The sequence below is a fragment of the Saccharopolyspora sp. NPDC002376 genome (assembly GCF_053593195.1).
On record NZ_JBSFBZ010000045.1, the window covers coordinates 1 to 57,671 of the forward strand.

The window sequence follows — 57,671 nt, forward strand, 5'->3', positions numbered from 1 at the left end:
TTGCACCACAACGACTTCGGCGTGTCATCGTCACCCGCGCCAGCCACAGCAACGACGACTACCCAGAGCCACGGATGCTTACCCGGAAAGGCTCAATGACCATAGTGGAGACCGTCAGAACCGATCGCTGGAATCCGGTGCATGCGATCCGATGCGTTCGCGGGCTGCGAACTTCGTCGCCTCCACGGTGCTGCGCGCCAACGCGATGGCATCGTGCAGGAGCGGGGCGTGGGCGAGGTTGCCGTCCTGTTGCGTGCGCAGCAGTGCAGCCGCGCAGGCGAGGGCGTCGCAGGCAGCGCTGATCTCCGGGATGCGCCACCGGCCGGAGGCGCGGATTTCCAGGACGAGCCGTTCCAAATGATCGATGATCGCTGTGAGATCCGCAGTCGTCTCGTGGACGGTGCTCATCGGAAGTCTTCCTCCGCCTTCCCGGAGACCGGCAGACCGCCGTCGGGACGTCGCGCCTCGACGTCCCGACGGCGGTGTGCGGATGTCATGCCTGTTGGTCGGTCTTCGTGACGAGGTGGTTGCCGAGCACCAGGTAGTCGATCTCCGTGCCCAAAAAGCAGTTCAGCGCGTCGGCCGGGGAGCACACGATCGGCTCGCCCGCCACGTTGAACGAGGTGTTGATCAGGCATGGCACGTCGGTCAACGCGGTGAACCGGCGCAGGAGCGTCGTCAACCGCGGGGTGTCCTCATCGGTGATCGTCTGCACCCGCGAGGTTCCGTCCACGTGGGTCGCACCCGGGATCACGTCGTGGAACTCCGGCCGCACGGGGAACACGAACGTCATGTACGGCGAGCGGGTCTTCTTGCCCATCTCGAAGATCTTCGGCGCGTCGGACTCGAGCACGATCGGCGCGAACGGCCGGAACGGCTCGCGGTGCTTGACCCTGGTGTTGATGACGTCCTTGATGTCCGGGAACTTCGGGTTCGCGAGGATGCTGCGGTGGCCCAGCGCCCGCGGACCGTGCTCGATCCGGCCCTCGTACCAGCCGATAACGACCTTCTCGGTGAGCAGCTTCGCCACCTGGTCGACGACCTCGTCGTCCCCCAACCGGCGCCACTGCACCCGGTCGCCGAACTCCTGCAGTGTCCGCTCGATCGTCGCCTCGTCGTACTCCGGGCCGAGGTACGGGTTGACCGCCGGGGCGGACTTCGCAGTGCCAGCGTTGTCCGGGTGGTTGGACCAGGCGTAGACGGCGGCGCCGATGGTCACCCCGGTGTCGCTCGCGCCGAAACTCACGTCCATGTCGGCGAACCGCGATCCCTCGAGCAATTCGGTGTTGTTGACGCAGTTCAGCGCCACGCCGCCCTCGAACAGCAGGTGGTCCAGATCGGTCTTGGCCTCCAGCGCGCGGAGCTGGTGGCTGGTGACGGTGGTCAGCATCTCCTGCGCCGCCGCGGCGAGGTTGGCCTTGTACTCGAGGGTGTCCAGGAACGGACCGAAGTGCTGCTCGAGCAGCGGATCGAAGCAACGCGGGTTCTCCACGTCGTGCGGCCTGCACAGCGTGTAGCGCCCGTCCTCGTGCAGCTGGACGAAGTGGTCGAGGAACGGGTTCGGCGAGGGCGGCCCGGCGAACCCGGACAGACCCATCACCTTGTACTCGTCGTTGTTGGGCACGAAGCCCAGGTAGCGCGTGATCGAAGCGAACAGGTTCCCCATCGAGTCGTTCGCGCTGATCGTCGACTCGTCGAAGACCCGGATCTGGCCGCTGCGGATCTCACCGATCAGCGACGAGAACAGTTCGGCGCGGCCGTCGCTGATCAGGAACGCCGCGTCCTTCCCACCCGCCAGGTAGTGGCCGGTCATCACGTGGGCCAGGTGGTGCGGCACGAACACGACCTTGTCCGGGTCGGGGGTGAACCCGGTGCGCGCGGCGAAGTCGGCGAGGACCGCATCGCGGCTGAGCGCATCGGTGAACAGCTTGCCGATGCGGCTGATCCGGCCCAGCTTGTCCGCGGGGTCCAGCGGCGCGCCCACGATGTCCAGCAGCAGCCCGTCGAACACCTCGGAGGAGAAGTTCCAGGGCACGGCGATGAGGTCGATGTCGGAGAACTGCACGCCCGCGCGTTCGAGGCACCAGTTCACCGCGTTGATCGCGAAGTCGGAGGTCTTCTTCTCCCGGTTGAGCCGCTCCTCCTCCACTGCGGCGACCAGCTCGCCGTCCACCAGCAGCGAGGCACCCGCGTCGTGGCCGAGCACGTAGTGCTTCTCGGTTCCGACCGCACCAAAGTGCTCGGCGAAGGTTTCCGCGCCGCGGCTGAACCCGTTGCACCCCAAGACAATCATGCCGATTTCCTTCTCTGTTGTGCTGCGTCGGTGCACGTGCGCCGGCGGGAGGGCCGGTCGGGCGGCCACGGTCGGGTCGACTTTCGAAGGCAGAGGAATTCAAATGGCTGCGGAACTCTCCAGCACCTTCACCAGCGTCGGCGTTCGCCGTCAGGCTACTGACGAAAAACAGCCAGGGGCAATATGACCAGCACACCACCACGGATGCATTCTTCATGTCTTCCCGAAAACCCTTCCAGTGCAATCAATCGCGTAGCATGAGCGTGCGCCTCGGAGTAGAACGCACATCGGCACCACACCCATCGCTTCGAACGAGTCCGTAGGAGGGCTGCGATGCCTCTGGACCGCATACTCCGCAACCTGATCAAGTGGCAGCACGCCGACGGCCCTCCCGTTCCGGCCCGCGAGCTGACCATCGAGCGAGCCCGCGAGCTGTACCGGAGGAATGCAATCCGGCCGCGCCAGGAGGACGGCGGCCCGCGCCCGGCCGTCAGCACCGCGGACCGGACGATCGACGGTATCGACGGATCATCTTTCCGGGCCAGGGTTTTCACCCCGGAATCGGACGAGGGTCGGGTGCTCACCTACCTGCACGGCGGCGGGTGGTCGCTGGGTGACATAGACAGCCACGACTGGGTCTGCCGCATCGTGGCGGCGTCGCTGGGCGCAGTGGTGGTCTCGGCCGACTACCGGCGGGCACCGGAGTTCCCGCACCCCGCTCCGCTGCGCGATGCCATTGCCGCAGCCCGCTGGACGGACCGGAACTTCCCGGACCGCGACCACGTGATCGGCGGTGACAGCGCCGGCGCCGGCCTCGCGCTCGGCGTGGTGCTCGATGCGCGCGAGACCGGCGACGTCCAGTTCGCCGCACAACTGCTGGTGTACCCGCCGGTGGATCCAAGCCTGCGGATCGCCGCGTCCTCCGCGCACACGGCGGGATACCTGCTGACCGTGGACGACATGGCCTGGCACTACGAGCAGTACCTCCCCGATCCGCGGCAGCGCACCGACCCCGCTGTCGATCTGCTGAACGCCGACCTCCGAGACCTGCCTCCGGCTGTGCTCGCCACGGCCGAGTTCGACCCGCTCCACGACGAGGCGGCGGAACTGGCCGACAAGCTCCGCGCCAGCGGCGTGCCCGTTCGGCACGTGCCCGGTCCTAGCCTGGTGCACGGCTACTTCCTAATGCAGGACATCGTTCCCGCGGCGGCCTCGCGGGCCCGGGAGGTCCTCCAAGAGCTGGACGCCGTTCTGCGGTCAGCGCGCGAAGCGCGGCCCGCCCCCGTTCGGTGAGTCCCCGGGCTGCTTGGAGTGGCCGCTCCGAGCGGGGACTCTCAGCGCGGTAAGACCTCCGCCGGCTCGGGCCGCAGCGCAGCCACCACTCGCGGCTCGTAGTCGGCGTACACCTCGTTCAACTCGCCGTCCAGGAACAGCCGACGCATCGCAACGCGCTGGATCTTCCCGCTCGTGGTCCGCCGAACCCCACCGCGCCGCAGCAGTCCGATGCCGTCGAGCCGGACACCGAACTCGCGGGCGACCGTCTGCTTGATCTCAGCTGCCAGCTGTTCCAGGCGTTCCCTGGCCGGACGCCCGTTGATCTCGTGCGCGACGACCAGGGCTTCCTCAGCACTGCCGTCGGCAAGCGGCATGGTGAAAGCAGCACCGGCGCTGCCGAGTTCGCCGTGCTGTGCCCGCAGTTCCCGCTCGATGTCCTGCGGGTACAGGTGGCGGCCGTGCACGGTCAGCACCTCCGCGAGCCGCCCGGTCACGTACAGCTCACCGTCGTGCAGCGCGCCGAGGTCACCCGTGCGCAGGTACCGGCCGGGGGCGAAGGCGCGTTCGGTCGCTGCGTCGTCGCCCCAGTAGCCCTTGGTGATGCTGGGCCCGCGTAGCCAGATCTCGCCGACGGCACCGGGATCCAACGCCTCCCCGGTCTGCGGGTCAGCGATCAGCACGTCGAAATCGCGCGGCGTCCCGCAGCTCACCAGATCAGCGCCCTTCTCCGCCAGCACGAACCGGTGCTGCTCCAGCAGATCGGCGTCCACTTCGGTCACCACGACCTTCCGGTACCCCTCCGCAGAGACGAAGACCGTTGCCTCGGCCATGCCGTAGCAGGGGCACAGCGCGTCGCCCCGCAGCCCCGCGGCGGCGAACCGATTCGCGAACCCGTCCAACGTCGCGACGTCGATCGGCTCCGAACCGTTGGCGGCGAACCGCCACCGGGACAGGTCCACACCGGCCAGTTGTTCATCGGTGATCCGGGCGCAGCACAACTCGTAGGCGAAGCTCGGGGCCGCCGACCAGGTGATGTCGTACGCGTCGATCAACCGGAGCCAGTGGTCCGGCCGCTTCAGGAACGCGCTGGGCCGCATCAGCACGCAGCTCGTACCGCACAGCAGCGCGGGCACCAGCTGACCGAGCAGCCCCATGTCGTGGAAGAGCGGGATCCAGCCGCCCAGAACGGTTTCCGCGGTCAGCCCGAACGCGCGGCGCTGACCATCCACATTGTGCAGCAGATTGCCGTGGCTGAGCATCACGCCTTTGGGCTCACCCGTGGAACCTGAGGTGTACTGGAGCATCGCGAGCGTCTCGTGGTCCAAGTCCGCTGGCTCCCACTCGCCCGCGCCAGCCAGTTCACCGCTGTCCGTCGCGAGTAGAGCCGTGCCGCTCAACCCTTCAGCCTCGGCCCATTCCGTGACGGCGGGCAGGTTTTCGGTGTCGGTCAGGATCGCGGACACCGCTGCGTCCTTGGCGATGCCACGCACCCGCAACCGGTCCTGGCGGTACCGGCCCGGCAACGGCGCGGGTACCGCGGCCATTCCGGCGTAGAGGCAACCGACGAAGGCAGCGGCGAAATCGAGTCCGGTCGGGTACAGCAGGAGCACGCGGTCACCGGCTGCGCAGCGGGTCCGCAGCCAGGCCGCTACCCTCCTGGCTTCGGCGTCGAGTCGGGCGTAGGTCCACCTGGCGGCGCCATCGGTCCGCTCCACATCGGTCACGAAGGTCAGCGCGGTGCGTTCCGGTGTCGAGCGGGCGTGTTCGCGAATCACCGCGGCAGCGCTGGCAGCGTGCGACAGATCGACCATGGCCCTGGTTTCCCCTCCCCTGTCGCGCGCACGGCTCGACAACCCCACAAAACGGCTGATGGGCGCTTCAGGAATCATTCCGGTACGGCACGAGAAAGCGCCGCGAGACTCGAATTGAGGCTAGCACAGCCACGGTTCACCACCTAGTTCCCGACCAGCAGGGGTGAAAATCGCGCATTCGAGTATTAAGAATTCATTCGCGCGCAACCAAATTCTTTCGCGGGCCATTGCAACACTGGGGCCCGGATGGTACTTCTTGATCCCCACCGATCGTACAACACGAAGTTGACGGACGATGCTCGCGAAATTAACATGACGAAACACCGAGAACAGGACCGCGCCGGACGACGTCGATCGGAAATCCGCGTCGCAACTCCCCCTGACACGGCACGGCCCCGTTCAGCGGCGTTCGAACCAGATCGAATTCACCGACCACCCCATTCGAAAAGATCATTCATCCCAGACACCCGCCGAGCGCTCCGCCAATCGGCCGGGTGGATCCCCACGGCTACCGCACGGCCGGCAACACCGACCGCGCTGTTCATATCCAGTGCGAATCGCGGGCGATGCGCAGCGCGTCTATCCGGTTGCGCGCCCCCAGCTTGGCCACCACGGACGAGAGGTAATTGCGCACGGTCCCCTCCGACAGGTGCAACCGCTCCGCGATCTCGACCACCGTGTCACCTCGGGAAACGTGCTCCAGCACGGAGGACTCCCGCAGGGTCAGCGGGCAGCCCCCATTACCCAGCGCGGCGACAGTTAGCTCCGCGTCGAAGACCCGTTCTCCCTGGTACACCCGGTGGATGGCGCCGAAGAACTGCTGCGGAGGCACGCTCCGCTGCACCATTCCGCCGACCCCGCCAGCGAAGGCCCGGCGGACCACCGAGCGGGCGAACGCGGTGGAGAGCAGCATGCTCCGGCATTCCGGAAGGCTCGCCACCTTCTCGGCAATTGCGATCGCGTCGTTGTCCCCGCTGTCGAAGCTGATTATCACCACGTCTGGCCTACATAACTCGGCTAACTCTAATGCATCGAGTTTGCTGTCGACCGAGCCGACAACTCGAAACTCGTCGTTGCGCTCGAGCAGCGCGGTAAGCGCGAAACGGGACAGGTCCAAATCGTCGCACACCAATACATCGATATCCACGATATCCCTCCAATTAGCCCCCGTTCGGACATTCGGACCGCAAAGTATCATACGTGTACGAAAACTTGAAGTTCCGCCGCCGGGGACGCACCCCGTTACACATGGGAGACGAGCCGTTCCGCAGCCGAACGGAGTCTTGTCGACATACCTAACGGTCATTACGACGTGTCGGCCACGGGCAGCTATATCACCATCAATCCGGCACGCGCGCGTTCCGGTCGGGAATGCCGTTTTCCCATAATTTTCACAGGGCTCCAGTGGTGCGAATGCCGTACTGGAGTCGGCGAACGGACGCAACGAGGCGGATCCGGCGAACGCAGGACTGGCGAGCGACAACCGCGATTCCGCGCGCCGATCAGGTCAGCGATCGACCGCGAATGCAACGGGAGGAGTTGTCCGCACATCCCGCGGACGACAGCTCGATCCAGCGATCCCCGTGCCCCAGCGTCCGCGCCACGTGGAGCAGGATCGACCACGAATTCCACCTTCCCCCAAGGAAGTAGGACGCAGCTGCACCCGGGACGACGACGTCGCGATGCGGCTGCCGACGATTCGATTCCCAATCCCACCCACAAGATCAAGATGATACAGACCATCGATCATCGCCCGCAACACCTCGCCACACTGGGAGCACTCAGGGTCGCCTTCATTCCACAGGGCAACTCGAGAACGGATCTTCCGCGCAAATCCGGCGTGGCCATATACGACTTCTCGACCGGAGGTCAACAGTGCACGGCTCGACGCGCGCATCCCGCACCGCGGACCCACACAAGCCGTGACGAGGAAGTTTCCCCATCAGTCCGGAAAACCGATTCGGCAGTGCCCCGAGGCGGCCGACCATTGACAACAGCGGCCGCGCCCATCAAGATCCCGGATCATATCTGATTTCGTAGCTGATGTTGGGAGCTTCCGTTGGCTCGCGATGCCGAGACCACCGCCGTCGGACACCTGCCGGGCTCGGTCATCGCGGCGGTTTTCAAGGGCAGCGACCGGGGCTAGCGCAGGACACAGCAAAGGAGCTGTCATGCCCGAACAGGACCTCTCCCAGGAGAGAACCCGGCGAGAACATCGCCGAGTCGCACTGGGCACCCTGGTCGGCACCACCATCGAGTGGTACGACTTCTTCATCTACGCCAACGCCGCCGCCTTGGTGCTGACTCCCCTGTTCTTCGAGCCGTTCGTCGTCTCGTACGGAGAGCTGGCCGGGCGGCTGATGGCGTTCGCCACCGTGGGCGTGAGTTTCATCTTCCGCCCGCTCGGCGCGATGGTCGCGGGACACTTCGGCGACAAGCTCGGCCGAAAAGCCATGCTGGTCCTGACGCTCATGCTGATGGGCGTGTCCACGACCCTGATCGGCCTGGTGCCCAGCTACGCGTCGATCGGGATCTGGGCGCCGATCCTGCTCATCGCGCTGCGCGTCCTGCAAGGGTTCTCCGCGGGCGGCGAGTGGGGCGGGGCCGCGCTCATGGCCGTCGAGCACGCCCCGGCGCACCGACGTGGGCGGTTCGGTGGATTCCCGCAGATCGGGGTCCCGGTCGGCATGCTGATCGCCACCGCCGTGCTCAGCATCGTCACCGCGACGACGACCGAGCAGCAATTCCTCGACTGGGGCTGGCGGGTTCCGTTCCTGCTGTCCGTCGTGCTCATCGGGGTGGGCACGGTGATCCGGCTGGGCGTCGCCGAGTCGCCGGTGTTCACCGAAGCCGACGGTGAGCAGCCGCGCGTCCGGCTGCCGCTCGTGCAGATGTTCCGCTTCAACGGGCGGCAAGTGCTCCAGGGCACCCTCACGTTCGCCGCGAACAACGCGGCCGGCTACATGGTGACCGGCGGCTACGTGCTCTCCTACACCACGACGGTGCTGGGGATGGACCGCGCCACGATTCTCAACCTGGTCACCCTCACCAGCGCGGCTTGGGTCGTCACCACCATGTCGGCGGCGATGTTGTCGGACCGGATCGGGCGCACCGCGGTGTACAAGATCGGTTTCGCCACCCTGCTCGTCTGGGTCTTCCCCATGTTCTGGTTGATCGACACCGAGAACGTGCTGCTGATCGCACTGGCGATGCTGGTCTTCAGCATCGGCATCGGCTTCACCTACGGACCGCAGGCGGCCATGCTGGCCGAGATGTTCCCCGCCCAGGTCCGCTACTCCGGCGCCGGGCTGTCCTACGCCTTCGGCGCGGTCCTCGGCGGCGCCTTCGCCCCGATGATCGCGACGTGGCTCCAAGCCGCGTTCGGCAGCACCATGGCCGTGTCGGGCTACCTGTTCGCGCTCACGGCGATCGGACTGGCCGCGACGTTCACCATCAAGGACCGCACCGGCAAGCCCCTCGGCCCGGAAGCGCTCGACATCCCGGGAGCACGCGAACTCGCCGCGGCGACCCACCGGTAACCGCTCGCTGCGGGGGCGGTCCGGGACAGCCGGGCCACCCCCGCCGTATACGATCGCGGGTGTCGCCACCCGAGGACGGAACGAGGGAGATGCCGAGTACAGCCGGTGCGCAGCAGCAGGCGCTGTCGAAGTCGGAGAAGGTCTACCGGGAACTCCACACCCGCATCCTGTCGGGACGCTTTGCCAGCGGATATCGGCTGGTCCTCGATCAGATCGCCCGCGAGTTCGGCACGAGTCCAGTCCCGGTGCGCGAGGCAGTGCGGCGGCTCGAGGCCGAAGGCCTGGTGACGTTCACCCGCAATGTGGGGGCGCAGGTCGCCGGCATCAACACCTCCGACTACGCGAACGCCATGCAAACGCTGGCCTACCTCGAAAGCGCGGCCACCAGTCTCGCGGCTCCGCACGTGACGCCGAAACAGCTGGAGGACGCGGCGTCCTTCAACGCGGAGATGCGGGAGATGCGCGAGGGAACCCTGGACCCGGTGCGGTTCACCGAGCTCAACCACCGCTTCCACTGGGTGCTGTGCGAGAGCTGCCCGAACCAGCACCTGCTCGACCTGGTGCACCGGGAGTGGCAGCGGATGTCGGGCATCCGGCGCTCCAGCTTCACCTTCGTCCCGAGCCGGACGCTGTCCTCTGTGGACGAGCACGACCGGATCATCGCGCTCATCCGGGCAGGCGCCTCGCAGCAGGAGATCGAGCGCGTCTCCCGCGACCACAAGCTCCGCACGATGACCGAGTACTTGACGTCCTCCCGGCCGTAAACGGCCGGGATTCCTCCTGAACCTTGCGGTTCTCCGGTGGGTTCCTGGTTCATCGAGACGTGCTCCCCACTAGGTGGGGAGACTGACGGTCTCTCCGCAGGCGTTTAGACTCTCCGCCCGTCCGGCGGCGAGGATGTTCTTGGCAGCGTTCAGGTCGCGGTCGTGGGTTGCTCCGCACGCGCATGTCCACGACCGGACCGACAGCGGTTTCGGCCCGTCGACAGCACCGCACGCCGAGCAAACCTGGCTCGACGGGTAGAAGCAGTCTATCTTGTGGAACGTCCGCCCGTACCGAGTGGCCTTGTCTTCGAGCATGCGCAGGAACAAACCCCACCCGGCATCGTGCACGGACTTCGCCAACGTGGTTCGCGCCAACCCGACCACACACAGGTCCTCGACGAACACCGCTTGGTTATCGCGGATGATCGCCGTGGAGTGCTTGTGCGCCCAGTCGGTTCGGGCGTCCCGGACTTTGGCGTGCGCCTTGGCGACCCGAATTCGAGCCTTGGCGCGGTTGTTGCTACCCTTCGCTTTCCGGCTCAGGGCTTGCTGCGCTTTGCGGAGCTTGCGTTCCGCGCGGCGCAGAAACTTCGGAGAAGCAATCGTTGTACCGTCGGAGAAGACAGCGAACGTCGACAACCCCAGATCGATGCCTACCTCGGTGTCCGAAAATGGGAGCGGTTCGTTCTGGGCGTCGACCACGAACGACGCGAAGTAACGTCCGGCGTCCTTGATCAGCGTGACCGACGACGGCGCGGCAGGAAGATCCCGCGACCACGTGACGCGAAGGTCTCCGATCTTCGCCGCGTACAAGCGGCCGTTCGGCTTGATACTGAACCCATTGCGGGTAAGCCGGATCGCCTGCCGGTTGTCCTTGCGGGACCGGAACCTAGGACGCCCGACCTTGCGTCCCCGACGTGCGCCGGACATCGAATCGAACCAATTGCGGTACGCCGCGCGCGCGTCCTGACACGCCTGCACCAGGGCGACCGACGCGACCTCGGACAACCATGCGCGTTCTGGTATGCGCTTGGCCTGGGTGACAACCCGGCGCTGCACCTCGGCATCGCTGACTTTCTCCCCGGCATCGAACGCGTCCTGCCGGGTGCGGAGTGCGTCGTTGTACACCACACGCGCACACCCGAACGCCCTGGCCAGCGCGATCCGCTGACCAGGCGTCGGGTAGACGCGGAAGTTGTACCGAAGCTGCACGACCACACCCTATGGTCGACCACCGACAAAACTGATGTGCCAACCCGGCCCTGAAGGACCGGGCTTGCACGCTACGTTTCCTGGTCACCACCCGCCCGGAGTCCGCCTCATCCTGACTTCACGTGCTCCGGATCAGCGGAGCCTCACGCCCCCGGAACGTTCGCCGTACCGGGGCGTACTCACGGCCACCTGCTCGAACAGGCACGCCAGATCCCTTTTCGCGACGGAAATCAAAGTCGACCGAGGTGTCGTAGGCACGACCCCGGATCTGCCGCCGCCATGACGCCGGTCCAACCGCAACCACCGACATGAGAGTGCACCTACTGACGATCTTGCTGGCCGCCCTTCGTTTCCTGAACGTTCAGCCAGTTGTCCTCGTTCCCGTTTGTTCCCACGCCTAGGTTTCTTAGCGTTTCTTAAGGAAGGGAACCATGGACACACCCTCCGCAGTGCGGGCTCGTGGGATCACCAAGTGTTTCGGCGATGTCGTTGCCCTCGACGGCATCGACCTGGATGTGGCACAGGGGCAGATCCACGGGTTAGTCGGGCCGAACGGCGCCGGCAAGACCACATTGCTGGGCCTGCTGCTGGGCCTGGCCGTCGCCGACAGCGGCACTCTCGAAATCCTCGGCACGCCAGTCGGAAGGGCGCTCGCCGCTCCCAACGCGGTCGCTGGTTTCGTCGACGGTCCCGGGCTCTACCCCTCGCTGACCGCGAAGCAGAACCTCGCCGCGCTGGCCGCACTTCGGGGCGGTGATGCGAAGACGAAGGGAATCGACGAGGTGCTCGGCGAGGTCGGGCTCACCGATGTCGCCGACGACCGCGTCCGGGGCTTCTCCCTCGGCATGCGTCAGCGCCTCGGACTCGCCGCGGCCCTGCTCACCAAGCCCCGCCTGCTGGTGCTCGACGAGCCGTCCAACGGCCTCGACCCGTCCGGCAAAAAGCACGTGCACCGCGTCATTACCCGGCTCGTCGCCGACGGAACCTCCGTCGTGCTCTCCAGCCACCGGATGGACGATCTCGAAGCACTGTGTTCCGAGGTCACCATCCTCGCCGCCGGGCGGGTCGTGTTCTCCGGGCCGCTGAGCAAGCTCGCCGCCGAGAACCAGGAACTCGACTACCGGATCCGCACCTCCGACCCCGAGGCCGCCCGCCGGCTGGCCGCCGATGCCGCAGGGATCCGCGTCGTCGACGGGCAGGACAGCGAGGTGCTCGTGGTGAGCGCGCAAGTGTCCGCCCTTGACGAACTGGTGGCGCGGCTCGTTCAGGCCGGCGTCGCGGTGCGCGAGCTTGCGCCCGTGGTGTCGCCGCTGGAAGCCGCATTCCTCGCACTGACCGAGCAGCAGGAGTCCAGCCGATGACCACGACCGTCACCGATGCCCCCGCTCCCGCTCTCGCCGCCCGTCCGGTCTCGACGGCGCGCGCTTACCGCTTCGAGCTGGTCAAGCTGCTTTCGCAGTGGCGGGTGCGCCTTCTGATCCTTGCCTGCTGGATCGCGCCCGCGCTGTTCATCATCGCGGTGAACCAGCAGACCACGCTACCCGTCGACACCCTCTTCGGCCGCTGGATGAACACCACCGGGTGGGCCGGATCGCTGGTGCTGCTAGGTTTTTCGGGCCTGTACGCGCTTCCGCTGCTGGCCTCGCTGGTCGCCGGTGACGTGTTCGCCTCCGAAGACCGGCTCGGCACCTGGCGCCACCTGCTGGTGGCGGTCCGATCGCCGCGGCGGATCTTCGCCGCGAAGGCACTGGCCAGCCTCACAGTCCTGCTGGTTCTGGTGGCAGGCCTGACCGTTTCCAGCGTCGTTGGTGGGATCGTGGCGGTCGGCAACCGGGAACTGATCGGGCTCGATGGGCACCTGCTCGCGCCGGGCGACGCCGCCGGGAAGGTACTGCTCGCCTGGGCCTGCGTACTCGCGCCGACCCTCGCCCTCGCGGCGATCGGGCTGCTCGGGTCCGTCGCATTAGGACGGTCGCCGATGGGGCTGCTGATGCCCGTCGTCGTCGCCTTCGTCATGCAATTCGTGCAGCTGATGCCGGTGCCCGTCGCGGTGCGCCTCGCGCTGCCCACCTACGCCTTCATCTCCTGGAACGGTCTGTTCACCTCGCCCATGCAGTTGGGGTCGCTGATGATCGGTATCGTGGTCAGCCTGGTGTGGGCCGTGGCCGCGACCGCTCTGGCCTACGTGCTGTTTCTGCGGCGGGACTTCACCGACCTCACCTACGACGGCGCCGGGCGGCGCGCGATCACGCTGGGGCTGCTGCCGCTGGTCGGGGTTTTCGCCGTGACCGTCGCGGTCGTGATCCCGGTGACCGGTGCTACCGGTTCCGGGATCGATCAGGACAAGGTGCAGCGCTCGGTGGCCACCGCCTTCTCCCACCTCTACAGGCTGCAAACCGAGCAGCTCAACCGGCCCGATGTCACCGAGGAACAGCTGGCGGCCACGGCGGCGTGCAACAAGGGCGGCGGCCAGATCGCCCCCGAAGGACCGGGCAACGACTGGCGTTGCGTCGTCTCCTGGCATCTCCCCGGCGTCGAGGCCACTGGGTCGGCCATCTACCAGCTCGACGTCACCACAGACGGGCGGTTCGTCGCCGACGGCGATGGACCGAAGGAAGTGAACGGCTACTTCCTGGTGCACACCCCCGCAGGGGACGCACCGAACCCACTCTGGCAGTTCGACGGCAACATCGAACTGCTGCCCACCATCCCGAAGGGATAACTCAACAAATGCAGGTAACGCGTCATCGTCGGCGCTCCGAGAATGCCGGTTTCCGGCTTCTCTGGCGACGAGGTGGCCGTCCGATACGCCTGGCCACCGCAGGCGTATCGGCGGTAGCTCTCGCTGTCACCGGCACCGGTATCGGATTGGCACAGACTGAATTGTTCGGGACCGACCAGGTGGGCCAGACCACCGACAACGGCCTGGTCATCTCCTCCGACCAGTACCTCGCCCCCTACGGCGACCGTATGGTCATCAACAACGGCAAGATCATGTCCTCCGCGATCAGCCCCGACGGCACGCACATGGCGGCGTCGATCACCGACGGCGGAATGGCGCTGTCCATCGTGGACCTGAAGAGCTACAAGGTTCAGCAGCTCATCGGTAACAACGCCGGTGCGAACCTGCGTATCCCGGGTAACGACATCGGGCAGGAAGGCCCGACGTACTCACCCGACGGCAAGTCGCTGTGGCTGGGCCAGGCCGACGGGTACCGCAAGTTCACCGTGAACGCCGACGGAACGCTGGCGAACCCGACGTTCGTGCCCATCCCCCGGGTCGACGGCAAGCGCGCACTGGTGGCCGAGGCGGTGTTCTCGGCCGACGGCTCGACGGTGTTCTCGGCGGTCAACGGCCAGAACCGCGTCGTGGCGATCGACGTCGCGACCGGTGCCATCACGCAGAGCTGGAACGTGGGCAACGCCCCGCGTGACATGCTCCTCGTCGGCGGCAAGCTGTACGTCAGCAACGAGGGCGGCCGTCCGGCCCAGCCGGGCGAGACGACGATGAACTCCTACGGCACCCAGGTGCCGGCCAACGGGGACACCGGCGCCTCCACCACCGGTACCCTGAGCGTCATCGACGTCGTCCACCCGGCCGCCACGCCGGGCAGCATCGACGTGGGTCTGCACCCGACCGCGCTGTACGCGAAGAACGGCGCGCTGTTCGTCACCAACACGGCATCGGACACCGTGTCGGTCATCGACATGGCCAGCGACAAGGTGATCCAGACCATCGCGACGCAGCCGTGGCCGGAGGCCTCGGTGGGTTACGAGCCGACCGCGGTGACCCTGACCAACGATGGTCACCTCCTGGTGACGCTGGGCCGCGCTAACGCGATCGCGGTGTACAAGTACGCCAACCCGGTGGAGCCGGTCAGCTACGTGGGTCTGCTGCCGACGGACTACTTCCCGTCGGAGATCGCCCAGGTCGGCAACGACATCGTCGTGACGAACACCCGTGGTATCGACGCCCGCCGCTCGACAACCAACCAGCACCACACACACGACACCACCTCGAGCCTGATGCACTTCACGCTGCCCAGCGATGACGTGATCAAGAGCGAAACCGGCAAGGTGTTCACCCAGAACGGCTGGCGCGGCAACTCGCTGGCCAAGGCGGACAACACCGGCAACGTGCCGCCGGTCCCGGTTCCGGTCAAGCTCGGTGACCCCTCGACGATCAAGTACGTGTACTGGGTCGTCAAGGAGAACCGCACCTACGACCAGATGTTCGGGGACATGCCGCAGGGCAACGGTGACCCGTCCCTGGCCTCCTACGGTGAGAAGGTCACGCCGAACAACCACGCACTGGCCCGCCAGTTCGGTCTGTACGACAACATCTACGACACCGGCACCAACTCCGCCGAGGGGCACAGCTGGGTGACGCAGGCGGACAGCCCGGAGTACACCGAGTCGACCGCGGGTGAGTACATCCGTAGCTACGACACGGAGGACGACGTGCTGGGGCACCAGCGGTCCGGCTTCATCTGGACCGGTGCCAAGGCCGCCGGCAAGACCGTCAAGAACTACGGCGAGTTCCAGAACTTCGAGCAGAAGCCGCCGGGCGCGACCTGGCAGAAGTACTGGTGCGACGGGAAGAACATGGCTGCGACCGGGCAGCCCAGCGCCTACCCGATCAAGGTCGGTTCGGCGATCCCGTCGCTGAACGAGGTGTCCGTGCCGGGCTTCCCGAAATACGACCTGAATGTTCCGGACGTCTACAAGTACGAGGTCTGGAAGCAGGACTTCGAGAAGAACGGTCCTGCCAACCTCAACATGATGTGGCTGTCCAACGACCACACCGGTGGCCCGGCCAGCGCCCCGGCTCAGGTCGCGGACAACGACCTCGCGCTCGGCAAGCTCGTGGACACGATCTCGCACAGCAAGTACTGGCCCGAGACCGCCATCTTCGTGGTCGAGGACGACTCGCAGGCCGCTGCCGACCACGTCGACGGCCACCGCGCGCCGGTCCAGATCATCAGCCCGTGGGCCAACCACGGCGTGGTGGACAGCCACTACGGCAGCCAGATCACCATGCTCCGCACCGTGGAGCAGATCCTCGGCATCCAGCCGATGAACCAGAAGGACACCGCGGCGTCGCCGATGCGTCAGGCGTTCACCCCGCACGCCGACTTCACGCCGTACAACGCGGTGCCCAACCAGGTGCCGCTGACCGACGGTCTGAAGACGATGCCCGAGTGTGGCGCGGACGTCCCGGCCCAGCCGGCTCTGACGACCACTGCGGTGCCCGCGGACAAGCAGCAACTCGCGGCGCAGTGGGCCGACTGGAAGGCCCAGCAGCACGCGAACGGGACGGCCGACAAGGTCGACGCGTTCAACCCCGCGCAGCTGAACCACCTCGGCTGGTACGAGGCGACCGGCTGGGAGAAGCCGTTCCCGGGTGAGGACAAGTTCTACGCTCCGGCCGACGTGCCGGGTGCGGCGATTCCGTCCCGGGACTCCGACGGCTGACGCAGGTCGATCCAGTTACCAGGTCCCCTGCCCGGCTTCCAGCCGGGCAGGGAGCCGATCTGTGGCCCGAATTCAGTACTACCGAGGGAGACTGTCTTGACAGCACCGATGTCCCGCCGCGACGTCCTCCGTGCTGGCGCCGCGGGCGTGTTCAGCATCGTGGTCGCCGGCAGTGTGGAGGCGATCGCCGCGCCCGCCGCTTCGGCGATGACCCGACGGGTCGCTGGCTACGGCCCCCTGGTCCCGGACCCAGCCGGCATTCTGTCGCTGCCAGAAGGATTCTCGTACAAGATCGTGGCCGAGAGCGGCGTCACCAAGCTGGAGTCCGGTGAGCCGACCCCGTCCGACCCCGACGGTACCGCCGTTTTCGAGGGTGATGGGCAGCTGGTGCTCATCAACAACCATGAGGTCGGTGGCAGCGAGCCGTACCGGGTGCCCACCGTGGACGGCCTGACCTTCGACCCGGGCGCAGGAGGCGGCACCACCAACATCGTCGTGGACAACGAGGGCAACCGGGTCAACGAGTACGTCAGTCTGGCCGGCACCCACAACAACTGCGCCGGTGGCCGCACGCCGTGGGACACCTGGATCACCTGCGAGGAGACCGAGCAGCGCGCCGGCGGCGCCTTCCTGCACGATCACGGCTGGTGCTTCGAGGTCGACGCCTTCGACCGCGACGCCAACCTGAACCCGGTGCCGCTGAAGTTCCTCGGCCGTTTCTCGCACGAGGCGATCAGCCTCGACCCGGCCGACAACCGCATCTACCTCACCGAGGACGCCGGCAGCCCGAACGGCCTCTACTACCGGTGGACCCCGCCGACCGGTTTCACCGGCGGCAAGGGTGCTCTGCGCAAGCTGGCGCTCTCCGAGGGCGGCGACACCGCTGGCACCCTGGAAGCGATGGTCTGTTACGCGGGCGCCAAGCGGATCATCGACCTGTCGGAGGCCACCGGGACCGGTACCCGCTACGACGTGAAGTGGGTCGAGGTCCCGGACCGGCTCGCCACAGCGGCCTCGATCCGCAAGCAGTTCGGCGCGGGTGAGGTCACCTCCAGCCGCAAGCTCGAGGGCGCCTACTACGGCGACGGCGGCCACTACTTCGTCGCCAGCTTCGCCCGGGCGACCGACGGCAGCGTCAACGAGCACGACGGCCAGGTGTGGTTCTACGACCCGGCCACCGAAACCGTCACCTTGAAGACCATCTTCAAGGTGAACCCGAACCCCGACGAGGACACCAACTTCGACGGCCCCGACAACATCGTCGTCGACCCGAACGGTGGCCTGATCCTCGCCGAGGACGGCGAGGGCATCCAGCACCTCGTCGGTATCACCAAGCAGGGCGACAGCTACCCGATGGCGCGCAACGAGGTGAGCGTCGACAAGGAGTTCACTGGCCCGACCTTCACCGAGGACGGCCGCCTGCTGTTCGCCAACATCCAGTCGCCGGGCCACGTCTTCGCGATCACCGGCCCGTTCCACGCCCCGGGCACCCCGTCGAACGCGGGCGGCCCCCGCGCCTGACGGCTCCACTGCGACACCGCGCCGTGAACCTCGGGCACGGCGCGGTGTTTGCCCACGCATCGCGGTCATCCGCGGTTCACTCCCCCGCCCCGAGGAGGAAACCCGCGCCCCTCAAGATCGCTGTGAACAGGGTGCAGCAGGCGTACGGCGTCCGACCCGCGCTCAGCGCCGCGGCGCGTTCCCGAAGCCCGAGTCGCGCGCGAAGTCGAGCAGCGCCCGGCCCCGATCGGTCAGCCGAACGGTCTCCGGCCAGACCGCCTTCACCCGGATCGGCGGCACTGCCGGCCGGATCTCCTTGACCACCACGGGTAATCCCTCGTAGGACTGGCCGACCACGGGCCGCTGGATCAGGATCGCGTACCCCATCCCACGCGCGACCAGCGAACGGGTCAGCTCGAAGTCCGACGCGCGCAGGGCCACCTCCGGCTCCACACCTGCGCGATCGAAGAGGTTCATGGTGTGCTGCGCCGCCGGCGGCACGTCGAGCAGGATCATCGGTTCGTCCTCCACCTCCCGCAACGACACCGTCGGCCGGTTCGCCAGGCGATGGCCGGCCGGCAGGAGGACGTAGGCCAGGGCCTCGTAGAGCACCACGGAGTTCAGGCCCGTTGGGAGGTTCAGGTCGTACACCACCGCCAGCTCGAGCTCACCCGCGAGCAACCGGTTCGGCAGTTCCTCCTGGCTGCCTTCCAGCACCCGCACCTGCACCTTCGGATGGTTGTCGGCGAACCACTCCAGCAGCGGGGGCACCACGGTGGGCGCGACGGTGGAATAGCAGCCGATCACCAGGGGACCGTTGAGCTCCCGTCCCCCGCTGGCGACGTTGAGCTCCAGATCGTCGGCCTGGCGCAGCAGGTCCGCGGCGCGGGAGTGCAGGTAGCTCCCGGACGGCGTCAACGACACTCCGTGGGCTTTGCGACGCACCACTAGTTGCGTGCCGAAAACCCTTTCCAGTCCGGTGAGTGCTGATGCGACCGCCGTGGGCGAGACGTGCAACCCGCTCGCGGCGCTCGAGATCGAACCTGTTTCCGCGACAGCGACGAAGTACGTCAACTGCCGAAGCGTGTACTTGGCCACCACAGCCTCTCGGATCGATCCACATGGGCCAGTCCGGAAACACTACTCAGTAGTGGATATATCAAACAACTTTGAAGTTTACATGCGATGAACCACTCTGCCAGGCTTGCTGGCGATCCTCGAGGAAGTGGAGGCAGTCAACGTTGACTTCCTCCCAGCCCTGAAGGACCGGGATTCCCATCGAGCTCGCGCTCGATAGTTCCTGCTTCGTCGCCGGTTGCCCCGTCCGGGAGGTTTCCCATTGAGGTCTCACCCCAGCTCCACAGGCCGACACCGCCAGCCCGGCACCGCAACCAGCTCCTCCCCGGCCTGAAAGCCGGGGTTTCCGCCGATTGGAGATCTGATGACGCGCACTGTCGACCCGGCTCAGGCCCGCCCGATCCCGGTCGCGGACTGGGTCACCATCCCGGAGCTGCACGCCGATCCCTACCCCGCCTACCGGCGGATGCGTGCCGAAGCGCCCGTGCACTGGGTTCCCGCGGTGAACCGGTACATGGTGACCGACTACGCCGCCTGCCACACCATCGAGCAGGACCAGGAGAGGTTCTCGGCCGACGAGTCCCACTCGCTGATGAAGCGGGCGATGGGACACAACATGCTCCGCAAGGACGACCCCGCGCACGACGTCGAGCGCAAGTCCTACGGCGGGGTGCTCCGGCCGAACGCGATCAAGCGGCACTGGAACGCGGTCTTCGAGCAGAACTGCGCGAAGTACCTGGAGCGACTGGAGAAGTCCGGTCCCGGCGCCGATCTCATCGCCGAGTTCGCCGCGCCCTACGCCGCCGAGAACCTGCGACTCGTCATGGGTTTCCGGAACGCCACGCAAGACGCCCTGCAGCGCTGGTCGCAAACCATGATGGACGGGACCGGGAACTACGCCGACGACCCGGACGTGTGGGCCAAGTCCGAGCAGTCATCTCGCGAGGTCGACGAAGCGATCGACGAGATGCTGCCATACCTGCGGGAGAATCCCGACCACAGCCTGCTGTCCGGACTGGCCCACCTGCCGATCCCCCTGGAAGCGGTCCGCGCCAACCTGAAGATGACCATCGGCGGCGGCTTCAACGAGCCGCGGGATGCGCTGGGCACGACGGTGTGGGCGTTGCTGTCCAATCCGGACCAGCTCTCGCAGGTGCTGACCGAACCGTCGCTGTGGTCCACCGCGTTCGAGGAGTCCATCCGCTGGGTCGCTCCCATCGGCATGTACCCCCGTGAGTCCACTCAGGACACCGTTCTCGAAGGCGTTCTGGTGCCGAAGGGCGCCCGGCTCGGCGTGGTCGTGGGCGCCGCCAACCGGGACCCGAAGGTCTTCGACGCCCCGGAGAGCTACGACATCAACCGCACCAAGCAACCGCACCTCGCCTTCGGCGGCGGAAGCCACTTCTGCGCCGGTGCCTGGGTCGCCCGCGCCTCCGTCGTGGGTGTCGCCATGCCGCGCCTGTTCGAGGCGCTGCCGAACCTGCGTCTGGACCCGGATGCACCGGCGCGAGCCGGCGGCTGGGTGTTCCGCGGCGTGCTCCAGCTCCCGGTTCGGTGGGACCGCAGGTGACCGCAGCCGGTTTCTCGAGCACCAGGCAGGACGACGGAGGAGAACTTCCCATGGCAAAGGTGAACTTCCACCACCAGGACGGCGCGGTGGACGCCATCGAGGCGGAGTCCGGAACCAGCATCATGCGGGCCGCGGTGAGCAACGGCGTCCGCGGCATCATCGGGGAATGCGGTGGTCAGGCCATGTGCGCGACCTGCCACGTGTACGTCCGCGAGCCGTTCCTCGACGGCCTGCCGGAGATCGGCGAGGACGAGGAGGAGATGCTCGAGTGCACTGCTGCACCCCGCGATGAGCAGCGCAGCCGGCTGGGCTGCCAGATCACGCTCGGCCTGAACGCGGAGCAGATCGACGTCGACGTCCCCGCTGGTCAGGTGTGACCGATGTCCACACCAGATCGCGTCGTCATCGTCGGTGCCGGACTGGGCGGGCTCCAAGTCGCCGATTCGCTGCGTGCTGCGGGTTGCGCAGGTGCCATCACCGTCGTGGGCGAAGAGGACGACCCGCCATACCAGCGCCCGCCCCTGTCGAAGGACTACCTGCGTCCCGACGGTGAACCCGCACCACTACCGATCCGCGCCGCGGACCACTTCACCGGGCTGGACGTCGACGTGCGAATCGGGTTGCGCGCCACGGCCATCGATCGGGCGAGGCGCGAGGTGGTCCTCAACAGCGGCGCTGTCCTGCCGTACTCCCACCTGGTGCTGGCCACGGGGTCGGCCAACCGGAGGCTGCCCGTCCCGGGCGGCGACCTCGACGGCATCCACCACCTGCGCACGCTGGCCGAGGCGCGCGCCGTCCGCGCAGATCTCGAACGAACCCGCTCCGCAGTGGTGGTCGGGGCGGGGTTCATCGGGCTTGAATTCGCCGCGGCGGCCCACAAACGCGGTCTCGACGTCACGGTGCTCGAATCGGCGGAACGACCGATGGGACGAGTGCTGTCCGCGCCGCTGTCGGACTTCGTGGCGGACGCGCACCGACGAGCGGGCATCGATCTGCGGGTCGGCGAAGGCGTCGAGTCGTTCCAGGGCCGCAACGGCCGGGTCGCGGCGGTGGTCAGCTCGCTCGGCCGGCGGTATCCAGCCGACCTCGTCCTGGTGGGCGTCGGCGTCACGCCGCGCGCGGAACTCGCCGAGCAGGCGGGGCTCTCGGTGGACGACGGCGTGGTCGTCGACGCCTCGCTGCGAACCGACGACGAGCGCATCTACGCGATCGGCGACTGCGCCAACTTCCCCAGCCACCACCTCGGGGTGCGGAACCGGCTGGAATCCGTGCAGAACGCCACCGACCAGGCCCGGCACGTCGCCCGCGTGATTCTCGACCGGCCTGCCCCCTACCGGGACGTACCGTGGTTCTGGAGCAACCAGGGAGATCTGCGGTTGCAGATCGCCGGACTCGGGCTACCCGGCGACCAGAACGTCCTCCGCGGCGAGGTCGACACCGGGAGGTGCTCGGTGTTCCGGTTCCGCGACGGCAGGCTGGCCGCGGTCGAATCCGCCAACCAGCCCGCTGACCACGTGGCCGCCCGCCGTCTGCTGGCGAAGGGTCTGCCGCTCGATCCGGAACAGGCAGGTGATCCGGCATTCGACCTAAAGGCCTACGCCAAGCAGGAGGCCAACATCGCGGCGGGCGGGGGTGAGCCCTCAACCACCTGACGTCGCCCGGCGAGAGCCGCAAACCGGGAAACCACAGTTTCAATTGAAACTGTGGTTTCCCGGTGCTCAACTGCCGACGGGCTGCCGCTGGGCGTTGAAGATGCCTGCGAAGAAGGCCGTCAGCTCCTCCGTGGCGTCCAGGGGGAGGACGTTCGCGACGTAGTGGTCCGGGCGCACTACGACCAGGGCGCCATCTCGATCGATGCCGCGTGCCTCGAAGATGTCGTCCTTCGGGTCGGCGGCGTACACCTTCTCGTAGTCGACGATGTCGAACGGGCCTACCTTCGGCAGGTACGCGCGCGGCACGGCCACGAGGTCGACGCCGGTGTGTTCCTGCTGGTAGATGACCTTGACGTCGAACCACGCGTCGAGGTCACCGTTCTTCGGCGTGTACTCGAGCACCGGCGATTCCGGTGAGCCGGCGATCCACTCGGCGAAGTCGGTCGCCTTCGAGCGCTGCCCCGCGGCCGGCCGGTCGGCGAACGCGTAGATCCGCCAGCGCCCGTCGGCGCGGTGGTGGTGGCCCAGGTGCACCGGGTTGGCGTCGCAGACCCTCGTGACCGCGTTGGACTTGAAGCGCTTGCCGACCGGGAATCCGCTTGCGAGGTGCTGGTGCGCGGCCGTGCCGACGATCATCGACGGCTGGTACTGCGTCATCAGCCCGGCGGGGAACTCGGCCGTCTTGACGTAGAAGTCCTCCAGTTCGGAGGGATCGTCCAGCTCCTCGGGCTTGGCCGCCATCAGGCTCGACCAGTGCTTGTCGAAGTCGATCAGGTTCTGCGCGATCACCTGGCGTTCCGCGGAGTAGGTGTCGAGCAGCGCCTCGGGAGCTCGTCCTTCGAGCACGTGCGCGACTTTCCAGGCAATGTTCCAGCCGTCCTGCATCGACACGTTCATGCCCTGCCCCGCCTTGGCGCTGTGGGTGTGGCAGGCATCACCGGTGATGAACACCCGCGGACTGCGGATGCCCACCAGCGCCTCCGGCACGTCGTCGAACTTCGCGGCGAGCCGGTGCCCCACCTCGTACACGCTGCGCCAGCAGACGTGCTTCACCGTCACCGTGTACGGGTGCATGATCACGTTAGTGCGGGCCTCGACCTCTTCCTGCGTGGTGTTGCGCACCGCTCCGTTGTCGTCCTCGGAGACCTCGCCCAGGTCGACGTACATCCGGAACAGGTGGTTGCCCTCGCGCGGGATGTGCAGGATGCTGCCGCCGTCGTGCGACTGGATGGCGCACTTGGTGCGGATGTCCGGGAAGTCGGTCTCGGCCAGCACGTCCATCACGCCCCAGGCGTGGTTGGCCTGGTCGCCCACGAGTTCACGGCCGATCGACTCGCGCACCTTGCTGCGCGCGCCATCGCAGCCGATCACGTACTTGGCCCGGACCTTCCGTTCCGCGCCCTCGTCCTCCCCCGCGCTGCGGCGCAGGGTGACCGCGACCGGGTACTCCCCTTCCTCGACGATGTCGAGGGTGACGAACTCGTAGCCGTAGTCCGGCACCAGCCGGGTCGGCGCGTTGCGCGCCACCTCGGCGAAGTGGTCGAGCACGCGGGCTTGGTTGACGATCAGGTGGGGGAACTCGCTGATCCCGACCGGGTCGTCGGGAGCGCGCGCGGCTCGCACGATGTTCTCCGGGTTCTCCGGATCCGGTTTCCAGAAGGCCATTTCGGTGATCCGGTAGGCCTCTTCGATGATGCGGTTGGCGAAGCCGAACGCCTGGAACGTCTCCACGCTGCGGGCCTGGATGCCGTCGGCCTGCCCGACCTCCAGGCGACCGGGACGGCGGTCGATGATGCGCGTGACGATGCCGGGGAACTGCGCCAGCTGGGCGGCGGCGATCATCCCGGCCGGGCCGCTGCCCACGATGAGGACGTCGACCTCGTCCGGGAGCTCCTCGGGCCGGTCCACGCCAACACCCGCGGGCGGCTGGATGCGGGGATCGCCGGAAACGTACCCGTGGTGGTGAAACTGCACGGTTCCTCCTCACGTCGTTGTGGGTTCCTCGTGTTCAGGACTGCACAGGGGAGATCACGCGTGCAGTTCGGCGGGAAGTTCGCCGCTCACAACGAGTTTCCGAGCTTGAATCCCGCCGCCACGTCGTCCTTGCGGGTGTAGGAGAACCCGTCGGCGCCGACCGTCACGGCCATCTCGCTGGCGTCCGTGCGCTCCCGCACCGGCTGCGGGTTGCCGTCGAGGTCGAGGACCGGCGACGCCTCGGTGTACCAGGACGGCACGACCGGGTTGCCCCACCAGTCCCGGCGCTGGTTGTCGTGGACGTCCCAGGTGACGACCGGGTTGTCCGGGTCACCGGTGTAGTAGTCCTGGGTGTAGATCTCGACCCGGTGCCCGTCGGGGTCACGGATGTAGAGGTAGAAGGCGTTGGACACGCCGTGCCGTCCGGGACCGCGCTCGATGACGTCGGACTTGCGCAATGCGCCGAGCTTGTCGCAGATGGCGAGGATGTTGTGCTTCTCGTGGGTGGCGAAGGCGATGTGGTGCAGCCGCGGCCCGTCGCCACCGGTGAGCGCGGTGTCGTGCACGGTCGACTTGCGCCGCAACCACGCCGCGTAGGTGGTGCCCTCCTCGTCCTTGATGTCCTCGGTGACCCGGAAACCGAGTTCCTCCAGGTATTCCCGGCCCTTCGGCACGTCCGGGGTCACCTGGTTGAAGTGGTCGAGGCGCACCAGCGCGCCCGGGTTGTGCAGGTCGTAGCGCCAGGCCAGCCGCTCGACGTGGTCGACCTCGTAGAAGAACTCGTACGGGAAGCCCAGCGGATCGGTGACCCGGACCGCATCACCGATGCCCTTGACGAAACCGCCTTCGCGGCGTTCGGTGCGGCAACCCCTTGCAGCGAACCACTTCTCGGCCCGATCCACGTCCTCCGGGGTGCGGACGCGGAAGGCGAACGCCGCCGCGGCGGCCACCGGTCCCTTGCGCAGCACCAGGTTGTGGTGGATGAACTCCTCGAACGAGCGGAGGTAGATCGCCTCGTCGTCCTCCTCGGTGACCACCAGACCGAGCGTGTCCACGTAGAACTCCCGGGACGCCGCGAGGTCGGTGACCACCAGGTCGAGGTAGGCGCAGCGGACGATATCGGGCGGGGTGAGTTCTGATGCAGCCGAGACACTCATCGTTGAACGTTCCTTCGCATGCGAGACGCCGTGTCAGGCGCCGAACTTGGGGGTGTGGACGGGCGCCAGCGAGATGTGCACGGCCTGCTGGTCGGAGTAGAAGTCCAGCGAGCGGTAACCGCCCTCGTGCCCCAGACCGGAGGCCTTGACGCCGCCGAACGGCGTGCGCAGGTCGCGGACGTTGTGCGAGTTCAGCCAGACCATGCCGGCGTCGATGCGCTGCCCGAAGTTGTGCGCACGCTCGAGGTTCGAGGTCCACACGTAGGCCGCCAGCCCGTACTTGACGGCGTTGGCCAGCTCGAGCGCTTCCTCGTCGCTGTCGAACGGGGTGATCGCCACGACCGGGCCGAAGATCTCCTCCTGGAAGATCCGTGCGGTCGGTGGCACGTCCACGAACACCGTCGGCTGCACGTAGTTGCCCGACTCGAGGCCCTCCGGACGACCGCCACCGGCAGCCAGCACGGCCTCGGTCTTGCCGATCTCGATGTAACCGGTGACCTTCTCATAGTGCTCGGGGTGCACCAGCGCGCCGACCTCGGTGGCGGGGTCGTGCGGGTTGCCCACCTTGATGTTCTTCGCCCGCTCGACGTAGCGCCGGACGAACTCGTCGTAGACGGGCCGCTCCACCAGGATCCGGCTGCCTGCCGTGCAGCGCTCACCGTTGAGCGAGAAGACGCCGAACACCGTCGAGTCGATCGCGGCATCGAGATCGGCGTCGGCGAACACCACGGCGGGGCTCTTGCCGCCGAGCTCCATCGACAGCGCCTTCAGCGTCGGTGCGGCGTTGGCGAAGATCAGCGCGCCGGTCGCCGATTCCCCGGTGAACGAGATCAGCTGGACGTCCTCGTGCTTGACCAGCGCGTCACCGGCCTCTTCGCCGATGCCGTTGACCAGGTTGAACACGCCGTCCGGCACCCCTGCCTCGCGGAAGATCTCCGGCCACAGGCTGGCCGACAGCGGGGTGAACTCGGCCGGCTTGAGCACCACGGTGCAGCCCGAGGCCAGCGCCGGGGCGAGCTTCCAGCTCTCCAGCATGAACGGCGTGTTCCACGGGGTGATCAACCCGGCCACGCCCTTGGGCTTGCGGTTGACGTAGTTGACCTGCTTGCCCGGAACCTTGTAGGTGTCGTCGGCCTGCGCCACGATCAGGTCGGCGAAGAACCGGAAGTTCTCCGCGGCCCGCCGCGCCTGCCCGAGCGCCTGGGTGATCGGCAGTCCGGAGTCGAAGGTCTCCCACTCGGCCAGCCGCTCGTCGCGGGACTCGACGATGTCGGCGATCCGGTTGAGGATCCGGGCCCGCTCCCTCGGCAGCATCCGCGGCCACGGCCCCTCGTCGAAGGCCTTGCGCGCTGACGTGACGGCGCGATCGACGTCGGCCTGCTTGCCGGCCGCGGCCTCGAGGTAGTTCTGGTTGGACACCGGGTCCAGGACGTCGAACGTGGCGCCGTCCAGGCTGTCGACGAACTCGCCGTCGACGAAGTGCTGGAGCCGCTTCGGCAGGTTCTGCGGCACGTGCAGGTCAGTCATGATCATTCCCCTCCAGTAGCGCGGGCGGCGATGGTGTCGTCCTCGTCGACCGGCGAAAGCTGTTCCGCGCCTTCGGCGAGCAGCGCGCGGATCTTGTCCTGGCCCGGTTCGGTCGGCGCGATCAGCGGCGGGCGGACGTGACCGGAGTTGATCAGGCCGCGCTGCTGGAGCACCCACTTGACCGGCGCCGGGTTGGTCTCGACGAAGATCAGGTCCACCAGCGGGTGCAGGCCGTAGTGGATGTCCAGCGCCTCGTCCAGCCGCCCGGCATGGAAGGCGTCGTACATCTTCTTCGTCGCCGCGGGCGCGATGTTGGCCGTGGCGCTGACGAAACCGGTGCCACCGAGGGCCAGCAGCGGCAGGCACAGCAGCTCGATGCCGGACCAGACCAGCAGATCGCGACCGGCCGCCTTGATCACCCGGGAGAAGTGCTCGAAGTCCTTGGTCGTTTCCTTGATCCCGACGAAGTTCGGCGCGTCGCGGTGCAGCCGGGCGACGGTCTCCGGCGCGATCTCCACCGCGGTCCGGCTCGGCACGTTGTAGGCGATGATCGGCAGATCTGGGTATTCGGCGGCGACTGTCTTGTACCAGACGTACAGCGCTTCCTGGGTGGGCCGCGCGTAATACGGCGTGATGACCAGCGCGGCGTCCACGCCCGCGTCGTAGGCCGCGCCGGTGAGCTCGATGGTCTCGTCGAGCTTGGCCGAGCCGGTACCCGGCACGACCGGGGCCCGGCCATCGACGGTCTTGAGCACCGTGCGGATCGCATCCGCCCGCTCCGCGATCGTCTGCGCGCTCGGCTCACCGGTCGAGCCGCCGATGGAGATCCCGTCGGAGCCCTGCTTGAGCTGCCAGTCGACGAGGTTCGCCAGCGACGCGTGGTCGACTTCGCCGTCGGCGGTGAACGGGGTGACCACCGGCGCGATCGATCCGGTCAGTTCCTCGGGACGGGTGCGCCAGGCACCCGGAGCGTTGCTCATCTAGATCCTCCTGCTAGTAAGGAGTTGTTGCTGAAGGGCTTGCGTGACGGTGCGGGTAGCGGCGCAAGCTGAGTCCCACACCGCATGCGGCTCCGCCCCATTTCGAAACGACCCCTATGCGTCGGTGTTGGGTTGGTCGGCCTCGTAGCGTTTCCGCCAGTCGCCGGTCAGCGGGTAGAGGCCGTCGACGGCGGCGCCCTCGGCGACCCGCGCCGCGATCCACTCCTCCTCGGCCTCCTGCTCGATCGCGTCGTCGAGCACCTCGGCCAGCAGTGCCGGCGGGATGACCAGGACCCCGTCGTCGTCGCCGACGATCAGATCGCCGGGCTGCACGGTCGCCCCGCCGCAAGCGACGGTGATGTCGCTGTCCCACGGCACGTGGCGCCGTCCGAGCACGGCCGGGTGCGGGCCTCCGGAGAACGTGGGGATGTCGAGTTCGGCGACCGCGTTCCAGTCCCGCACGCCGCCGTCGGTGACGATGCCGGCAGCACCTCGGACCTGGGCCCGCAGTGCGAGGATGTCGCCGACCGTCCCGCTGCCGCGCTCACCGCGCGCCTCGACCACCAGCACGTCACCGGGACCGAGCGCGTCGAAGGCCCGCTTCTGCGCGTTGTACCCGCCGCCGTGGCTGCGGAAGAGGTCCTCGCGGGCGGGCACGAAGCGCAGCGTGCGGGCCCGGCCGATCATCTTCCGACCGGGGTGGTTGGTGCGGACGCCGTCGATCGACAGCTGGTTGTAGCCGTGCTTGCGCAGCTGGGAGGACAGCGTGGCCACCGAGACCTTCTGCAGCTTCGCCACCAGCTCGTCGGTGAGCTCGAACGCCGCTGGGAGCCCGGCGGCCTCGCGACTCCCCCACGCCTCGGCCCGCTGGTGATCGTCGGCCGCTGGCTGCGCGCTGAAGTCCGGCAGCGGGACCGTCCCCTCGACCACTGTGGTCCGCAGCCGACCGGTGCGGTGCTCGGTGCCCGGGACGTCCACCTCGACCTCGACGACGTCGCCAGGGGTCACCACCGAAGATCCGGCGGGTGTGCCGGTGAGCACCACATCGCCAGGTTCCAGGGTGATCAGCTGCGACAGGTCGGCGATCAGCTCGCCGAACGGGAAGACGACGGTGCCAGCGGAGTCGTCCTGGACGAGCTCACCGTTGACCCAGGTCCGAACCCGCAGCGCGGCCGGATCGACCTCGGCGGCGGGCAGAGTTTCAGGACCGAGCGGCGTGTAGCCGTCACCGCCCTTGGAACGCAGGTTCGAGCCCTTGTCCGCGGCCCGCAGGTCGTAGACGCCGAGGTCGTTCGCCGCGGTCACGGCGGACACGTGCGACCAGCCGTCCTCTCGCGCGACCCGGCGAGCCGTTTTGCCGATCACCAAAGCGATTTCGCCTTCGAAGGCCAGCAGCTCGCCCGCTGGCGGACGCTCGACGGTCTGGTCCGTGGCCGCCAAGGAGGTCACCGGCTTGAGGAAGTACGACGGTTTGGCCGGCGTCCGGCCGCGTTGGGCGATCCGCGACGGGTAGTTCAGGTGCAGCGCGATCACCTTGCCCGGCCGTCCGACGAGCGGGTGCCAGGCCAGTCCTTCGACCGGAGAACGAACGTCGTCGTGCGTCATGGCAAGGATCGTATACGATGACATATCTGATATCAACGGTTGAGCACACCAGCCGGAAAGATCGGGACGCACCGACCCCTCAGGCAAGATGGAGCGCACTTCACCGAAACGAGGCCCCATGACCACGGACGCACCGACCGGCCGCGGCGCCACCAGCAAGTCCCAACTGGCCTACGAATGGCTCCACGATCGGATCGTCTCGCACCGCTTCACGCCGGGTTATCGGTTGGTGTTGAGCCAGATCGCCGGCGAGCTCGGCATCAGCGCGGTCCCGGTCCGCGAGGCCATCCGCCGGCTGGAGGCCGAAGGGCTGGTCACCTTCGAGAAGAACATCGGCGCGCAGGTCGCCCTGGTGGACGAGGGCGAATACGTGACCACGATGCAGACGCTCGCGGTCGTCGAAGGCGCCGCCACCGGTTTCTCCGCCCCGCTGCTGACCGCCGACGACCTCGCCGAGGCACGTGCGGTGAACCAGCGGATGCGGGAGAGCCTCGAGCACTTCGACCCGCGCCGCTTCACCCAGCTCAACGAGGAGTTCCACGCGGTCCTGTTCGCCCGCTGCCCGAACGAGCACATCACCGACCTCGTCCGCCGCGGCTGGGGCCGGCTGCGCATGCTGCGCGACTCGACCTTCAGCTTCGTCCCGGGCCGCGCGGTCGAATCCGTCGCCGAGCACGACAACCTCATCGCGCTGATCGAGAACGGTGCCGACCCGCTCGACATCGAACTCGCAGCACGCCGCCACCGCACCGCCACCCTCGACGCGCTCCGCCAGTTCCAGCGCGACCACGAACCCAGCCCGGACGAGTAACCGGACACACGGCGCATTCGCCGACCTCGAATCCGCGGCGCTGCGCGTCGTCACGGGCGGTTTCCCACAGCATGAGAATCGACCTTGTGGAGCGGGAAACGGCTGGGTTCTCATGGGCGCGGTCCACAACGGCGTGGCGGCCGCGCGGAAGGGCAGGGGCCTTGACCGACGAACCGGTTCCGGCGTGGGGGCGGTCGATGTCCTCGCTCGAACGCGGACTCGCCATCCTGATCGCCATCACCGACCAGGGCGAAGTGTCGGCCGCTTCCCTCGCACGGCAGCTGGACGTCCCCCGGTCCACCGTCTACCGACACCTGCAGGTGCTCTGCGGTCACCAGCTGGTCGAGGAGGACTGCGGCCTCTACACCCCCGGTTGGCGGGCCATCGGGATGTCCGGCCGGAACCTGACCAACACGATCCTGTCCAGCCTCGCCCTCGACGAACTCGTCGACGTCTCGGCCGCACTGGAGGAGACCGCTGTCATCACGGTCCGGACCGGGACCCACGCGGTGTGCCTGCGCCAGGTCCGCGGGCCGCGCCCCGACCACGTGTCCTTCCGGATCAACGAGTTGCTGCCACTGCACGCCGGGGCCGGTCAGCGCATGCTGCTCGCGCACGCCTCCGCCCCGCTGCTGCGCTCGATCTTGTCCCGCAAGCTGGGCACGCCCACGGGTCTGCGCGTGGACCCGGAGTTCCTGCGCGCGGAACTGCGGACAGCTCGGCGCCAGGGCTACCAGATCTCACGCGGGGAGCTGCGGCACGGCGCTCTGGCCATCGCCGTTCCGGTGCTGATCAGAGGTGAGGCGATCTGCTCGCTCACCATCGCCGGAAAGCAGTCCCGCTGCGATCATCCGGAGTGGATCGAGCGGGCCGTGCGGCTCCTGCGCGCGAGCGCCGAACGGCTCTCCGATCGGATCACCGCCGCTGATGAGCACATGGATTCCGGCGATGTCCCATCAGCTCCACCGCCCGACCGCCGGCAGGAAGAGCGACCATGACTGAAGTGATCCTGGGTGCCCAGCGCCTGACCTTGGACGACCTCGTCGACGTCAGCCGTCGCCGGCGCGGCATCGCGCTGTCCGCCCGCGCGCTGGAGACCATGGAGCCGAGCGCGCAGTGGGTGGCGGGGCTGACCGACGCGATGCGCGCGGGCCGGCCGGTGGACGCGGTCTACAGCGTGAACACCGGATTCGGTTCGCTGGCGGGCAAGCAGGCGTTCGAGAAGGTCGAGGACGCCGAGGAGCTGTCCCGGCGGTTGATCGTCTCCAACGCCTGCGGCACGGGCGATCCGCTCCCCGAGGACACCGTCCGGGCGGCCATGGTGATCCGGGCCGCGTCCCTGGCGCGCGGGTATTCCGGGGTGCGCCCCGAACTCCCGCAACTGCTGGTGGACATGCTCCAGCGGGACATGTTCCCCGTCATCCCCCAGTACGGGTCCCTAGGAGCTTCCGGCGACCTGATCCAGCTGGCGCACCTGGCGCTGGTCATGACGCGTCCTGCCGGCGAGGACGTGGCGGACGACAGCGGTGAGGTGTTCCGCGGCGCCGAACGCGTCTCGGGCGTGCGGGCCATGCAGGAGGCCGGGCTGGAGCGGATCGTGCTCGGTGCCAAGGAAGGGCTGGCGGCGACCAACGGAACCTCGTTCTCCTGCGCGCACGCCGCTCTCGCCCTGGCCGACGCCGAGGTGACCCTGAAGACCGCGCAGATCACCGCGGCGATCTCCATCGAGGCCATGCGGGGGTTCGGGGACGCGTTCATCCCTCAGATCCATGAGGCCCGCGGGCACCGCGGGCAGATCGCCGTCGCCGCCCGCCTGCGCGAACTGCTCTCCGACAGCGGACTCGTGGACGGCGACGCCGACACCGACCCGGTGCGCAACCCGCCGCAGGACGCCTATTCGCTGCGCTGCACCCCGCAGGTGCTCGGCCCGGTGCAGGACGCACTGGAGTTCGTGCGCGTAATCGTGGAGACCGAGATCAACGCCGCCACCGACAACCCGCTGATCATCACCGAGCTGCCGCGCTCGCTGAAGGCGGCCTCCGGCGGCAACTTCCACGCCGAGTACCTGGCGATGGCCTCCGACCTGCTCGCCATGACGATGAGCGAGGTCGGCAATATCGCCGAGCGGCGCGTCTTCCGGCTCACCGACTCCAGCCTCAACCGGGGTCTGCCGGACTACCTGGTGGACTCGGAGAAGGTCGGCATGGACTGCGGGTACATGCTGCCCCAATACCTGGCCGCCGCGCTGGTCTCCGAGTGCAAGACGCTAGCCCACCCGGACTCGGTGGACTCGATCCCGTCCTCGGCGAACCAGGAGGACCACGTGTCCATGGCCAACAACGCCGGGCTGCACGCCAGGGCGGTGGTGCGCAACGTGCGCGACGTGATCGCCATCGAGCTGCTGATGGCCTGCCAAGCGCTCGAACTGCGGATGCAGCGGGAGGACGTGGACCGCTCCGAGATCTCCTCGGCCGCCCGCGCCGTCCTGGACCTGGTGCGCGCCACCCCCACCGCTACGGGGCGGACGATCCCGTTCCTCACCCAGGACGTGGTCCTGAAGCCGTTGCTGGACGCGGCCGTCGAGCTGGTCTCGTCGGGCGCAGTCCTGACGGCCGTCGACGAGCGGACGCAGTCCTAACACGACGTGAGTGCCCGGGTGAAGTCGCTTCACCCGGGCACTGCCCGCGTCGCTCGTGGTTCGGCGTCCTCCGCCGGCTGGTTCAGCCCAGCAGGGCCGCGATGCTGCGGTCCAGGTCGCGACCGGGTTCGGCGACCTTCGTGCTGCGGAAGTCGTCGACGACGACCTCCCCACCGCGCAAAACCGTGCGGACGTCCCCGGCCTGGGCAGCGAAGAGCACGTGCGCCAGGACGTCCCCGGCCGCAGCACCGGCGGTGCGCGGAGTCGTCAGGTCCACCACCGTGAGGTCGGCCAGGCGGCCCACCTCGACCCGGCCGGTGTCCCAGCCCAGCGACGCCGCACCGCCCGCGGTCAGCGCGGTCGCGAGTTCGGGGACGCCCACGTGGCCGCGAGCACCGGAGGTGACCCGCAGGTCGAGCTCGATGGCGCGGGCCTCCTCCACCAGATCGATCATCATGTGCGCGTCCGAACCGACGCTGAGCCGCGCACCTGCTTCGTGCAGCAGACCGGCAGGGCCGACGCCGTCGCCCAGGTCGCGTTCGGTCGTGCAGCACATGCAGATCGTCGACCGGCTGGTGCCGTAGGCAGCGATGTCAGCCGTGGTCAGGTGGGTGGCGTGCACGGAGGTCATGTCCGGCCCGAGCACGCCCGCCTCGTCCAGCAGTGCGGTGGGGGTCAGGCCGAACCGCGCCAGGGCCGCCTGGTTCTCCGCCGGTTGCTCCGAGACGTGCGAGTGGATCGGCATTCCCCGGGCGCGGGCGAACTCGGCGATCGGGGCGAACGCCTGGCGCGGGACCGCCCGCACGCTGTGGATGGCCGCACCGGGGCGGGAGTTGGGTGTGGTGGGCAGCGCCGAAACACGTTCGGCCCAGGACTGCCAGGAACCGTCGGTGAAGCGGCGCTGCACGCCTTCGAGCTCCTGACCGTCCACCCCGCCCTGCAGGTAGCAGGTGTCCAACAGCGTGATCCGCAGGCCCGCGTCCACCGCTGCCTGGACCACCGCGCGCCCCATCGCGTTCGGGTCACCGTAAGGACGTCCCCGCGGATCGTGGTGGAGGTAGAAGAACTCGCCGACGCTGGTGATCCCCGCCAAGGCCATCTCGGCGTAGGTGGCGCGCGCGAGGTCGTACAGCGAATCCGGGTCCAGGGCCCCGGCCACCCGGTACATCAGCTCCCGCCAGGCCCAGAAACTGCCCACGCCGCGTTGGCCCTGCCCGCGGATCGCCCGGTGGAACACGTGCGAGTGGCCGTTGGCGAAACCGGGAAGCGTCAGCCCGGCCAGCCAGGTGACACCGTCCGCTGTGGACGAATTCGGGGTCGCGCTCGCAATGCGCTCCCCCTCGACTTCGATGAGCACGTCGCGTTCCGGGGTGTCCCCGCCCAGCCACGCGTACTCTGCCAAGAAGCGCTTCATCTCGTCCCTTCCGCTCCGACCACGGTTCCGGCGCGAACCACAGCGTCCACAGTGGATCCGGAAAGGCGGTACGCCAGGTGCTCGTGGCTCGGGATGTCGAGGACCAGCACGTCCGCCTCCCGACCCACGGTCAGGGATCCGACCCGGTCGCCCAGGCCGAGGGCGCGCGCTCCGCCCAGGGTGGCGGCCCGGATCGCCGCGGCCGCGCTCATCCCGCCGGTGCGGCAGGCCATGACGATCGCCGTCTGCATGCTGGTGGTCCAGCACCCCGGGCACACGTCAGTGGCCAGGGCCAACTCCATCCCCGCCCGTTGCAGGCGCGCCGGATCCAACGGCTGCGGATGGGCTACGGCGTAGTCAAGGCAGGGCATGTACACCCCCACCGCACCGGCCTCGGCCAGCACTTCCAGCTCCGCGTCCGAGGTGTGGTTCAGGTGGTCCGCGCTGACCGCACCGAGCCGCGCGGCGACCGCGGCGAAACCGGTGTGGCTGTAGGCGTCCAGGTGGATCTTGGGCGCCAGGCCGTGCGCCAGCCCGGCTTCCAGGATCCGCTCGGCCTGCGCCGGGGTGAAGTACCCGTCGTCGCAGTACACGTCGTTGAACGCGGCCGAACCGGCGACCTCCGGCAGCTGCGCGATGATCTCCGCCGTCCACTCCTCGGGGTCACGGCCCGGAGCGATGGCGTGGCCGCCCAGGTAAGTCGACACCAATCGGGCATCCGCCACCTCCGCCAGCTGCGCGTTGACCATCAGCAGCCGCCGTTCGGATTCCCGGCTGAGCCCGTACCCGGTCTTGGACTCGAACGTGGTCGTGCCCGCCGCCACCATCTCCCGCACCCGTGGCAGCGCTTGCTCGACGAGCTCGGCCACCGACAGGGCCCGCGTGTCGGCCATCGTCCCGGTGATGCCCACCGTCGCGCCCGGAGGTGGGGACGTCCCGGCTGCTTTCGCCGCGTACTCCGCGGCCCGGTCTCCACCGAAGACCACGTGGGTGTGGCTGTCGACGAAACCGGGCAGGACGACCTTCCCCGAGGCGTCGATCAGCCGACGTCCCCGGTAACCGGAGACGTCGCCGACGGCGACGATGCGTCCACCGTCGGCGGCGAGCCCCCCGCCCCGGACGCGGCCGATGAGATCGGGCGCGTCCGGGGCGCAGGTGAGCAGCTCGGCGGCACCGGTGATGACCAGGTCGACCACCTGGGCCTGCTCGGTCATGGCGCTCAGCCCTCGTCGTCCGGGCCGAAGGTCGCCTTCGGGGTCCACCACAGCGGGATCGACAGGCCCTCGCCGGGGCCGACCGCGGTGGCCACCTCGCGCGCCCGGTCGTAACCGGACTGGGCGTGGCGCACGACCCCGATGCCGGAATCCACCGTCAGGGCAGCCTTCAACCGGAACGCGGCGACATCGGTGCCGTCGGCGATCATCGTGACACCGGTGTGCACCGAATCGCCCATCGCGTAGTTGGCCTGGATGGCGATCAGGTCGCACATCGCCGAGGCGTTGAGCAGGCCGTTGAGATAGGGCCAGTCGGAGATCACGTCCGAGCCGTCGGGCATGTTCTCGGTCTCGAAGGTCGGGTTGATGATCGAACCGCTGTCGAGGTTGTCGCGGGAGAACGCCACGGGTCCGGCGATCTCGCCCTTCTTGATCAGCTCGTTCACCGCGAGGCCGAACTTCTTCCGCTGCCCGAAACCGAGGTAGCAGACCCGGGCGGGCAGGGCCTCGATCGGCACGTGCTGGCGGGCGAGACCGATCCATCTGGTGACCAGCTCGTCGTCGGCGAACAGCTCCACCACCAGGTCGTCGAGCCGGGCGAGGTCGGCGGGATCTCCGGAGGTGCAGGTCCAGCGGAAGGGACCGCGGCCCTCGAGGAACAGCGGGCGCAGGTAGGCCGCGACGAAACCGGGGATCTTCATGGCGTCGGCGAAGCCGTGCTCCTCGCACTGGCGGCGGATCTGGTTGCCGTACTCGAACGTCGGCACGCCGAGGTCGTAGAAGCGGTTCATGGCCTTGAGCTGGCGGACCATGGCGTCGCGCGAGAGCTCGAAGTAGGCGTCGCGGTCCCGCTTCCGGAACTCCTCGGCCTCCGCCACCGAACAACCGACCGGCACGTAGGCCACCGGGTCGTGGGCCGGGGTCATCTCGGTGACGACGTCGGGGCGGAAGTTGTGCTCGAGCGCGTGCTCGAACAGCTCGGTCGCGTTGGCGACGACTGCGATGCCCAGCGGCTTGCCCGCGTCGGCGGCCTCGCGCGCCATCGCGAGCGCTTCCGGGATGGAGTCGGCGAGAACGTCGCAGTAGCCGATCCGGATGCGGTTGTTGATGATGCGCTCGTCGACGTCGGCGCACACCGCCACACCACCGAGCATGGTCATGGCACGGGGCTGGTTACCACCCATACCGCCCATTCCGGCGCACAGCAGGATCTTGCCCTCCCAGGACCCGTCCAGGTGGACGGATGCGACGGATCGGAGGGTTTCGAAGGTGCCCTGGATGACTCCCTGCGTGCCGATGTACTCCCAGGGGGCGGCGGTGTACTGGGCGAAGATCGTGAGGTTCTGGTCCTCCAGCTGGTAGAAGCGCTGCCAGCTGGGGCGCACGAAGTTGGTGGTGGCCATGACCACCCGCGGCGCGAGATCGTGCGTCTGGAAGACGGCCACCGGCATGCCCGACTGCACGACCAGCGTCTCGTCGTTTTCGAGTTGCTTCAGGGCCTCGACGATGGCGTGGTAGGACTCCCAGTTCCGGGCGGCCTTGCCGATGCCGCCGTAGACGACGAGCCGTTCGGGATGTTCGGCGACCTCCATGTTGTTCTCGAGCATCCGCAGGATGGTCTCCTGCTTGGGGCCCTTGCAGCGCAGGACGTTCCCGCGCTGGGCCTTGATCCCGCGTAGGACTTCGGGCGCCTGCGCGGGCGGATCCGGGAAGGACGTGGCCATGTGCACGTACTTGTTCTCTGCTGCCCGCGTCATCACGAACTCCTCTTCTAACCGGCCAGAAGAGCGGCGGTGGATGGACGCCAGTGCTGGAGAGCGATCCCGCGCTGGCTGAACAGCAGTCAAGCGACGGGGAAACCGCGCAACAACGCCGATTCCCACAGCGCGAGAACAGTCACCGTCAGTCGATGGGTCGGGGCGCCGGGACGGTGCAGGTGTAGGACTTCTCCTCGACTCGTTCCGCGATGCGCCAGGCCCCGTCCACGCGGACGAACGTGTCGATGTACCAGAACCCGCAATGCAGCACGCCGTCGTCGGGCAGCACCAGCGGGTTGTGGCACATCGTGCGGCCGGTCGCCGTGTCACTGTCGACCGCGATCGAGGAGTTGGCGATCAGGTGCTGGAACGCCGAGAAGCCGGGCATGACCGAGGCCAGGAACTCCTTGATCTGCACGAGGTTTCCGCGCGCTCCACCCATGGTGGTGTAGTCGATCAGCGCGTCCTCGGTGAACACCTCGTCGAGGAGGTCCCACTGCCGGGTGTCGACGGCGTGGCAATAGCGGACCATGAGGTCCTGGATCTCCATCCGGTCCGAGATCTCCTGCAGTGACAACATCGTTCCCCGATCCTTCCGGCGAAGTGGACGATTCCAAGCGGGAGTTACAGCGCGAAGCGGGCGGAGAGCTTGTCGAGGTAGCGGAGGACTTCGCTTGCCGGGGCGTGTGGATTTCCGGGGCGTCTTCGCGACCTTCCGCTGTCCAGGCGTCCTGGAGGCGATGGGCCTGGTCGTCCAGGTTCTGGTCCAGGGGCGTGGTGATCCAGCCGTCCGCGTGGCGGGATATCCAGCGGAACGTCTTGGGGCCCGCTTGCGCGCCGATCAGGACCGGGATGTGCTGCTGAACCGGTTTCGGCCAGGCCCAGCACTTCTCGAAGCTCACGAACTCGCCCGAGTACTCCGCCTCGTCCATCGTCCACAGCGCGTTCATCGCTTCCAGGTACTCGCGCAGTGCGGTGCGTCGGCGGGTCGGATCGATGCCGTGGTCCGCCAACTCGTCGAGGTTCCAACCGAATCCGGCGCCGAGCGTGACCCGGCCGCCCGAAAGGTGGTCCAGCGACGCGATCGCCTTGGCCAGGGTGATCGGGTCGGACTCCACCGGCAGCGCGACCGAGGTGGCCAGGCCGATGGTCGACGTCGCGCTGCACGCGGTCGCCAGCGCCACCCACGGGTCGAGGGTGCGCAGGTACCGGTCGTCCGGCAGATCCGCGCCCCCGGTACCCGGGTGCGCCGCCTCCCGGCGGATCGGGATGTGCGTGTGCTCGGGCACGTAGAAGGTGTGGAAGCCGCGCTCTTCGGCGGCGCGAGCGGCGGCCGCCGGACTGATGCCGCGGTCGCTGGTGAACAGCGCGATCCCGTGCTTCATCATCTCGGCACCTCCGGTCCGGGAGCCACGTTCGCACCTTCGGGGATCGGGAAGGTCACCCCGGTCAACGGGATGACCTGCGAACGCTGGATCTTCCACTCGCCGTCCTCGACCACGTACCGGTCGCGGTACTCCAGCGAGTTCTGCTCGATGACGCCGTCGACGAGGTTGACCCGCATGAACCAGAAGGTCCAGCTGCCGACCGCGGTCCCGGCGTCGACCAGCTCGATGTCCGGGTGGACGCCCTGGTGGATGTCGTTGTAGAGCCAGCGGTCACCGTCCCGCCGCAGGGCCAGGTGGCTGTAGAGCTCGACCAGCTTCTCGCGGCCCTCGAAGCCGCCGAGCGGGCCGTAGTCGATCTCCGCGCCGTCGCGCACGAAGCACTCCCGGAAAGCGTCGGGATCCTTGCTGTCGCAGGCGCGCCAGTACCGGTACTTCAGGCGTTCGATCTGCTGGATCGCTTCCAGGCGCGCAACCCTGCGAGCGAGGTCGCGCACGTCCACCTCGTCGGACATCTCTCCCACCTCAATCCACCACGGCTTGGCTGTACTCGACCGGAGAACCGAGGAACTGCCGGTGCGAGGCCGGGGCCTTGCCGTCCACGTCGACCACACCGAGTTCCGCACCGATCTCGGCACCGACCAGCACCTTCCCCGACCACTTCATCCGGTCCGGGTGCGCGGCGAGCGCGGCGATGACCCGTCCGGTGTACTCCGGCGATTCGGCCATCGCGGTCAGTTCGCCGTAGCGCTCGGGGTCGGCGTTCAACGCCGCCTCGGTGCGCTCGGTGCGCAGCAGTCCCATCCAGATCGACACCGCGGCCACGTCGAACGGTTCGAGGTCCACCGCCATGTCGTGCGCCATCTTGTCCGCACCCGCCTTCACCGACCCGTAGGCCGGGCCGTGCATGTAGCAGGTGCCGCCGAAGGACGAGGTGTTGACCAGCAGACCACCACCGGTGGCGGCGAGCAGCGGCGCGCCGTAGTAACCGGACACGTAGCTGGAGCGCAGCCCGACGTCGAACATCTCCTGCAGCGCCAGCGGTTTGGACCAGAACGGCCCCGGGTTCGCCAGCTGGTCCGGCACGATGAACGCGTTGTTGACCAGCACGTCCAGCCTGCCGCGCTCCGACCGCACCCGCTCGAACAGCGCCTCGACCTGGGTGTCGTCGCGGTGATCGCAGACCACCGGCACTCCGGTACCGCCCCGGCGGTCGATCTCCTCGGCGGTGGCGAAGACCGTGCCCGGCAGCGCCGAATCACCCTCCTGCTCGGTCCGGCCGGTGACGTAGACCGCGGCTCCGGTTTCGCCCAGCGCCAGCGCGATTCCCTTGCCCGCGCCCCGGCTCGCGCCGGTGACCACCGCGACCCGGCCGGCCACCTTCTCGTTGGTCATGCAACCGCTCCCAGTCCCAGCCTGTCGGCCGACCGCGCGAGTTCAAAACCAAACGCTTGCTTGAGCGCTTGAGCGTATCGGAGGAGGTCGACGAGTCAAGCCCGCGAACACCGGTCCGGGCACGCCGGAGCCGACGTTCTCGACACCGACGAGCCCTCGGGGGGCGAGTTGCAGGCCGCAGCCCGGGAGGGGCAATTCCCCAGCGAACTCGTCGTCCGCAGCTCCACCGCGCACACCGAAATGCGACGAGACCTTTCCTGAACGTCATTCGTTCAGCGCGACCAGTTCCGGTGCTGTGCGGCTGGTTTCGTGCAGATGCCGGAGGAATTCCGCCAGCGCCGTGGTGACGTGCGCGTCGCGGCGGTGCACGAACACGGTCGCGGATTTCGCGTCGGCAGGTGCCGGTTGGTGCATGCGGAGTCGGTGGCGCAGTTCGGAGCGCTCGACCACCTCGCGGGGCATCATCGTGATCCCGAGGCCGGCGGCGACGCAGCCGAGGATTCCTTCGACGGTGCCGTAGTCGAGGACCTTCGGTTCCACACCGCGTGACCTGGCAACGGCTTCGAGGCTGCGCCGGTAGGCGCAACCCGCGCGGAAGACGAGCAGCCGGGCACCGCTGGGGCTGCGCAGGGCGTCGTCGAGTTCGCGGTGCCGCACTGCGGTGACGACCGCCATCTCCTCGGTGAAGACCTCGTCCTCGTGCAGGTCTCCGTCGTTCATGGGTCCCGCGACGAGCGCTCCGTCCAAGGCGTGTTCCTTGACCATGACCACCAGCGAATCGGTGGGCCCGGTGAGCACGGAGAGGTCGACGTCCGGCCAGGCCGCGGTGTAGGACTCGAGGACGGGTGGCAGCCGGAGTCCGGCCGTGGAGTCCATCGCTCCGATCCGCAACGGGCCGCTGGGCGTCTCGTCCCGAACGACGCGGGCGGCCTCGTCGGCGAGCGAGGTGATCCGCCGGGCGTAGTCGAGCAACTGCTCCCCTGCCGAGGTCAGGGCGACGCCGCGAGCATGCCGCCGGAGGAGGGTCGCTCCGAGCTCTCGTTCCAGCCCGGCCACGCGCGCGCTGATGCTGGACTGAACGGTGTGCAGTTCCGCGGCCGCGCGCGTGATGCCGCCGGTGCGCGCCACCGCGACGAAGATCCGCAGGTCCGACAACTCCACGCGTTCTCCCTGAGCTCGAGTGTTCGCCTGTGGCGATGGCAGCTCACTCATCGTTGGACACGATGGCAGGTGCAGCCTAACGTCCTCCTTGCACCTGAGAACCTGTTTTTGAACTCGTTTTGCGTGGCGGTGCCGGTAGCGGGTTCTCAGCGTCCGTCTGGACTGCGGGTGCCCTGACTCATGTATGCCAAATACACGGCGTCGGGGCCGTCCTCGCCAGGCGAACGCTGAGAACCCGCGGCGGCGCCAGCGCCGAGGGTGGGCGATGCGCCTGGCGGCGCATCAAAAGCACAAGATCAAAAACAGGCACTGAGACTTGGATCAACAGCTGGGAGAGCAGTGGTGGCGGGACAGCAAGTGCAGCAACGGGTTCAGGACTTCTGCGCGCGCTTCGGTCTGCGGGTGCCGATCCTGGAAGCACCGATGGCCGGCGCCTGCCCGCCCGCGCTGGCGATCGCGGTGGCCGAAGCCGGCGGGCTCGGCGCGAACGGCGTGGTGCTCGACCAGCCGGAACGCATCAACAGCTGGATGAAGGAGTTCCGCGCGGGGACGAACGGCCCGTGCCAGCTCAACACCTGGATCCCGGACGAGTCGGTCGACGCACCGGAACGACTGCAGGCAGCCGAGCAGTTCCTGAACCGGTTCGGCGAGGCCGGCGAGGCCGCAAGGCCCGGTCCAGTCTTCGCCGAGCAGTGCGAGGCGATGCTGGCCGCCCGACCTGCGGTCATCTCGTCGATCATGGGGCTGTTCGAGCCCGATTACGTCGAGCGGCTGCACCGGGAGGGCATCGCGTGGTTCGCCTGCGTGACCAACATCGCCGATGCGCTGGCCGCCCAGGAAGCCGGTGCTGACGCCGTCGTCGCCCAAGGCATGGAGGCCGGCGGACACCGGGGCAGCTTCGAGCCGCAGACCGCCGAGCAGACCAACGTCGGCCTTTTCGCCCTGCTGCCCTACCTGGCCGACCGGCTGCAGATTCCCATCATCGCCGCTGGTGGAATCACCGACGGCCGTGGTGTGGCGGCCGCACTGACCCTCGGCGCGAGCGCGGTCCAGGTGGGAACCGCGCTGCTGCGCTCCCCCGAGGCCGGCATCGACGCAGCCTGGTCCGCCGCCATGGAAGGGCTGTCGCCGGAGCAGACGATCACCACCCGCGCATACACCGGCCGCCTCGGACGCGCGGTGCCGACGCAGTTCGTGGAGGCGTGGACCAGCGACGAAGCCCCCCTGCCCGCCCCCTACCCCGACCAGCGGCGACTGGTGGGCCAGTGGCGCCGGGGCGGCGCCGGAGTCGACCGCGCCAACAGCTGGGCCGGCCAGAGCGCAGCCCTCGCCACCACGGCACCCGCGGGAGAAATCATCGAGCGCATGTGGGCGGACGCCCGCGAATTGCTCGCCTGAACCGCGTTCAGCAGATGACGAAGCCCCGTACCTGTGGCGTGGGCTTCGTCATCTGCCAAGTCCTTGAGCGTCGCGATTCCTCACTCAGGCGCCGGAATCGAAGGCGAACACTGCGTCGCCTCCGGAGGCGACGACTCCGAAGGTATAGCTTGCGGTCCTCGCTCATTCGGTGCCGGAAAGACGTGCGGCTCGTGGCCCTTGTAGGCGGTGAGCACCTCGCGCACCGAGCCGCGCATTCGGATCCGGCCTTCGTCCATCCAGATCGCCGTGGTGCACAACTCCAGCAGGAGTTCGTCGGCGTGCGATGCGAACACCAGCAGACCTGATCGATCGACCAAGTCCACCATGCGCCGCCGAGCTTTGGCGATGAAGGCGGCGTCGACCGCTCCCAGGCCTTCGTCGAGGATCAGGATCTCCGGGTCGATCGTGGTGACCACGCCGAGCGCCAGCCGAACCCGCATGCCCGCGGAGTACGTCCGCAGCGGCATGTGCAGGTAGTCGCCGAGTTCGGTGAACTCCGCGATGTCATCGGCCCGCTCCTGCATCTGCCGACGGGTCATCCCGAGGAACAGGCCGCGGACGATGATGTTCTCGTAGCCGGAGACCTCCGGATCCATCCCGACGCCCAGGTCGAAGACCGGCGCTACCCTCCCCTCGATCCGGGCGGTCCCGCGCGTGGGCTCGTAGATGCCCGACAGCAGGCGCAACAAGGTCGACTTGCCCGCTCCGTTGTGCCCGACCAGGGCAACCCGGTCGCCGTCGGTCAGCGACAGCGTGATGTCGTGCAACGCCTCGATGATCGGCACCTTCGCCCCGGTGCCGATCCGACCACCGACTTTGCCGAGGACCTTCTTCTTCAGCGATCGCGTCTTGGCGTCGAAGATCGGGAAGTCGACGTAGGCGCCGCGAACCTCGATGTTGACCATGCTCTGGACTCACTCCCGCCGCAGTGCCGGATCAAATGCGAACGAAAATTACCATTCGCATTTGGCCGGTGGTCCGCACCCCTCACTGCGAGCGGTAACGTCCGGGAAGTGAGCGCTCAGCACGCCGAGCCCGGCTTCCGTCCCCCACAGCAGGCCCGCAGCCGGGAATCCCTGCAGAAGGTGCTGACCTCCGCTGAGCACGTCCTGAGCACCGGCGGCATCGACGAGTTCACCGTCGCAGCGGTCGCCGAGCACGCAGGCGTGTCGGTCGGAGCGATCTACCGCCGCTTCACCGGCAAGGAACATCTCCTCAAAGCCGTGAAGGACGACCTGCTCGAACGGCTGGAAACCGGTGTCGCCGAAGCACTCCGCGCGGCCTCCCCCGGCCTCCGCGGCACCATCGGTGCCTTCACCAACGCGATGGCGCACACCTTCTCCGGCCACACCCGGGCCTTCCCGGAGCTGCTCAGCGGCCAGCCGGCGGAAGGCGTCGAACGCGGCCTTCAAGCGCTCGAGACGATTCAGCGCGCACTCGTCGAATCCGCTGAGCCCTACCTGGACGACATCGCACAGCGCGATCCGCGGAACGCTGCGCAGTTCGCCGCGCGCAGCATCATCGGCTCTTGCGTGCACCGGGCCGCCACCTGCCACTCCTGGCCGGACGGCCTGTCGTGGCAGACCTGGGCGGAGGCAACGACCGCGATGGCCATGACCTACCTGACGTCTCGCCCGCAGGAACCAACCCAGATCGACTGACGCTCGAGCGCTAGCTGCGGATCATCGACATCAGCGACCTGTGGGTCTCGGCGTCGGCGGCAACCACGAGCCCTCGACCTGACGCTGAGATCGGTACCCCGTCGATCCCCGTGATGACGCAGCCTGCGGCGCGGCAGCCCGCGATGCCGGCAGCGAAGTGCACGCTGCCGGACAGGTCACCGCCGTCGGTGACGTACGCGGCTCGCTTGCCCGCCGCGCCCCAGGTCAGTGCCAGCGTCGTGGATACGACTCGCGGGCGGAACCGTTCGACGAATCCCGGGTGGCCCAACAGATCCACGGCTCGGAAGCCCGGCGCGCTCGGAAACGGCGGATCGAGGTTGACATCCACCAGACCGGTTGCGGGGTCGGGCGTCACCACTGTGCTGGCCCCGCCGTTCCGCAGCCAGGCGGTCTCCCCATCGGTGAAGAAGACCTCGCCGCTGAACGGGTCAGCCACCGCCGCCGGCCCGTTGCGCAGCGCCACGTTGACGGCCACGAGCATGTTGCCGACGGCGTAGTTCAGCGTGCCGCACAGGGGATCCACCATCCACTGGCGCGTGGCGTCCATCGCCCCTTGGCGCCCGCTCTCTTCGCCGAGCACCGCATCATCGGGTCGCGCGGCACGGATGACGTCGAGGATGGCCTTCTCGGCCTCCACATCGGCGGCCGTGGCGAAGTCCCCGGCGCCCTTGTCGATGCGGGTGAGCAGTTGGCCGTACCGGTCGCGCACGACGTCCGCGCCTGCACGTGCTGCGGCTACGGCTACCTCGGCGTCGTCGGAGATCGCACCCGAGTTGATCACGAGGCGCAGAATATCCAGGCGAAACCGCAACCTGGCAAACGTTCCCGGTCAGGCAGGGCGGTCAAACCGCTCTGACCGGGACTCCTTCGGCGTCGAAGCGCTCGATGAGTTCGTCGGGCGCTGTGGAGTCGGTCAGGAGCATGTCGATCGAATCCGTCGAGCAGATGTGGGCGAAGGCCGTGCGGCCGAGCTTGGAGCTGTCGGCGACGACGACCACCTGGTCGGCTCGTTCGGTCATGAGGCGGTTGATGTTCGCTTCGCCCTCGTTGTGCGCGAACGCGCCGCGGGTCGGGTCGACCGCGTCGACGCCGAGGAACACGATGTCGAGGGTGATCTCCTGGAGCAGATGGGTACCGAGCGGGCCGGTGAGCTCGAAGGACTGCGGTCGCGCCACGCCTCCCGTGACCACCGTCTTCACCTGGGGTCGCACGACGAGCTCGTTGGCGATGTTCAGGGCGTTGGTGACGATGGTCAGCGAAGTGCCGCTGTCGCCGAGGTCCGCGCGGGCCACCAGGCTGCGTGCGATCTCGGTCGTCGTCGTGCCGCCGTTGACTCCGACCACCGCGCCGGGGGCGACCATCGCCGCCGCTGCTCGGGCGATGCGCTCCTTCTCCCGGGCGTTGCGGGCGGCCTTGTAGCGCAGCGGCAGGTCGTAGGCGATGTTCTGCGCGACGGCTCCGCCGCGGGTTCGGGTCAGCAGCTGCTGCTCCGCGAGGTGGTCGAGGTCGCGGCGGACCGTGGCCGCGGAGGCCTCGAGCTCGGTGGCGATCTCCTCCACGGAGACCTTGCCGCGTTCCCCGAGCAAGTCGAGCAACGCGGACAGCCGCGCATGCCGGTCCATCGGTATCCCCCATTCCTCGGCCGAACGCCGAATCGATCAGTCAGTATCGCTCACGAACGCTCACCTGATGGCAGATGCTCCGTCTGCCGCTCGATCTTGATGCTGTCGGCGATGTCGTGGAGCATGCGGTGGTCGAGCGCGCCCGCGACAGGTGCCGCGGCCGCAGCCGCCGACCACGCCACGGCATTGCGCAGACGATCGGGCCAGGTCTCCCGACGCGCGATGCCAGCAGCCAACGCCGCGACTGCTGCGTCACCGGCGCCTGTCGGGTTGCCGCTCACCGCGAAGGGGGGCGCTGCGCGCCAGACGCCTTCACCGGTGACCGCGAGCATCCCGTCCGGGCCGAGGGAGACGACCACGGCTGCCGCGCCGTGCTCGCTCAACTGCTGAGCTCCGGTCAGCGGGTCGTCGTGCCCTGTGGTTTCGCGGAGTTCAGCGGCATTGGGCTTGACGACGTCTGCTCCGGCTCTCGCTGCCGCGAGCAGCGCGGGACCAGTGGCGTCGACCACTACTGGCACCGAACGGGTATGGGCGTCCCTGACCAGTTCGGCGTAGCTGTCCACAGTGCACCCGGGCGGCAAACTCCCCGAGCACACGAGAGCTGACGTGCCGTCCAGCCGCGCGGCGACGAGTTCCCGGAACCGCTGCCAGTCCTCTTCTCGCAGGTGACTGCCGGGTTCGTTGAACAGGGTCGCCTCTCCCGAAGCGTTCTCTTCCGCGATCACCGCGATGGTCCGGCGGGTAGGTCCGGACACCGGCAGCAAGGTGTGCTCGATCCCCGCTGAGGCGAGGTCATCGCGGACCGCATCGCCAAGTGCGCCCCCGACAGGAGCAGCGACGAGCGTGGCAATGCCCTGGTCGTGCAGCACCCTGCTGACGTTGAGCCCCTTGCCGCCGGCGCGTTCGTGGACGCTGCGGACGCGGTGGGAGGCGCCGATGCGGGCGCGCTCCACGCGATAGCTGATGTCCAGCGCCGGGTTCGGGGTGACGGTGACGATCATCCGTGCTCCGAGCCGGTTTCGAAGCGCAGGACTCCGAGCAGGCGTGCGGTTTCCGCAGCGAGGGCTTCCCGGCCCGCGGTGAGGTACTTGCGCGGATCGACCAGGCTCGGCTTGGCCGCCAGGACCTCCCGCACCGACTCGGTGAACGTCTTGTTCAGGTGCGTCGAAATGTTGATCTTCGTCATTCCACTGTGGATGGCGGTGCCGAGATCGTCATCGGAAACACCCGAAGACCCGTGCAGCACGAGGGGAACGTCCAGTGCCTCGTTCAGCCGCTTGATGAGCTCGAAGTCGAGCGCGGCATCACGCGTCACCATCGTGTGCGACGTACCGACTGCCACGGCCAGCGCGTCCACGCCGGTGGCGGCCACGTAGTCGGCGGCCTCGCCGGGGTCGGTGCGGACGCCCGGTGCGTGGACGCCGTCCTTTCCGCCGACCTCGCCCAGTTCGGCTTCGACCCACAGTCCGGCGTCGCGGCACCTGGTCGCGACCGCGCGCGTGCGGGCCACGTTCTCCTCGTAGCTCTGCTTCGAGGCGTCGAACATGACCGAGCCGAACCCGAGCTCGATGGCCTCGTCGACCAGTTCTTCGGACTCGGTGTGGTCCAGGTGCACGGCCACCGGCACTTCCGCCTTGCGGGCGCGGGCCAGCGTCGCGAGCGCGATCGGTTCCAGCGCGCCGTGGTAGCGCACGCAGTTCTCGCTGATCTGCAGCACCACCGGGGCACCCGCGCGTTCCGCGCCGGACACCAGGCCGTCCGCGTGTTCCAGCCCGATGACGTTGAACGCGCCGACCCCGAGACCTGCGCGGACGGCGGCCTCGACGACGCTGCCGGTGCCGACCAAAGGCATGGCTGCTACCCCTTTTCCATGTGGTTGTGGTTCACCAGCTCAGCAGCGAGCAGCGCTGCGCCGAGGCTGCCCGCGCGATCGCCGAGAGCGGCGGGCACGATTCGCGGTGTGCGCGGGAGGCTCCAGTCCGCTTCCAAGCGGCGGGTGAGCGGGTCGAACAGCAACAGGCCGGCCTGCGACAGACCACCGCCCACGACAACGACTTCCGGCGCCAGCAGCGCGGTGATCCAGATCAGCGCGCTGCCCAGAGCATCGACTGCCTCGTCCCAGACAGCGGTCGCGACCGGATCCCCAGCGGCGACCCGCTGCGCAACGTCCGCCGCTCCCGCCACCGGATTTCCGGTCCGTTCCTGGTAACGCCGACTGATCGCGGCAGCGGAGGCCACTGCCTCCAGCCGATCACCGCCGATCGGAACCTGCCCGATCTCCCCGGCGTATCCGCCTCCGGCGTGCACCCGACCGGCCTGCGCGTACGCCGCCGAGATGCCGGTGCCGATCGGGAGGAACACCGCGTCGATCTCATCGCGCGCGGCACCGAGCCGGTGTTCGGCCAGAGCCCCGGCCCGGACGTCGTGACCGAAGGCCACCGGCAGTCCGAGCCGCTCCCCGAGCAGCGAGGCGAACGAAACGTCCGACCACCCCAGATTCGCCGAGAACACCGCAACACCCCGGGATTCGTCCACGATCCCGGGAACGACGAGCCCTACGGCCGCCGGCTCGGCGTACGAGGACAGCTCGGTGACCAGCGAACACGTCAGGTCCAGCACCCGCTCGGCCGTGTCGAGCGCTGGCGGCGGTGTCGCGCCCCGTCGCTGCGCCAACACCGTCCCCGAGGCGTCGACCAGGACCGCTTTCGTCTCGGTCCCTCCCACGTCGACGCCGATCACGGGGCCGCGAAGGCTCACGCCTCGTCCAGGATGATCGACCGCGTCAGGTTGCGCGGCTGGTCCGGGTTCAGCTCGCGTTCGACCGCAGCGGCCACCGCGACTCGCTGCGCGAGCACCAGGTGCGCCATCGGATCGCGCTGCCCGCTGTCGACGAATTCCGCGCCAGCCGAAGCGATGTCCGCGGTGAGCCCGGTCGGGGCTTCACCGAACATCCAGGTCGTCCGGCCGGGTTCGGCGATGCTGATGGGACCGTGCCGGTACTCCATGGCCGGGTAGGCCTCCGACCACAGACCAGCGGCCTCCCGGACCTTCAGCGCCGCCTCGTGCGCCAGCCCGACCGTCCAGCCCGTCCCCAGGAAGGTGATCTGCTCGCTGGCCGGCAGCGCTCCGAGCTCGGTCTCCAGCACAGCGCGCGCATCCGAGACGGCGCTGGTCAGGTCCTCACCGAGCGAAGTTCGGAGCAGGGCCAGGGCGGTCGTCGCGAACCGCGTCTGCACCACGGACTGCTCGTCGGCGAACTCCAGCCCGATCAGCTCGTCGCAGACCTCCGCGATGGGCGCGTCGGGCACGGCGGTGATCGCCACCGTGGGAGTCGTCCCCTTCAGCTGCCGCAGGAGTTCGAGCACCTCCGTGGTCGTGCCCGAGCGGCTGATCACCAGCACGCGGTCGTAGGACCGGCCGAGCGGCATCTCGGATGCGGGGAACGCATCCGTGACGCCTTGACCAGTGGCTTCCCGCAGGGCCGCGTAGGCCATGGCCATGAACCAGGACGTGCCGCACCCGGCCACCGCAACCCGCTCACCACGCGCGGGCAGCATCCCAGCCACCTCCTGGGCCAGCTCCGATGCGCGCAGCCAGCACTCCGGCTGGCTGTCGATCTCGCTGTCCACGAGGTATCCGCCAGTCGCCATCAAAGCCCTCCAAGACCGTCGATCTCCGCGGCGAGCACTGTCCTCCGCGCGCCACCTCGCCAGACTAGATGCACAAAAGTGATTCAACAAGGATCACATCAATCACTAGCAATCATCTCGGCATCACACGAGCCAGTAAAGCGATCACCAGGAAAAAGCCATCCGTGACACTTCGGACACGAGATGCCACGGGAACGAACCAGCTTCCGGCCGATGCGGATCTGGGTAGTGACAGCCGCCACGAGGCACGTTAATAATGTCCCAACTTGCATGAAGTTGCTCGATAAATCGGATTAACGAGCACACATGCGCAAGCTCGTTGTCTGAGCAAGGGAGAGCAACAGATGGCCCAGAAGCTCCGGAAGCGGCTGGTGCTCGCTGCCGGGATGTGCCTGGCGCTGCTGGCGGGCTGCGGCGCGCACGACACCGGCAGCGCGCGGGTGCTGCAGGTCTCGCAGTACCCGGACCCGGATGAGCTGAACTCGCAGCAGGACGTGGGCAGCCAGGTCTACATGGGACTGTGCGAACCGCTGATCGGGCTCGGTTTCGCCGATGCCGGCGACATCCGGATGCGCGGCGCGGAACGCATCGACACCGCCGACGGTCGAGTGTGGACGATCAAGCTGCGTGCCGACCGGAAGTTCCAGAACGGCGAACCGATCAGCGCGCAGACCTACGCCGACACCTGGAACGCCGTCTCCTACGGGCCCAACGCCTACAAGGCGAGCTCGACCTTCAGCGCCATCGACGGCTACGACGAGCTCAACGAGGACGAGCCGAAGCACGACACGCTGCGCGGGCTGGAGGTGCTCGACGAGCTGACCCTGCGGGTCACGCTCACCCAGCCCAACTACGACTTCCCGGAGATCATCGCCTCCTACAGCGCGTGCCCGATCCCGAAGGAGGGCCTGGCCGATCCGACCGGCTACTCGCAGGCACCGATCGGCAACGGCCCCTACCGCTTCGTCCGCTGGGACCGCAACGAGAAGGTCGTGCTCGAGCGCTGGCACGACTACCAGGGCGAGCTGCCGCCGGACGCGGCCGAGGAGATCCACTTCAAGATCTACCAGTCGCAGGACACCGCCTACCGCGACGTGCAGGCCGGGCAGCTCGACGTGCTGCGCAACATGCCCGGTGGCCTGCTCCAAGACGCCCGCAACCAGCTCGGCGACTCCGGCCTGTTCACGATCCCGCAGCAGCGGCAGATCACCCAGATGCTGGTGCCCGACTACGTCGAGTCGCTGCACGATCCGCGGCTGCGCAAGGCGATTTCGCTGTCGATCGACCGCGACGCGATGGCCGGGGCGCTGATGCGCGGTTCGGCGACGCCCGCGCGTTCCCTGCTGGTCAGCGCGGTCGGTCCGGCCTACCGGGCCGACGCCTGCGAGGACTGCCGGTTCGACCCGGAGCGGGCGCGCCAGCTCGTGGCGGAGGCCGGTGGGTTCCGGGAGCCGGTGGCCATCTGGTACTCCAACACCGGCGGCGGTGGCGGCACCGAGATGTCGCAGGTCGCCCTGGCCATCGCCAACGCACTGCGGCAGGAGCTGGGCGCCGACGTCCGGTTGAAGCCGGTGCTGCCCGCCCAGCTCAAGCAGGCGCAGAGCGACGGAACGCTGACCGGCCCGACGCTGAGCCTGTGGGGCGACATCTACCCCAGCCCCGACCAGTACCTGGGCATGTTCCGCGAAGGCGGCGACGGCAACGAGTACACCCAGTACGACAACCCGCGCGCCGACGAACTGATCAACCAGGCCCTGGGCAGCGGTGACGAGCAACAGGCGGCAAAGCTCTGGCAACGCGCCGAGGACCTGATCCTCGCCGACATGCCCTCGATTCCGCTCTACTACCCGGCCATCTACGCCGCGCACACGCCGTGCGCCACACCGGAAACGCTCGGCGGCGACCTGCAGTACTACCTGACCGCGTTCAAGTGCGGCCCCGGCCGCGAGGAGTGAGGCCGACCATGCTCGGATACCTCGTCCGCCGCATCGCGGCGATGCTGCCGGTGCTGTTCGGCGTGACGTTCCTGATCTTCGCGCTGGTCTACGCGATGCCCGGCGACCCGGTCGCCGCGCTGGCCGGCGACCGGCCGCTGCCACCCTCCGCAGTGGAGGCCCTGCGCGAGCGCTACCACCTCGACGAACCGCTGATCACCCAATACCTGCTGTACATGGGCGGTTTGCTGCGCGGCGACTTCGGCACCGACTTCTTCGACCGCCCGGTGCTGGAGATGATCGCCGAGCGGTGGCCGACGACGCTGCAGCTGGCGCTGACCGCCTGGGTGCTCAAGCTGGTGATCGGCCTCGGGGTCGGGATCTTCGGCGCGCTGCACCGCGGCCGCGCCGGCGACCACCTGGCCCTGGCCTTCACCGTGCTGTTCGTGGCGCTGCCCGGGTTCGTGATCGCGTTCATGGTGCAGCTGCTGTTCGGGTTGAAGCTGCAGCTGTTCCCGATCGCCGGTATCGCCGAGGGCTGGCCGGTGAGCTTCATCCTCCCGGCGCTGGTGGTGGCGCTGGAAGCCGCCGCACCGCTCGCACGGCTGACCAGGTCGAGCCTGGTCGACACGATGAGCGCCGAGTTCATCCGGACCGCGCGGGCCAAGGGCGCCTCGCCGGGCCGCGTCGTGTGGGGGCACGCGCTGCGCAACTCGATGATCCCGGTGGTCACCTACCTCGGGCTCAGCCTGGCGGCGATGCTCGGCGGCGCCGTGATCGTCGAGAGCGTGTTCAACCTGCCCGGCATCGGCGGGCTGCTGGTGCAGGCGGTGCAGACCCAGCAGGGCACGATCGTGGTCGGCGTGGCCACCTTCATCATCCTGATCTACCTGCTGGTCAACCTGCTCGTGGACATCAGCTACGGAATCATCGACCCGAGGGTGCGCAATGGCTGACCGAACCGACCTCTCCCCCGCCGCCACGACCGCGCCCCGCCGCAGGCTCACCGTGGTCGGGCGGCTGCCGAAACCGCTGCGCGCCCCGCTGTTCGTGGTGGCCGCGCTGATCGCCGCCGGTTACGTGCTGATGGCGGTCTGGCCGAGCCTGTTCACCTCCGCCGATCCGATGCACTGCGAGCTTCGGCTCAGCGGCGCGGGCCCAGCTCCGGGCCATCCGTTCGGCTTCGACATGCAGGGCTGCGACTACTTCGCCAACGTCGTGCACGGTGCCCGGCCGTCGATCGCGATCGGCCTGCTCGTCACGGCGGCGACGTTCGTCGTGGCGGCGGTGCTCGGCGCGCTGGCCGGTTACTTCGGCGGCATCGTCGACGGCGTGGTGTCGCGGATCGCCGACGTGGTGTTCGGGCTGCCGATGATCATCGCCGCGATCGTGGTGCTCAACATGTTCGAGGACCGCACGATCTGGACGGTGAGCCTGGTGCTGATCGTCTTCAGCTGGCCCGGCGGCATGCGCTACATGCGCGGCTCGGTGCTCAAGGTCCGCAACCTGGAGTACGTGCAGGCCGCGCGCGTGCTCGGTGGAGGCCACCTGCGCATCATCGGCACGCACATCGCGCCGAACGCGCTGACCTCGCTGATCGTGCTGAAAACCCTGGAGATCGGCGGAATCATCGCCGCCGAGGCAGCGCTGACCTTCCTCGGCATCGGGCTCCAGCCGCCCGCGATCTCGTGGGGGCTGCAGCTGTCCACCGCCCAAGCGCAGTGGCAGGCCAGCCCGCACCTGCTGCTCTACCCCGCGCTGTTCCTGACCGGCGCCGTGCTGGCGTTCGTGGTCCTCGGCGACAGCCTGCGGGAAGCCCTCGACCCGAAGGGAAAGCACTCGTGAACGCACCGCACCAGGACGAGGCCGCGGTTCTCGACGTGCGCGGCCTCAGCGTCGACTTCCACACGCCTGCCGGACGGTTGCACGCCGTGCAGGACGTCAGCTTCAGCATGGGCGCGGGCGAAACCCTCGCTGTGCTCGGTGAATCGGGCTCGGGCAAGAGCGTCACCGCGCAGGCGATCATGGGGATCCTCGACACCCCGCCTGCCGAAGTCGTCGGCGGCACCGTCGAACTCGGCGGCCAGGACCTGCTCACGCTCTCCGACCGTCAGCGGCGCGCGGTAGCGGGATCTCGCGTGTCGCTGATCTTCCAGGACGCGCTCACCGCGCTGAACCCGGTGCAGCCGGTGGCCAAGCAGATCGGCGAGATGTACCGGCTGCACCGCGGCGCGTCTCGTCGGGAGGCGTGGCGGCAGGCCGTGGAGATGATGGACCGGGTGCGGATCCCCGCGGCGGCCAGCCGCGCCGGTGACTTTCCGCACCAGTTCTCCGGCGGCATGCGCCAGCGCATCCTCATCGCGATGGCACTGGCGCTGGACCCGGAGGTCGTCATCGCCGATGAGCCCACCACGGCGCTGGACGTGACCGTGCAGGCCCAGATCCTCGACCTGCTCGCCGAGCAGCAGGCCGAACGAGGTCTCGCGCTGGTGCTGATCACCCACGACCTCGGCGTCGCGTCCCGGATGGCCGACCGCGCGCTGGTGATGTACGCCGGACGGGTCGTCGAGCACGGGCCGATCCGCGAGCTGTTCACCTCGCCGGTCCACCCGTACAGCCAGGGGCTGGTCGCCTCCATCCCGCAGCGCTCGCACCGCGGCGGCCCGCTGCCCGCGATCGGTGGCCTGCCGCCGAGCCTCACCGATCGCCCGGCGGGCTGCCGCTTCCACCCGCGTTGCGACATCGCGCGGGAGCACTGCGCATCGGTCGAACCGGAGCTGTTGCTGCTGGAAGACGGCAGGCAGACCCGGTGCCACTTCTGGTCGGAGGTCTCGTCGTGACCGAGCAGCACATCCTCGAAGTCCAGGACGTCACCAAGCACTACCGCAAGCGCGGCGGCGGTCGATTCGGCCTCGGCTCGGCCACCGTCAAAGCCGTCGACGGGGTGAGCCTGCAGCTGCGCAAGGGCGAAGCGCTGGGCATCGTAGGCGAATCCGGCTGCGGCAAGTCCACGCTGACACGACTGCTCACCGCCCTGGAGAAGCCCACCAGCGGGCAAGTCCGCTACCGGGGCATCGACGTCCACCGCGCGAAAGGCTCGGAGCAGAGCCAGATGCGGCGCAACATCCAGATGGTCTTCCAGGACCCCTACGCCTCGCTCAACCCGCGCAAGACGGTCGGATCGATCCTGGCCGAACCGTTCCGGATCCACCGCGACGCGGTGCCCGAATCAGGCCTGCGACGAAGGCTGGAGCAGCTCCTCGAACAGGTCGGCCTCCGCCCGGACCACCTCGACCGCTATCCGCACGAGTTCTCCGGCGGCCAGCGCCAACGCATCGGCATCGCTCGCGGCATCGCGCTGAACCCGGAGGTGCTGATCTGCGACGAACCGGTGTCAGCGCTCGACGTCTCGGTGCGCGCACAGGTCCTCAACCTGCTCGCCGAACTCCAGCGCGAGCTGTCGCTGACCGTCCTGTTCATCGCGCACGACCTCGACGTGGTGCGCCACTTCTGCGACCGCATCGCAACGATGTACCTGGGCAGGGTGGTCGAGGAAGGCGACTGCGACGCGGTCTACGACCGGACCGCGCACCCGTACACCCGGGCGCTGCTCTCGGCGATCCCCCGCCCCGGCTTCGACGACGAACCGGAGCAGGAGCGCATCGTCCTCGAAGGCGACCCGCCGTCCCCGATCGCCCCACCACCCGGCTGCCCGTTCCACACCCGCTGCTGGATGGCCCGTCCGGACTGTTCGACCACGGTTCCGGCAGGACACGACCTGGGCGAAGGGCACGTCTCGCACTGCCACTTCGCTCCCGAGGTCGCCGACGCGGATCCCTCGGCGCAGCGCCGGGAATCGGCCTTGGGGGCCTGACCAGCATCGTCGCGGTGCGGGTTAGGCGGCAGTTTTGCCTGAAATTGGCGGCGTTTCGACTGAAGCACGCGGTCGGGAAGGAAGCCGGTTTCAGGCAAGATCGGACCTCGTGAACGCGGTCGCCGTGGTTTCCGGGCCGATGCCCCGCAGCCATCCAGCCAAGCATAAGCGCATAAACTTCACCAAGATCGGCACCGTCAAGCAGCCCGAGGTGAGGTAGTTGGTCGCGATTGCCGAACGGTTGAGCAGCGCGGTCTCCAGCTTGGCGGTCGAGGTGCGCACGACGCCGCGGCGGCTGCTCGTTCGCGAGGCCGTTCTGTCCGTGATGGTGCTCGCCCTGGGTCTTGTTCCGGTTCCGGAGTTCCTGATGCCGTCCGGGCACATCACCGTCACGGTCGCTGTCGCGTGCTGGACCGCATTGCTGGTTCCGGCTTGCCGGCGGTGGCCGGTCACGACGTTGGTGGCCACGGCGCCGGTGTTCGCCAGTTCCAACTTCTGGGCAGCGGCGGTCCTTCCCGCCATCACCTTCGCTGCTACCCGCCGGATCGCACCAGCTCGCCGCCTGTGGTTCGCAGTGCTGGCGACCGCCGTCGTGGACTTCGCGCTCGTGTTCGCGTTCGGTTCCGCCGACGGAGTCGGTGAAGTGGTCGCCGGATACGCGGTGAGCGCCGTGCTCCTGCTGGTGCTGCCCACCGTCGTCGGGGCGATCGTTGGCCACCGACGCCCACGGGTCCGACTGCTCCAGGAGCGCAACGAGTACCTGGAACGGGCGCAGCTGCTCACCGCGGCCAAGGCTCGAGTGGAGGAACGCTCGCACATCGCCAGCGAGATGCACGACATGCTCGGGCACCGGCTGAGCCTGATCTCGATCCACGCTGGGGCGCTCGAGCTCAGCGCCGCCAACGATGCGCCCGAGTTGAGCGGCCAGGCCGAGCTGCTCCGCACCACGGCTGGGAGCGCGTTGTCCGAGCTTCGCGAGATCCTGGGAGTTCTGCGCGGGGCCGAGGATTCCGATCTGAGTTCCGACGATCGCATCGGAACTCGCGCCGATGTCGAGGATCTCGTTGCGGAGTCCAGGGCAGCGGGCATCGAGGTCGACCTGAGGTGGACCGGGACCGACCTCGACCACGCGGATCCGCGCACTCGCCGCACAGTGCACCGCGTGGTGCGCGAAGGGTTGACCAACGTCCACAAGCACGCCTCGACCGCGCGCACCGGCGTGGAGGTCGGCGTCGGGAACGACCGCGTGGACATCCGCGTGACCAACGGCCCTGCGCAGGGCGACGGGCCGCGGATTCCCGGCACGCGGAGCGGGCTCGTCGGGCTGGATGAGCGGATCGCACTGCTCGACGGGGCCTTCCACAGCGGACCGACTCCCGAAGGCGGTTTCCGCGTCGTAGCGGGTCTTCCCACCCATCCGGCCGTCGCCGACCTGACTGGTCCTCCGGGATTGCCGGAACTGCCGCCGGAACCGCTCGCCGCGGAGGCGCTCACCTGGCCTCGCGTGATCGGGGCGGGTTGCCTCGGCCTGCTAGCAGTCTTCCCGATCCTCATCGGACTGGCGGTGTTGATCGTCTCGCTGGCGATCAGCTGATCACGGCCGATCGGTGAGCAAACCGGCGTCGTGGGCCACGATCGCGGCCTGGACCCGGTTCGCGCAATCGAGCTTGGTGAGGACACGGCTCAGATGCGCCTTCACCGTGCCCGCGCTGATGTAGAGATCGCGCGCGATCTCCGCGTTCGACAGCCCGAAACCGACCAGGCGCAGCACATCACATTCGGCTTCGGCGAGCTGGTCGGTCTTGCACCGCGCCGCCGCGGTCCGGTCCGAGCCCGAGCGGAGGTGGCGCTCGATGAGTCGGCGGGTGATCTGCGGAGCCAGGATCGATTCGCCCTCGGCCGCCAGCCGCACAGCCCGGATCAGCTCGCTGGGCCCGGTGTCCTTGAGCAGGAACCCCTTCGCACCCGCGCGCAACGCTCGCGCCACGTGACCGTCTTCACCGAAGGCGGTGAGCATGATGACGTTGGTGTGCGGCGACTCGCGGGCGATGTCCTCGACCGCGCCGAGCCCGTCGCCTCCCGGCATCTGGATGTCGAGCAGCGCCACGTCGACGACGTGCTCCCGGCAGGCCCGGACCGCTGCCCCGCCGTCCGGAACCTCTGCCACCACCTCGACGTCCGGCGCGTTGGCGAGGATGAGCCGGATGCCCGCTCGCATGAGATTCTCGTCGTCGGCGATGAGGGCGCGGATCACGGGAAAATCCTAGATGGCGTGCTGGCGCTCGGCGGACTACGGGTGGCCGG

Annotated in this window: 48 protein-coding genes and 1 pseudogene (1 of these 49 running past the window's edge); 21 read left to right on the top strand and 28 right to left on the bottom strand. The window is 68.3% G+C overall.

The genetic code is table 11. From position 1 onward, the window contains the following. Positions 1-114: 114 nt before the first annotated feature. Together ACWCO2_RS26020 and ACWCO2_RS26025 are read right to left on the bottom strand one after the other, a co-directional pair. A complete protein-coding gene (locus ACWCO2_RS26020) occupies positions 115-408 on the bottom strand; it encodes a hypothetical protein (RefSeq protein WP_450130389.1) in 294 nt (97 codons plus the stop codon). Positions 409-493: 85 nt separating this feature from the next. Beyond that, the gene (locus tag ACWCO2_RS26025; RefSeq protein ID WP_450130390.1) at positions 494-2,293 is read right to left on the bottom strand and encodes a carbamoyltransferase family protein; all 1,800 of its coding nucleotides are present in this window, start codon (positions 2,291-2,293) and stop codon (positions 494-496) included. A gap of 333 nt (positions 2,294-2,626) precedes the next feature. Between ACWCO2_RS26025 and ACWCO2_RS26030 the strand changes: the two genes are divergently transcribed. Continuing rightward, positions 2,627-3,586, top strand: coding sequence for an alpha/beta hydrolase (locus ACWCO2_RS26030; RefSeq protein WP_450130391.1), 960 nt, complete (start codon positions 2,627-2,629; stop codon positions 3,584-3,586). A 41-nt stretch (positions 3,587-3,627) separates the two neighbouring features. On the opposite strand, the gene ACWCO2_RS26035 is transcribed toward ACWCO2_RS26030, so the two are convergent. Both ACWCO2_RS26035 and ACWCO2_RS26040 read right to left on the bottom strand, forming a co-directional pair. After that, a complete protein-coding gene (locus ACWCO2_RS26035) occupies positions 3,628-5,379 on the bottom strand; it encodes a fatty acyl-AMP ligase (RefSeq protein ID WP_450130392.1) in 1,752 nt (583 codons plus the stop codon). A 541-nt stretch (positions 5,380-5,920) separates the two neighbouring features. Beyond that, entirely contained in the window at positions 5,921-6,526 is a 606-nt protein-coding gene (locus ACWCO2_RS26040) for a response regulator transcription factor (RefSeq protein ID WP_450130393.1), read from the bottom strand. A 1,024-nt stretch (positions 6,527-7,550) separates the two neighbouring features. On the opposite strand from ACWCO2_RS26040, the gene ACWCO2_RS26045 reads away from it, so the two are divergent. Next, the gene (locus ACWCO2_RS26045) at positions 7,551-8,918 is read left to right on the top strand and encodes an MFS transporter (protein WP_450130394.1); all 1,368 of its coding nucleotides are present in this window, start codon (positions 7,551-7,553) and stop codon (positions 8,916-8,918) included. Between the two features lie 89 nt (positions 8,919-9,007). Then, a complete protein-coding gene (locus ACWCO2_RS26050) occupies positions 9,008-9,682 on the top strand; it encodes a GntR family transcriptional regulator (protein WP_450130395.1) in 675 nt (224 codons plus the stop codon). 69 nt (positions 9,683-9,751) lie between these two features. Here ACWCO2_RS26050 and ACWCO2_RS26055 read toward each other — a convergent pair whose 3' ends face one another. After that, positions 9,752-10,894, bottom strand: coding sequence for an RNA-guided endonuclease InsQ/TnpB family protein (locus ACWCO2_RS26055; protein WP_450130396.1), 1,143 nt, complete (start codon positions 10,892-10,894; stop codon positions 9,752-9,754). A gap of 431 nt (positions 10,895-11,325) precedes the next feature. On the opposite strand from ACWCO2_RS26055, the gene ACWCO2_RS26060 reads away from it, so the two are divergent. The 4 genes from ACWCO2_RS26060 (at position 11,326) to ACWCO2_RS26075 (ending at position 17,890) form a co-directional block, all read left to right on the top strand. Continuing rightward, positions 11,326-12,255: an ABC transporter ATP-binding protein gene (locus tag ACWCO2_RS26060; RefSeq protein ID WP_450130397.1), complete on the top strand. Its 930-nt coding sequence runs from the start codon at positions 11,326-11,328 to the stop codon at positions 12,253-12,255. Then, the gene (locus tag ACWCO2_RS26065; RefSeq protein ID WP_450130398.1) at positions 12,252-13,616 is read left to right on the top strand and encodes an ABC transporter permease; all 1,365 of its coding nucleotides are present in this window, start codon (positions 12,252-12,254) and stop codon (positions 13,614-13,616) included. The genes ACWCO2_RS26060 and ACWCO2_RS26065 overlap by 4 nt, the downstream gene beginning before the upstream one ends. A 179-nt stretch (positions 13,617-13,795) precedes the next feature. Next, positions 13,796-16,369 carry a phosphoesterase gene (locus tag ACWCO2_RS26070; RefSeq protein ID WP_450130399.1) on the top strand — a complete coding sequence of 858 codons (2,574 nt, stop codon included), beginning with the start codon at positions 13,796-13,798 and terminating at the stop codon, positions 16,367-16,369. 96 nt (positions 16,370-16,465) lie between these two features. Next, positions 16,466-17,890 carry an alkaline phosphatase PhoX gene (locus ACWCO2_RS26075; RefSeq protein WP_450130400.1) on the top strand — a complete coding sequence of 475 codons (1,425 nt, stop codon included), beginning with the start codon at positions 16,466-16,468 and terminating at the stop codon, positions 17,888-17,890. A 162-nt stretch (positions 17,891-18,052) separates the two neighbouring features. Here the strand turns inward: ACWCO2_RS26075 and ACWCO2_RS26080 are convergent, their stop codons facing one another. Further along, entirely contained in the window at positions 18,053-18,970 is a 918-nt protein-coding gene (locus ACWCO2_RS26080; RefSeq protein WP_450130401.1) for a LysR family transcriptional regulator, read from the bottom strand. Between the two features lie 340 nt (positions 18,971-19,310). Here ACWCO2_RS26080 and ACWCO2_RS26085 point away from each other — a divergent pair, with 340 nt between their 5' ends. From ACWCO2_RS26085 to ACWCO2_RS26095, 3 genes are read left to right on the top strand one after another with little or no spacing between them, the layout of a single operon-like run. Continuing rightward, entirely contained in the window at positions 19,311-20,516 is a 1,206-nt protein-coding gene (locus ACWCO2_RS26085; RefSeq protein WP_450130402.1) for a cytochrome P450, read from the top strand. A 50-nt stretch (positions 20,517-20,566) separates the two neighbouring features. Next, positions 20,567-20,893, top strand: a complete 327-nt coding sequence (locus ACWCO2_RS26090) for a 2Fe-2S iron-sulfur cluster-binding protein (protein WP_450130403.1) — start codon at positions 20,567-20,569, stop codon at positions 20,891-20,893. A 3-nt stretch (positions 20,894-20,896) separates the two neighbouring features. Beyond that, positions 20,897-22,168 carry an NAD(P)/FAD-dependent oxidoreductase gene (locus tag ACWCO2_RS26095; protein WP_450130404.1) on the top strand — a complete coding sequence of 424 codons (1,272 nt, stop codon included), beginning with the start codon at positions 20,897-20,899 and terminating at the stop codon, positions 22,166-22,168. Positions 22,169-22,234: 66 nt separating this feature from the next. Here ACWCO2_RS26095 and ACWCO2_RS26100 read toward each other — a convergent pair whose 3' ends face one another. From ACWCO2_RS26100 to ACWCO2_RS26120, 5 genes are all read right to left on the bottom strand, one after another. Next, the gene (locus ACWCO2_RS26100) at positions 22,235-24,142 is read right to left on the bottom strand and encodes an FAD-binding monooxygenase (protein WP_450130405.1); all 1,908 of its coding nucleotides are present in this window, start codon (positions 24,140-24,142) and stop codon (positions 22,235-22,237) included. Between the two features lie 86 nt (positions 24,143-24,228). Beyond that, on the bottom strand, positions 24,229-25,299 hold the full coding sequence (hpaD, locus tag ACWCO2_RS26105; RefSeq protein ID WP_450130406.1) for a 3,4-dihydroxyphenylacetate 2,3-dioxygenase: 1,071 nt from the start codon (positions 25,297-25,299) through the stop codon (positions 24,229-24,231). Between the two features lie 33 nt (positions 25,300-25,332). Continuing rightward, the gene (gene hpaE / locus ACWCO2_RS26110; RefSeq protein WP_450130407.1) at positions 25,333-26,826 is read right to left on the bottom strand and encodes a 5-carboxymethyl-2-hydroxymuconate semialdehyde dehydrogenase; all 1,494 of its coding nucleotides are present in this window, start codon (positions 26,824-26,826) and stop codon (positions 25,333-25,335) included. Between the two features lie 2 nt (positions 26,827-26,828). Beyond that, complete coding sequence (gene dapA, locus ACWCO2_RS26115) at positions 26,829-27,806, bottom strand: 4-hydroxy-tetrahydrodipicolinate synthase (protein WP_450130408.1); 978 nt, start codon at positions 27,804-27,806, stop codon at positions 26,829-26,831. Between the two features lie 114 nt (positions 27,807-27,920). Continuing rightward, positions 27,921-29,411, bottom strand: a complete 1,491-nt coding sequence (locus ACWCO2_RS26120; RefSeq protein WP_450130409.1) for a fumarylacetoacetate hydrolase family protein — start codon at positions 29,409-29,411, stop codon at positions 27,921-27,923. 118 nt (positions 29,412-29,529) lie between these two features. Between ACWCO2_RS26120 and ACWCO2_RS26125 the strand changes: the two genes are divergently transcribed. From ACWCO2_RS26125 to ACWCO2_RS26135, 3 genes are all read left to right on the top strand, one after another. Then, on the top strand, positions 29,530-30,222 hold the full coding sequence (locus ACWCO2_RS26125; RefSeq protein ID WP_450130410.1) for a GntR family transcriptional regulator: 693 nt from the start codon (positions 29,530-29,532) through the stop codon (positions 30,220-30,222). A 161-nt stretch (positions 30,223-30,383) separates the two neighbouring features. Continuing rightward, entirely contained in the window at positions 30,384-31,220 is an 837-nt protein-coding gene (locus tag ACWCO2_RS26130; protein ID WP_450130411.1) for an IclR family transcriptional regulator, read from the top strand. Beyond that, the gene (locus ACWCO2_RS26135; RefSeq protein WP_450130412.1) at positions 31,217-32,860 is read left to right on the top strand and encodes an HAL/PAL/TAL family ammonia-lyase; all 1,644 of its coding nucleotides are present in this window, start codon (positions 31,217-31,219) and stop codon (positions 32,858-32,860) included. Before ACWCO2_RS26130 ends, ACWCO2_RS26135 begins: the two co-directional genes overlap by 4 nt. Positions 32,861-32,942: 82 nt before the next feature. Here ACWCO2_RS26135 and ACWCO2_RS26140 read toward each other — a convergent pair whose 3' ends face one another. The 8 genes and pseudogenes from ACWCO2_RS26140 to ACWCO2_RS26175 all read right to left on the bottom strand — a co-directional run bounded on the left by ACWCO2_RS26140 (position 32,943) and on the right by ACWCO2_RS26175 (position 41,186). Continuing rightward, positions 32,943-34,274 carry a formimidoylglutamate deiminase gene (locus ACWCO2_RS26140; RefSeq protein ID WP_450130413.1) on the bottom strand — a complete coding sequence of 444 codons (1,332 nt, stop codon included), beginning with the start codon at positions 34,272-34,274 and terminating at the stop codon, positions 32,943-32,945. Next, entirely contained in the window at positions 34,271-35,488 is a 1,218-nt protein-coding gene (gene hutI / locus ACWCO2_RS26145) for an imidazolonepropionase (RefSeq protein ID WP_450130414.1), read from the bottom strand. Before hutI ends, ACWCO2_RS26140 begins: the two co-directional genes overlap by 4 nt. Before the next feature lie 5 nt (positions 35,489-35,493). Further along, positions 35,494-37,245: a urocanate hydratase gene (locus ACWCO2_RS26150; RefSeq protein ID WP_450130415.1), complete on the bottom strand. Its 1,752-nt coding sequence runs from the start codon at positions 37,243-37,245 to the stop codon at positions 35,494-35,496. A gap of 145 nt (positions 37,246-37,390) precedes the next feature. Next, positions 37,391-37,825: a nuclear transport factor 2 family protein gene (locus tag ACWCO2_RS26155; protein WP_450130416.1), complete on the bottom strand. Its 435-nt coding sequence runs from the start codon at positions 37,823-37,825 to the stop codon at positions 37,391-37,393. A gap of 109 nt (positions 37,826-37,934) precedes the next feature. Further along, positions 37,935-38,630 (bottom strand): annotated as a pseudogene (locus tag ACWCO2_RS26160) (LLM class F420-dependent oxidoreductase); the annotation flags it as partial. Then, positions 38,630-39,145: a nuclear transport factor 2 family protein gene (locus tag ACWCO2_RS26165; RefSeq protein ID WP_450130417.1), complete on the bottom strand. Its 516-nt coding sequence runs from the start codon at positions 39,143-39,145 to the stop codon at positions 38,630-38,632. The gene ACWCO2_RS26165 and the pseudogene ACWCO2_RS26160, both read right to left, overlap by 1 nt. Before the next feature lie 10 nt (positions 39,146-39,155). Next, on the bottom strand, positions 39,156-40,025 hold the full coding sequence (locus ACWCO2_RS26170) for an SDR family NAD(P)-dependent oxidoreductase (RefSeq protein WP_450130418.1): 870 nt from the start codon (positions 40,023-40,025) through the stop codon (positions 39,156-39,158). 264 nt (positions 40,026-40,289) lie between these two features. Beyond that, positions 40,290-41,186 carry a LysR substrate-binding domain-containing protein gene (locus ACWCO2_RS26175; protein ID WP_450130419.1) on the bottom strand — a complete coding sequence of 299 codons (897 nt, stop codon included), beginning with the start codon at positions 41,184-41,186 and terminating at the stop codon, positions 40,290-40,292. 342 nt (positions 41,187-41,528) lie between these two features. On the opposite strand from ACWCO2_RS26175, the gene ACWCO2_RS26180 reads away from it, so the two are divergent. Next, entirely contained in the window at positions 41,529-42,584 is a 1,056-nt protein-coding gene (locus tag ACWCO2_RS26180) for an NAD(P)H-dependent flavin oxidoreductase (RefSeq protein WP_450130420.1), read from the top strand. Between the two features lie 80 nt (positions 42,585-42,664). Here the strand turns inward: ACWCO2_RS26180 and wzt are convergent, their stop codons facing one another. Then, positions 42,665-43,510 (bottom strand): galactan export ABC transporter ATP-binding subunit Wzt/RfbE, encoded by an 846-nt coding sequence (wzt, locus tag ACWCO2_RS26185; RefSeq protein ID WP_450130421.1) that lies wholly within the window; start codon positions 43,508-43,510, stop codon positions 42,665-42,667. Positions 43,511-43,618: 108 nt separating this feature from the next. Between wzt and ACWCO2_RS26190 the strand changes: the two genes are divergently transcribed. Further along, positions 43,619-44,266 (top strand): TetR/AcrR family transcriptional regulator, encoded by a 648-nt coding sequence (locus ACWCO2_RS26190; protein ID WP_450130422.1) that lies wholly within the window; start codon positions 43,619-43,621, stop codon positions 44,264-44,266. Positions 44,267-44,276: 10 nt separating this feature from the next. On the opposite strand, the gene ACWCO2_RS26195 is transcribed toward ACWCO2_RS26190, so the two are convergent. The 6 genes from ACWCO2_RS26195 to ACWCO2_RS26220 form a co-directional block, all read right to left on the bottom strand. Next, the gene (locus tag ACWCO2_RS26195; protein WP_450130423.1) at positions 44,277-45,068 is read right to left on the bottom strand and encodes an inositol monophosphatase family protein; all 792 of its coding nucleotides are present in this window, start codon (positions 45,066-45,068) and stop codon (positions 44,277-44,279) included. A 61-nt stretch (positions 45,069-45,129) separates the two neighbouring features. Then, positions 45,130-45,909: a DeoR/GlpR family DNA-binding transcription regulator gene (locus ACWCO2_RS26200; protein WP_450130424.1), complete on the bottom strand. Its 780-nt coding sequence runs from the start codon at positions 45,907-45,909 to the stop codon at positions 45,130-45,132. Between the two features lie 50 nt (positions 45,910-45,959). After that, positions 45,960-46,910, bottom strand: a complete 951-nt coding sequence (locus ACWCO2_RS26205) for a 1-phosphofructokinase family hexose kinase (protein WP_450130425.1) — start codon at positions 46,908-46,910, stop codon at positions 45,960-45,962. Further along, positions 46,907-47,761 (bottom strand): class II fructose-bisphosphate aldolase, encoded by an 855-nt coding sequence (locus tag ACWCO2_RS26210; protein ID WP_450130426.1) that lies wholly within the window; start codon positions 47,759-47,761, stop codon positions 46,907-46,909. Before ACWCO2_RS26210 ends, ACWCO2_RS26205 begins: the two co-directional genes overlap by 4 nt. 5 nt (positions 47,762-47,766) lie before the next feature. Continuing rightward, positions 47,767-48,666, bottom strand: coding sequence for an ROK family protein (locus ACWCO2_RS26215; RefSeq protein ID WP_450130427.1), 900 nt, complete (start codon positions 48,664-48,666; stop codon positions 47,767-47,769). Beyond that, complete coding sequence (locus ACWCO2_RS26220; RefSeq protein ID WP_450130428.1) at positions 48,663-49,559, bottom strand: SIS domain-containing protein; 897 nt, start codon at positions 49,557-49,559, stop codon at positions 48,663-48,665. Before ACWCO2_RS26220 ends, ACWCO2_RS26215 begins: the two co-directional genes overlap by 4 nt. A gap of 344 nt (positions 49,560-49,903) precedes the next feature. On the opposite strand from ACWCO2_RS26220, the gene ACWCO2_RS26225 reads away from it, so the two are divergent. The 6 genes from ACWCO2_RS26225 (at position 49,904) to ACWCO2_RS26250 (ending at position 56,961) form a co-directional block, all read left to right on the top strand. Then, complete coding sequence (locus ACWCO2_RS26225) at positions 49,904-51,514, top strand: peptide ABC transporter substrate-binding protein (RefSeq protein ID WP_450130429.1); 1,611 nt, start codon at positions 49,904-49,906, stop codon at positions 51,512-51,514. 8 nt (positions 51,515-51,522) lie between these two features. Next, entirely contained in the window at positions 51,523-52,449 is a 927-nt protein-coding gene (locus ACWCO2_RS26230) for an ABC transporter permease (RefSeq protein ID WP_450130430.1), read from the top strand. Next, complete coding sequence (locus ACWCO2_RS26235) at positions 52,442-53,338, top strand: ABC transporter permease (protein WP_450130431.1); 897 nt, start codon at positions 52,442-52,444, stop codon at positions 53,336-53,338. Before ACWCO2_RS26230 ends, ACWCO2_RS26235 begins: the two co-directional genes overlap by 8 nt. Beyond that, complete coding sequence (locus ACWCO2_RS26240; protein WP_450130432.1) at positions 53,335-54,333, top strand: ABC transporter ATP-binding protein; 999 nt, start codon at positions 53,335-53,337, stop codon at positions 54,331-54,333. The genes ACWCO2_RS26235 and ACWCO2_RS26240 overlap by 4 nt, the downstream gene beginning before the upstream one ends. After that, positions 54,330-55,367, top strand: coding sequence for an ABC transporter ATP-binding protein (locus ACWCO2_RS26245; RefSeq protein WP_450130433.1), 1,038 nt, complete (start codon positions 54,330-54,332; stop codon positions 55,365-55,367). The genes ACWCO2_RS26240 and ACWCO2_RS26245 overlap by 4 nt, the downstream gene beginning before the upstream one ends. A 220-nt stretch (positions 55,368-55,587) precedes the next feature. Beyond that, the gene (locus tag ACWCO2_RS26250; RefSeq protein ID WP_450130434.1) at positions 55,588-56,961 is read left to right on the top strand and encodes a sensor histidine kinase; all 1,374 of its coding nucleotides are present in this window, start codon (positions 55,588-55,590) and stop codon (positions 56,959-56,961) included. Here the strand turns inward: ACWCO2_RS26250 and ACWCO2_RS26255 are convergent, their stop codons facing one another. Together ACWCO2_RS26255 and ACWCO2_RS26260 are read right to left on the bottom strand one after the other, a co-directional pair. Next, positions 56,962-57,621 (bottom strand): response regulator, encoded by a 660-nt coding sequence (locus ACWCO2_RS26255; RefSeq protein WP_450130435.1) that lies wholly within the window; start codon positions 57,619-57,621, stop codon positions 56,962-56,964. It abuts the gene before it with no gap. 36 nt (positions 57,622-57,657) lie between these two features. After that, a protein-coding gene (locus tag ACWCO2_RS26260; RefSeq protein ID WP_450130436.1) for a hypothetical protein crosses the window boundary here: on the bottom strand, positions 57,658-57,671 show its end. 526 nt of this gene lie beyond the right edge of the window; 14 of the gene's 540 nt are visible here — the last part of the coding sequence; the start codon falls outside the window, past its right edge; its stop codon occupies positions 57,658-57,660.

Coding starts and splice junctions, on each gene's coding strand:
- ACWCO2_RS26020 (WP_450130389.1), bottom strand. CDS start 408: ATGAGCACCGTCCACGAGACGACTGCGGATCTCACAGCGATCATCGAT.
- ACWCO2_RS26025 (WP_450130390.1), bottom strand. CDS start 2,293: ATGATTGTCTTGGGGTGCAACGGGTTCAGCCGCGGCGCGGAAACCTTC.
- ACWCO2_RS26030 (WP_450130391.1), top strand. CDS start 2,627: ATGCCTCTGGACCGCATACTCCGCAACCTGATCAAGTGGCAGCACGCC.
- ACWCO2_RS26035 (WP_450130392.1), bottom strand. CDS start 5,379: ATGGTCGATCTGTCGCACGCTGCCAGCGCTGCCGCGGTGATTCGCGAA.
- ACWCO2_RS26045 (WP_450130394.1), top strand. CDS start 7,551: ATGCCCGAACAGGACCTCTCCCAGGAGAGAACCCGGCGAGAACATCGC.
- ACWCO2_RS26050 (WP_450130395.1), top strand. CDS start 9,008: ATGCCGAGTACAGCCGGTGCGCAGCAGCAGGCGCTGTCGAAGTCGGAG.
- ACWCO2_RS26060 (WP_450130397.1), top strand. CDS start 11,326: ATGGACACACCCTCCGCAGTGCGGGCTCGTGGGATCACCAAGTGTTTC.
- ACWCO2_RS26065 (WP_450130398.1), top strand. CDS start 12,252: ATGACCACGACCGTCACCGATGCCCCCGCTCCCGCTCTCGCCGCCCGT.
- ACWCO2_RS26085 (WP_450130402.1), top strand. CDS start 19,311: ATGACGCGCACTGTCGACCCGGCTCAGGCCCGCCCGATCCCGGTCGCG.
- ACWCO2_RS26090 (WP_450130403.1), top strand. CDS start 20,567: ATGGCAAAGGTGAACTTCCACCACCAGGACGGCGCGGTGGACGCCATC.
- ACWCO2_RS26095 (WP_450130404.1), top strand. CDS start 20,897: ATGTCCACACCAGATCGCGTCGTCATCGTCGGTGCCGGACTGGGCGGG.
- hpaD (WP_450130406.1), bottom strand. CDS start 25,299: ATGAGTGTCTCGGCTGCATCAGAACTCACCCCGCCCGATATCGTCCGC.
- hpaE (WP_450130407.1), bottom strand. CDS start 26,826: ATGACTGACCTGCACGTGCCGCAGAACCTGCCGAAGCGGCTCCAGCAC.
- dapA (WP_450130408.1), bottom strand. CDS start 27,806: ATGAGCAACGCTCCGGGTGCCTGGCGCACCCGTCCCGAGGAACTGACC.
- ACWCO2_RS26120 (WP_450130409.1), bottom strand. CDS start 29,411: ATGACGCACGACGACGTTCGTTCTCCGGTCGAAGGACTGGCCTGGCAC.
- ACWCO2_RS26125 (WP_450130410.1), top strand. CDS start 29,530: ATGACCACGGACGCACCGACCGGCCGCGGCGCCACCAGCAAGTCCCAA.
- ACWCO2_RS26135 (WP_450130412.1), top strand. CDS start 31,217: ATGACTGAAGTGATCCTGGGTGCCCAGCGCCTGACCTTGGACGACCTC.
- ACWCO2_RS26140 (WP_450130413.1), bottom strand. CDS start 34,274: ATGAAGCGCTTCTTGGCAGAGTACGCGTGGCTGGGCGGGGACACCCCG.
- hutI (WP_450130414.1), bottom strand. CDS start 35,488: ATGACCGAGCAGGCCCAGGTGGTCGACCTGGTCATCACCGGTGCCGCC.
- ACWCO2_RS26150 (WP_450130415.1), bottom strand. CDS start 37,245: ATGACGCGGGCAGCAGAGAACAAGTACGTGCACATGGCCACGTCCTTC.
- ACWCO2_RS26155 (WP_450130416.1), bottom strand. CDS start 37,825: ATGTTGTCACTGCAGGAGATCTCGGACCGGATGGAGATCCAGGACCTC.
- ACWCO2_RS26165 (WP_450130417.1), bottom strand. CDS start 39,145: ATGTCCGACGAGGTGGACGTGCGCGACCTCGCTCGCAGGGTTGCGCGC.
- ACWCO2_RS26170 (WP_450130418.1), bottom strand. CDS start 40,025: ATGACCAACGAGAAGGTGGCCGGCCGGGTCGCGGTGGTCACCGGCGCG.
- wzt (WP_450130421.1), bottom strand. CDS start 43,510: ATGGTCAACATCGAGGTTCGCGGCGCCTACGTCGACTTCCCGATCTTC.
- ACWCO2_RS26200 (WP_450130424.1), bottom strand. CDS start 45,909: ATGGACCGGCATGCGCGGCTGTCCGCGTTGCTCGACTTGCTCGGGGAA.
- ACWCO2_RS26205 (WP_450130425.1), bottom strand. CDS start 46,910: ATGATCGTCACCGTCACCCCGAACCCGGCGCTGGACATCAGCTATCGC.
- ACWCO2_RS26210 (WP_450130426.1), bottom strand. CDS start 47,761: ATGCCTTTGGTCGGCACCGGCAGCGTCGTCGAGGCCGCCGTCCGCGCA.
- ACWCO2_RS26220 (WP_450130428.1), bottom strand. CDS start 49,559: ATGGCGACTGGCGGATACCTCGTGGACAGCGAGATCGACAGCCAGCCG.
- ACWCO2_RS26225 (WP_450130429.1), top strand. CDS start 49,904: ATGGCCCAGAAGCTCCGGAAGCGGCTGGTGCTCGCTGCCGGGATGTGC.
- ACWCO2_RS26230 (WP_450130430.1), top strand. CDS start 51,523: ATGCTCGGATACCTCGTCCGCCGCATCGCGGCGATGCTGCCGGTGCTG.
- ACWCO2_RS26235 (WP_450130431.1), top strand. CDS start 52,442: ATGGCTGACCGAACCGACCTCTCCCCCGCCGCCACGACCGCGCCCCGC.